Genomic DNA, 57,671 nt, shown 5'->3' with positions numbered 1-57,671 from the left:
CATCAATCACTTCAGGACCAATTGTGCCCTCCATTATAGGCATGTCTACTGGCGCTTGACCTTCAATATGAAGTGTCGCCTTTTTATCTGCCATAACATTCTCCTTTTGTTATATTTTTATTATATCCCGGATATGAGAGTGACAACTTTGTACCCATTACACGGGCTAATGTCAATTTTTGTGCGCTTATGTGTGCACTTGTTTATATTTTTAATGAAAAAAAAGTTAATTTTCTGTGGTGTGATGTAGATGTTATTTATGCGTTTGTAATCAGATGTGTCACATCGTATACTGCGGCTGAGTTTCTGTTCTGTCCCTTATATTATATAGGGTTACCGTGATTTTCATCTACTTAAAAATAGAGTTTTATTTGTTAAATGACTCACATAAAGAGATGTTGCTCACAATGAAAGTTGTGAAAATGTTAATTCTCGCTAGCTTTTGATAGAACAGAGGTATCTATAACAATAAAATGCTCAATGGAGCTGAGTGAGCCCCTTGTGAAAGTTAAAAAGTCAAGACCTGTCAACTTAGACCTACAAACGATCCGTTTTCCATTAACGGCTATCGCCTCAATTTTGCATCGCGTAAGTGGTGTGATTACTTTTGTTTCTGTTGGAATACTGCTTTGGTTGCTCAACCTATCGCTTTCTTCACCTATTGGATTCGCACAAGCCGCTGATTATATCGATGGTTTTTTTGTGACGTTCATTATGTGGGGAATTCTGACTGCGCTTGCTTATCATATTGTGGTTGGTATTCGTCATTTATTGATGGATATGGGCTATTTTGAAGAGTTAGAGTCAGGTACCCAAAGTGCTAAAGTTGCGTTTGCAATTACAGCGGTATTATCTCTTTTAGCAGGAGTATTGGTATGGTAGCTAACGTATCTTCCTTTGGTCGTAACGGCGTGCACGATTTTATTTTAATTCGTGCTAGCGCGATCATTCTTACCTTCTACACATTATACATTGTTGGCTTCTGTGCATTTGGCCCAGATCTGACGTACCTATCATGGACAAACTTCTTTGGCGGTTTGTTTACAAAAGTGTTTACGATGTTGGCGCTTCTTTCCATATTAATTCATGCATGGATTGGTTTATGGCAAGTACTCACTGATTACATTAAACCTATGTTGTTGCGTGCTCTGCTTCAATTGGGCTTAGTGTGTGTACTTTTAGGATATTTCTTCTCTGGTTTAGTTATTGTGTGGGGTGTGTAGTGAGTATTGCTGTTAGAGAATTTGATACCGTAGTGATCGGTGCAGGTGGTGCAGGTATGCGAGCTGCGCTGCAAATTTCAGAACAAGGCCTATCATGTGCTTTGTTATCAAAAGTATTTCCAACTCGTTCTCATACTGTATCTGCTCAAGGTGGCATTACTGTTGCTCTTGGTAATGCACACGAGGATCATTGGGAACAACACATGTACGATACAGTAAAAGGCTCTGATTATATTGGAGACCAAGATGCAATCGAATACATGTGCAAGAATGGGCCTGAGTCTGTTATTGAATTAGAAAAAATGGGCTTACCGTTTTCTCGTTTTGACGATGGTACTATTTATCAACGTCCATTTGGTGGTCAATCTAAGAATTTTGGTGGTGAGCAAGCCGCACGAACAGCAGCAGCAGCAGACCGTACTGGGCACGCCTTGCTTCATACGTTATACCAACAAAATATTAAGCACAAAACGACGATTTTTTCTGAGTGGTATGCGCTTGACCTTGTTAAAAATGAAGACGGTGCCATTTTAGGCTGTACCGCGCTTTGTATGGAAACAGGGGAGATTTGTTACTTTAAATCGAAAGCAACCATTCTTGCTACTGGTGGTGCTGGTCGTATTTACGCGTCAACAACTAATGCGCACATCAATACCGGTGATGGTGTTGGTATGGCGATCCGTGCTGGCGTTCCAATGCAAGATATTGAAATGTGGCAATTCCACCCGACAGGTATTGCAGGGGCAGGCGTTCTTGTTACTGAAGGCTGTCGTGGTGAAGGTGGTTATCTTCTAAATAAAGATGGTGAACGCTTCATGGAGCGCTATGCTCCAAACGCGAAAGACCTAGCAGGCCGTGACGTTGTTGCACGTTCAATGATGGTCGAAATCCGTGAAGGTCGTGGTTGTGACGGTCCTTGGGGTCCTCATATTAAGCTTAAATTGGATCACCTAGGTAAAGAAACGCTTGAATCTCGTTTACCTGGTGTGTGTGAGTTGTCTCGTACCTTTGCTCACGTAGATCCAGTAAAAGAACCAATCCCAGTAATTCCTACTTGTCATTACATGATGGGTGGCGTACCAACACAAGTGTCTGGTCAAGCTATTAAGCAAGACGATTCTGGTGCTGATGTTGAAATCCAAGGTTTATTTGCTTGTGGTGAAATTGCGTCAGTATCTGTTCATGGTGCGAACCGTTTAGGTGGTAATTCACTGCTTGATTTAGTGGTATTTGGTCGTGCAACAGGCTTACATTTAGGTGAAACCCTGAAAAAGCAAACTGAAGCTAAACCTGCTACTGAAGCGGATATTGAAGCTTCTCTTGAGCGTTACAATCGCTGGGAGAACAGTACAGGCGGTGAAGACCCAGTACAAATTCGTAAAGATCTACAACAGTGTATGCAAAACAACTTCTCGGTATTCCGTGAAGGTGATGCAATGGCAAAAGGCCTCGAAGAACTAAAAGTAATTCGTGAACGTCTGAAAAATGCCTACCTTGCTGATAAATCAACGGAATTTAACACGCAACGTATTGAGTGTTTAGAGCTAGAAAACTTGATGGAAACAGCATTTGCAACCGCTGTGGCAGCAAACTATCGTACAGAAAGTCGTGGTGCGCATGCTCGTTTTGACTTCCCTGATCGTGATGATGCTAATTGGCTATGTCATTCAGTGTATAACCCTGAGACAGAATCGATGACCAAGCGTGGTGTAAACATGGAACCTATCCATCGTGAAGCATTTCCACCTAAAGCACGTACGTACTAAGAGAGGGCAGAAAGATGAAATTAAATTTTTCAATCTATCGTTACAATCCAGATGTAGATAATGCTCCTCATATGAAGGCGTATACGTTAGAAGTGGAAGAAGGCTCGGATATGATGGTGTTAGATGCACTTATCTTATTAAAAGAGCAAGATCCTACCTTATCATTCCGCCGCTCATGTCGTGAAGGCGTATGTGGTTCTGATGGTTTGAACATGAACGGTAAAAATGGATTGGCTTGTATCACCTCATTATCTGAGTTAATTGGTAAAGGTGATCTTGTTATTCGTCCATTACCTGGTTTACCTGTTGTTCGAGACCTGATTGTCGATATGGCACAGTTCTATGAAAATTATGAAAAAGTAAAACCGTTCTTAATCAGCGATGGTGCAACGCCTCCTTCAAGAGAAAACCTACAATCTCCTGAAGAGCGTGAGCACTTAGATGGGTTGTATGAGTGTATTATGTGTGCGTGTTGTACAACTTCGTGCCCATCATTCTGGTGGAACCCTGATAAATTTATCGGACCAGCAGGGCTGCTTGCAGCGTACCGTTGGTTAATTGATAGTCGTGATACGGCAACAAATGAACGTTTGTCTAATTTAGACGATGCATTCAGTGTTTTTCGTTGCCATGGCATAATGAATTGTGTAAGTGTATGTCCTAAGGGGTTAAACCCAACAAAAGCCATTGGTCATATTAAGACCATGCTATTGAAAAAAGCGGTATAGCCATACACCCTCAACTTACTGATTGATCTAGTAAATGTTATTAGACAGTGAGTAAGTTGAAGTTTATAAGCCCGGCCAAAAGACCGGGATAGACGTGAAACTACTGGATTAAGGGAAAATAATGCAGAATAGCGTGATGAAGGCATGGTTTGAGTCTTCACATTTAGCTGGCGCTAATGCAACGTACGTGGAAGATCTCTACGAACTCTATCTCAGTGACCCGGAAATCGTTAGCGATGAATGGAGAGAAGTTTTTGATACACTTCCAGTTGAAAATACTGGTGTATCTGAGCAGGCCCATTCCCCTGTACGAGAATATTTCCGTCGTCTTGCGAAAGAAACAAAGCAAGTTAGTGCTCAAGTTAATGATCCAGATGTAGATGCTAAGCAAGTAAGAGTATTGCAATTAATTAATGCATACCGTTTTCGTGGTCACCAAAATGCGAATTTAGACCCATTAGCACTACAGCTGCATGAATATGTTGCAGAGTTAGATCCTGCTTTTCATAATCTAACCGATGATGATTTTTTAGAAACGTTTAATGTCGGCTCTTTTGCTTTAGGGCAAGAGACAATGAAACTTTCTGAACTGTATGAAGCACTACGTGGCACTTATTGTGGCTCTATTGGTGCTGAGTACATGCACATTACCAACACAGAAGAAAAACGTTGGATCCAACAGCGTTTAGAATCAGTGGCAGGCAAGCCAACATTTACTGCTCAAGAAAAACTGACTTTTCTTGAAGAGTTGACTGCTGCCGAAGGGCTAGAACGATACCTAGGTGCAAAATTCCCAGGCGCTAAACGATTCTCATTGGAAGGTGGCGATGCCATGGTTCCGATGGTGAAGGAACTTATCCGTCGTGCTGGTGAAAATGGTGGCCGTGAAGTCGTGATCGGTATGGCTCACCGCGGGCGTTTGAATATGTTAATCAATGTCCTTGGTAAAAAACCTCAAGACTTATTCGATGAATTTGCTGGTAAACACGGCGAATCATGGGGTACTGGTGATGTGAAATATCATCAAGGTTTCTCTTCTGATTTTGCGACATCAGGCGGTAATGTTCATCTAGCCTTAGCGTTTAACCCTTCTCATCTTGAAATTGTTAATCCCGTTGTTATTGGTTCAGTACGTGCTCGTCAAGACCGTTTAAATGATGCAGCAGGTGACAAAGTCATTCCAATTACTATTCATGGTGATTCAGCTATTGCTGGGCAAGGCGTGGTGGCTGAAACATTCAATATGTCTCAGGCTCGTGCATTCCATGTCGGTGGTACGATTCGTATCGTTATTAATAACCAAGTTGGTTTTACTACATCGAATCCGAAAGACATGCGTTCAACGCAGTATTGTACCGATATTGCTAAAATGGTTCAGGCTCCGATTTTCCATGTTAATGCGGATGATCCTGAAGCCGTTGCTTTTGTTACTCGCATTGCTCTTGATTATCGTAATGAATTTAAACGCGATGTTGTGATTGATTTAGTTTGTTATCGTCGTCACGGTCATAACGAAGCTGATGAACCAAACGCAACTCAACCATTGATGTATCAAAAAATCAAAAAGCACCCAACACCTCGTAAGTTGTATGCTGATACTTTAATTGAGCGTCAAGATCTTGAATTGGAAACAACCACGCAGCTAATTAATGAATATCGTGATGCTTTAGATCATGGTGAAGTCGTAGTGAAAGAATGGCGTCCAATGCAGCTGCATAATGTTGATTGGACTCCATTTATTGGTCATGAGTGGAATATGGAGTGGGCTAATCAGTTTGATAAAGGTCGCTTAGTCGAACTTGGTCAACGTATTTGTCAGTACCCAGAAAGCCATAAATTACACAGTCGTGTAAATAAAATGTGTAATGACCGTATCTCTATGGTCGCTGGTGAAAAAGCAATTGATTGGGGTATGGCAGAAACGTTAGCGTATGCAACTCTAGTTGATGAAGGTAAGCGAATTCGTATTACAGGCCAAGATTCTGGTCGTGGTACCTTCTTCCATCGTCATGCGGTACTTCACAATCAATCAGACGCGAGCACTTATGTACCTCTAGCTAACATTCATGATAAGCAAGGTCCATTTGAAGTGCATGACTCTGTATTATCAGAAGCGGCAGTACTTGCGTTCGAATATGGTTATGCAACGGCTGAACCGGGTGGTTTAACCATTTGGGAAGCGCAATTTGGTGATTTTGCCAACTGTGCACAAGTCGTTATTGATCAGTTCATTTCATCGGGTGAGCAAAAATGGGGCCGTATGTGTGGTCTTACTATGCTATTACCTCATGGTTATGAAGGCCAAGGTCCAGAGCATTCATCTGCACGACTTGAGCGTTTCTTGCAAATGTGTGCTGAACAGAATATGCAAGTTGTTGTTCCATCAACACCTGCACAGGTGTATCACATGCTTCGTCGCCAAGTGATTCGTCCTATGCGTCGACCATTAATCGTGATGTCACCAAAATCATTACTGCGTCATCCTCTGTGTACATCGTCGCTGGAAGAGCTTGCAGAAGGTAACTTCCAGCCTGCGATTCCAGAAATTGATGTATTGGATCCAGCACAAGTTAAACGTGTCGTTTTCTGTTCAGGTAAGGTGTATTTTGACCTACTAGAACAGCGTCGTATGAATGAACAGAATGATGTTGCTATTGTTCGAATTGAACAGCTTTACCCATTCCCTAAAGAAGAAGTAGAAGCCGCTATCGCACAATATACGAATGTAGTGGATTATGTTTGGTGTCAAGAAGAGCCTCAAAACCAGGGTGCTTGGTACTCTAGTCAACATAACTTCCGTTCTGCATTGCCTGATAATGCACTCTTACATTATGCAGGACGTCCAGCGTCTGCCTCTCCGGCAGTTGGCTATATGTCAGTGCACGTGAAACAACAGAAAGCGTTAGTTGAAGACGCTCTTACCCTAGATAAGAACTAGAAAGTATAGGAAAACGGATATGACAATCGAAATTCTGGTTCCAGATTTACCTGAATCTGTAGCAGACGCTACTGTAGCAACATGGCATAAACAACCTGGTGATACAGTTGAGCGTGACGAAATACTTGTAGATATTGAAACGGATAAAGTAGTGCTTGAAGTGCCAGCTCCAGAAGCCGGTATACTAGAAGCTATTTTAGAAGTAGAAGGTGCAACGGTACTTTCTAAGCAGCTACTTGCTAAAATCAAACCGGGCGCTGTTGTTGGTGAGCCAACAAAAGATGTGACAAATGAGACGGAGTCTTCTCCTGATAAGCGTCATACCGCTTCTTTATCTGAAGAGAGCAACGATGCCTTGAGCCCTGCGGTTCGTCGTCTTCTCGGTGAGCATGATATTGCTCCTTCTGATGTAAAAGGCACAGGTGTTGGTGGTCGAATTACTCGTGAAGACGTTGATGCTCATGTTGCCGCGTTAAAGGCAGCACCAAAAGCTGAAAAATCAACGGATAAACCGTCAGAAGCACTTGCTCATCGTAGCCAAAAGCGCGTACCAATGACTCGTCTTCGTAAAACAGTAGCAAGACGTTTATTGGAAGCGAAAAACAGCACGGCAATGCTAACGACGTTTAATGAAGTAAACATGAAACCAATCATGGAACTTCGTAAACAGTATCAAGAGCAGTTTGAAAAGCGTCACGGCACTCGTTTAGGTTTCATGTCTTTCTATGTGAAAGCGGTAACTGAAGCACTTAAACGCTACCCTGAAGTGAACGCATCCATTGATGGTGATGATATTATTTATCATAACTATTTTGATATTAGCATGGCGGTATCTACGCCACGTGGTTTAGTGACTCCAGTACTAAAAGACTGTGATGCACTTGGTTTTGCTGATATTGAAAAAGGCATTAAAGAACTGGCGATTAAAGGTCGTGATGGCAAACTAGCAGTTGAAGACTTAATCGGTGGTAACTTTACTATCACTAATGGTGGTGTATTTGGTTCGCTTATGTCGACGCCAATTATCAACCCACCACAAGCGGCAATTTTAGGTATGCACAAAATCCAAGACCGCCCAATGGCTGTTAATGGAAAGGTAGAAATACTGCCAATGATGTACCTTGCTTTATCTTATGACCACCGTTTAATCGATGGTCGTGAATCAGTAGGTTTCTTAGTAACTATTAAAGAGTTACTTGAAGATCCTGCTCGCTTACTACTAGACGTTTAGTCATAAATATCTAGAAATAAACAAAGGCTACTATGCTCACGGTAGCCTCTTATTCAACTTCATTATTGGATAAAAATAGAAAGATGCCTTAGAGCGTCTTAGGACATTAAAAATTCCCATCAAAGGGAATAACATAAAATGGATAGAACATAATGAACCTACATGAATATCAAGCAAAGCAACTCTTTGCAGAGTACGGCCTTCCTGTACCTGAAGGTTACGCATGTGATACGGCTCAAGAAGCTTTTGAAGCGGCAGGACGTATCAGTACTGCAAAAAAAGTGGTTAAGTGTCAAGTTCACGCTGGTGGTCGCGGTAAAGCGGGCGGTGTTGAACTGCATGATACAAAAGAAGGTGTAAAAGAATTCGCTCAAAAGTGGCTAGGTAAAAATCTAGTGACTTTCCAAACGGATGCTAAAGGCCAGCCAGTAACTAAAGTTTTGGTTGAAGAAGCATCAAATATTGCAAACGAATTATATCTAGGTGCGGTTGTTGACCGTGCTACGCGTCGTATCGTTTTCATGGCATCGACTGAAGGTGGTGTGGATATTGAGAAGATTGCAGAAGAAACTCCAGAGTTGATCCATCAAGCGGCGATTGATCCATTAGTTGGCCCTCAGGCTTTCCAAGGTCGTGAATTAGCATTTAAACTTGGCCTTGAAGGCGATCAAGTTAAGCAATTTGTTAAGATCTTTATAGGTCTTGGCAATATGTTTGCTGAGTATGATTTGGCTCTACTAGAAATAAACCCACTTGTAGTGACAGCAGAAGGCAATCTTCTGTGTCTGGATGGTAAAATTAACATTGATTCAAACGCAATGTACCGTCAACCAAAATTGCGTGAAATGCACGACCCATCTCAAGAAGATGAGCGCGAAGCTCATGCAGCACAATGGGAATTAAATTACGTTGCTCTAGATGGCAGCATTGGTTGTATGGTTAATGGCGCAGGCCTTGCTATGGGCACAATGGATATCGTGAATCTTCACGGTGGCCAACCTGCTAACTTCTTAGATGTTGGCGGCGGTGCAACAAAAGAGCGAGTGACAGAAGCGTTTAAGATCATCCTATCAGACAGCAATGTAAAAGCCGTTCTGGTTAACATCTTCGGTGGTATTGTACGTTGTGATCTAATTGCAGATGGCATAATTGGTGCGGTTGAAGAAGTCGGTGTAAAAGTGCCTGTTGTTGTTCGCCTTGAAGGTAATAACGCACCACTAGGTTCACAAAAACTGGCTGAAAGTGGCCTAAATATCATTGCTGCTACTTCATTAACTGAAGCGGCTGAAAAAGTTGTTGCTGCTGCGGAGGGCAAATAATGTCTGTACTAATTAATAAAGATACAAAAGTTATCTGCCAAGGCTTCACTGGTGGCCAAGGTACTTTCCACTCAGAGCAAGCGATTGATTACGGAACAAAAATGGTTGGTGGCGTATCACCAGGCAAAGGAGGTCAAGTTCATTTAGGCCTTCCAGTATTTAACACCGTTCGTGATGCAGTTGAAGCAACTGGCGCAACGGCTTCTGTTATCTATGTACCAGCACCTTTCTGTAAAGATGCGATTCTTGAAGCAATTGATGCGGGTATTAAATTAATCGTAACGATTACAGAAGGCATTCCTACTCTTGATCTTCTAGATGTTAAAGTTCGTCTAGATGCAGAAGGCGTAGTGATGATCGGTCCTAACTGTCCGGGTGTTATTACTCCTGATGAATGTAAGATTGGTATTATGCCTGGTCACATTCATAAGAAAGGTAAAGTAGGTATTGTATCTCGCTCAGGTACACTGACTTATGAAGCAGTTAAACAAACAACTGATGAAGGTTTCGGCCAATCAACGTGTGTTGGTATTGGTGGTGACCCAATACCTGGTTCAAACTTCATTGATATTCTAAAGCTATTCCAAGAAGATCCAGAGACTGAAGCAATTGTAATGATTGGTGAGATCGGTGGAACAGCGGAAGAAGAAGCTGCTGAGTACATTAAACATAATGTAACTAAACCAGTAGTGTCTTACATTGCCGGTGTTACTGCGCCTCCAGGTAAGCGCATGGGGCATGCCGGTGCAATTATCTCTGGTGGTAAAGGGACTGCGGAAGATAAGTTTGCAGCACTAGAAGCCGCGGGTGTTAAAACCGTTAAGAGCCTTGCTGATATCGGTAAAGGCTTACGGGAAGTGACTGGTTGGTAATTATTTAAATCAATAAGTTAACAGGTTTTAAGCCATTTGTAGAAATATGAATGGTTTTTTTGTATATACAGTCATTTGAAATGTTTCCTTACATTTGGCCGATTTGAAATAGGTATGATTAATAATGCTACCTCTGGTAAGGTTGGGAGCTTTTCTTTCTAAGGACATATTCAAAAAAACTCAAAGAATGACTAGCACTACTATTAATGGTTATTTAATTTGAGAATACACATGCAACTTAATACTAAATCTAAGTATGTCATCATCTATTTAATTTTTTCTGCTGCAATGTTTGGGTCTATTATTATGGGCGCATACAATGTTAGATATACATTAGAAATAAATAACGTAACACGATTAGAAAACTTACTAACAAATGCTAAAAATACCATTGCTACATTAGAGCAAAAAGTAGTTTCTGGTGAGCTGGATGAAATAAAAGCAAAAAGACTAGCTAGTGAATTGATGCAAAGCTATGCGTATTCAGATAATGAGTATATCTGGATGACGGATGAAAACTTGGTTTTTTTAGCAGCCCCTTTAGATCCTCAAATTATTGGTAAACCATTTGCTGATATTGTTAGCTCTGAAGCAAAGGTTCATATACTTAATCATTTAACGGTTGCTGGAGAGGTGATCACTTATTCTTGGTTCACGACACGAGAAAACATTACGACTGAAGTGAAGTCGATCGCTGTAAAAAGTAAAGTTTGGAATTGGTACTTAGGTAGTGGTGTTCAAGAGAAGAAAGTGAATGATACTTTCTATTCTTTTCTAATAGAAGGATTAACTATTGGTTTCATTGTTAATTTATTTATTGGTTTAGTTATGCTTTTTGCTGTTCGAAAATATAATAAGACACTAGGTAACGATCCTGAGATTATCTTAAATGTGATTGACTGAATATCTCGTGGTGATTTAAGCCATATAAATGATATGAGTTCAGAGCATGAAGGTATTTATGGTCGAGTACTTGAGATGGCAAGAAATATTAAAAAAATGGTAACAGAAATTAATCAATTAACAATAGAGTTAAGTGAATCATCTCATCGTCTATCGTCTTCTTCTCATACGATGAATGTTAGTATGAGAGCGCAAACAGATCAATTAGGCCAAGCCGCAGTCGCTACAAATCAAGTCGTTATTAGTATTGATGAGGTAACTCAAAGTGCAATTCAAGCATCAGATTCAGCATTAGATGTGAACAATACGTCAACGCACTGCATTTCGACTATTGGCAGCCTGAATAATGATATGCAGGCACTTGCTGTTAATATTAGAAATGTATCTAAGGTTATTGGTAATTTGCAGGTTAAAACGGATAATATAGGCAGTATTCTTGATGTAATTCGCAGCATTGCTGATCAAACAAACTTATTGGCATTAAATGCAGCAATTGAAGCAGCGAGAGCGGGTGAAAGTGGTAGAGGGTTTGCTGTTGTTGCGGATGAAGTTCGATTATTAGCGAGTAGAACGCAAGAGAGTACGGCTCAGATATCGACTATGATTGCCGAGTTACAAAATGAAGCAGTTACATCAGTGACTCTTATGCAAAGTAATTCAGACGATGCACATCAAATTGCAGAAAAAACAATAATAACTCAAGATACAGTGAAGTCGATTTTTGATGCTGTTTCAGTGATACAAACAATGAATAGCCAGATATCTGTATCAACAGAAGAGCAATTAGCTGCGACATCGAGCGTGAATCAACTTATTGTAGAGATTAACCGATGTGCAAAAGAAAATGCACTTGATGTTGATGCAACAGAAATGCAAGCAGAAAGATTAGGTTCAATGGCTGATAATCTAACCACTATAGTGAGTAGATTTAAAATCTAAATGGATAGATAAGAGCAATACTGTGATTGATGTATTGCTCTTTTTTATGATATAAATCCAATTAATGGTTCAGACTGGCATTAATTGGATGCTTTTTTTAGTTGGCTAAACATAAATATAGCAGCACCAGAAACAACAACAGAAGGGCCAGCAGGAGTGTCGTAATGCCATGAGAGAGCTAAACCTGCGATAACGGCGATACAACCAAATATGGAAGCAAGTAAAACCATTTGTTCAGGCGTTCGAGAAAAACGTCGAGCAGTTGCTGCGGGAATGATTAACAATGAAGTAATAATCAATGCCCCAACAAATTTCATCGAAATAGCAATAACCAATCCAACCATTAGCATTAAGACTAAACGCATTAACTCTACATTAACGCCCTCAACTTGAGCCAATTCTTCACTAATCGTCGATGACAATAGTGGTCTCCATACTATGTATATCAATCCTAAAACAATGATAACGCCTGTATAAATATAAATTAAGTCCTCATAAGTAACGGCAAGTAAATCACCAAACAAATAAGACATTAAATCTACTCGCACATTATCTAAAAAGCTAACAGCAACTAGGCCCAACGATAGGGAGCTGTGAGCCAAAATACCGAGTAAAGTGTCAGTTGCAACTAGGCGTTGTTTTTGTAATGTAACTAATAATAATGCGATGGCAACACAGCAAACAATTAAGGCAAGGTTTAGATTAATATCAAATAGAAAACCAAGTGATAATCCCAATAAAGAAGCATGAGCGAGAGTATCACCAAAATACGCCATTTTTCGCCATACAACGAAAGAACCCAATGGCCCAGCAAGTAACGCAATACCTAATCCCGCTAAAAGTGCGGGTAGTAAAAACTCAATCATGATGACGCCTTTTTATTTTTACTACAGCATGAACCGTCACTCGGTTCACCAGATAAATCATGGTCATGGCGATGATCATGATGATAGAAAGCTAATTTCTGCTCTCGTTGCTGCCCAAATAATGCAATATATTTAGGGTGTTTAGAGATAGACGCGGGAGCGCCAGAGCAGCAAATATGATGTTGAAGGCAAATCACCTCATCGGTTTTTGCCATCACAAGGTGTAGGTCATGAGAAACCATAAATACGGCACAGTTAAAACGATGACGAATTGACTCAATCAGCGCATATAAACTGATTTGACCTTGAACATCGACCCCTTGTGCTGGCTCATCAAGAACAAGTAAATCAGGACGCTGCAACAAAGCTCTAGCAAGTAGAACTCGTTGTGATTCTCCGCCAGACAGCTTATGCATGTTCGAGTGAAGTAAATGTTCAGCTTCAACTAACGTCAATGCATCAAGATGTTCTTGTTGACTGTATTTGCCTGCTAACTTTAAAAAACCTTGTACGGTTAGTGGAAGGGAGTCATTTAAATGTAATTTTTGAGGGACGTAGCCAATACGTAATTTCTTTTCTCTTTTAATCAGACCACTGGTTGGTTTTTGTAATCCGAGAATCGCTTTCACTAATGTAGATTTACCAGCACCATTAGGGCCAATTAGTGTAATGATCTTATTTGATTCAATCGATAATGACACATTATCGAGAACATGGCGGTCGTCAAAGACAACGCAGACATCTTGTAAAGTGAGTAAAGTAGTCATTTTTAAATAAGAGTCGTTTGCAATTAGTAAGTGTTATAATGTAACATTTTAGAAATCCAATCGCCATCACATTTTTTAAGAGAAGCAAATGAATAAAAAAATTCAATTTATTGTACTGGGCCTATGTACTCTCATTGGAGCTCAGGCTCAAGCTATGACGGTGTTATCTTCAGTAAAACCGATTAATTTAATCGTGCAGGAGCTGACCGATGGTGTTTCAGAATCTACCTACTTAGTACCACAAAGCGCATCTCCTCATGATTATGCATTACGCCCTTCAGATATAAAGAAAGTGAAAAAAGCAGATATGATCATTTGGTACGGAAATGATTTAGAACCTTTTTTAAGTAAAATACTAAAAGACCAAAAAAATGTAGTAACGATTAGTCAGTTTAGCTCTGTGGATTTTTTCCATTTTGACCAACACGATCATGCCGATGAAGGCGGACATCATCATAATACAGACCCGCATTTTTGGTTAGGCCCAAAGGAAACGTTAGCTGTCGCAAAAGAGATAACGATTCAATTGATTAAAATTGATCCATTGAATAAAGAGCAATATCAGTCTAATCTTGCCGTGTTTGAAAATAAGTTAACACAGGCAGTGAAGACAATTTCAGATCAATTAAAGCCAGTGCAAGACAAGGGGTACTTTGTATTTCATGACGCATATGGTTATTTTGAACGTTATTTTGGAATGAATAACTTGGGGCACTTTACGGTGAGTCCGGATAGAAAACCGGGTGCAAAATCTTTGATTAATATAAAAAAATCACTTTTAAATCAGCAAGCCGTGTGTGTCTTTTCAGAGCCTCAATTTGAGCCAGCTATTGTAACAACAATTACGAGAGGCACAGAGGTACATAAAGGTGAACTTGATCCTTTAGCTATACAGCAAACTGATGAAAAGGGTGCTTATTTTATATTTTTATCAACCATCAGTAATGAGTTATCACGTTGTCTAAGTCAATAAAATATAAAGAAGTTATCGCAGCTAGATTTGGTACGCTATCTAAAAGGCATAAGTTTGTTCTGTTGTCTTTATTCCTATTCACTTGTGCTGTTTTTATCTGGAAGCCAACACATAGCTTACAGAGCACTTCGGCTGTTTCAAATAGAAATGAAGTTTCTTTATCGAGTGGGAATCTTCAAACATTGGCAGATCAAAATAGTGAACCAGTCGGTACTATTTTTGAACCCAATGACCCTGAGTTTAACGCGCCAAAAGATGAATTAGATGAGCAATTAGCCGCTAAAGATATTCTACATTCACACACTGTAGCTTCTGGTGAAACGCTAGGCGCAATTTTTAACCAATATGCCCTGCCTATGTCTGATATGTATTCATTACTAGAAGTGAATAATTCGGCGGCAAATATGCGTGTCGGTGTTGATTTAGAATGGCAACAAGATGAAAATGGTAAATTAACAGAGCTTAAAATTCATCGAAACATTAAAGATACCGATGTTTATGCTTGGACGGGTGAAAAATACAGTTTTACCCAACAAGAAGAAGACGGTGAAATTAAACCGGTATTTCTTTCTGGAAGAGTCACCAGTAATTTCTATAATTCAGCGCGCTCAGCAGGACTAACGCCGGGTCAAATTCAAACATTGGCAAAGCAATTACAATGGAAGTTTGATTTTGGTAAAGAAGCTCGTAAAGGGGATAAGTTTGCGGTTGAAGTTGATAAAGAATTTATTGACGGCAAAGCCGTATCATCAGGCGAAGTTAAAGCGGTATTGTATGAAAATGGTGGCAGAGACATTACGTTAGTTAAGCACACTGATGGTCATTATTATGATGTTCAAGGTCGTAGCTTAAATCGAGCGTTAGAACGCTACCCAACTCATCAACGTTTTAGAATCAGCTCTTCATTTGATCCTTATCGAAAACACCCAATCACAGGGCGTGTTTCACCGCATAATGGTACTGATTTTGCTGCACCTGTAGGTACACCGGTATACGCAAGTGGTGATGGTGTTGTTGTTCGTGCATTGCATCACCCTTTAGCTGGTAATTATATCGTCATTAAGCATGGTCGAGAGTATATGACTCGCTATCTTCACCTAAGCAAAATCTTAGTGAAGAAAGGGCAGAAAATATCTATGGGCGATAAAATTGCACTAAGTGGTAATACTGGGCGTTCAACAGGGCCGCACTTGCATTATGAACTAATAAAAAATGGTCGAGCGGTAAATTCAATGAAAGTACCCTTGCCACAAGCCTCACCAGTTAAAGAGTCTGAGCGTGCGCGTTTTAAACAGCAAGCTAAGTTAACCATTGATGCACTACGTGATCAAGTGTAGATAGCGTTAAAGCATTACATTGCACTACTCTAATATCGCCCTTTCTATTTGTATAAATTAGAGAGGGCTTTTTTGTATTTAAGTACTTGGTTAATCTTATTGGTATTAATTGCTATATAGATAGAGTTTTTCTATCATGTTGATACTTTTTATTTTTATCTCAAGGCGAGTAGATGTTTTTATTCAGAATACTTATTTTAAGTATTTGCCTCTCATTTTCTACTTATACTTTATCTCGTTCAGATAATACGATTTTCTACCCCATGCCAATTCATAGTGATGGTCAATATATAACAGCTCAACAACTTTTTTTACGTGATGATGGGGCGTTATGGATGTATGACGTCTATGGACAAGTTCATCTGTTTGATGGACAGAATATGTATACATTAGGAGATAAATCAGATACTGAGTTACCTCGACGTATTGCGTTTTTTGATCATGAATTCTGGTTTATTAAAGAAAATAAAATTAATTCTTGGTCGACTGAAAAAGGATTCTCTGTGGAGTTTACTTTTCCAGAAGAGGCAGAACTTCGTAATTTAAATCAAATCAATGGTGTCTTTTGGGGAAATAGTGCTGACCGTTTTTTTGTGTATGAGCCAGAGGATCGGACTTTTTATAGCTCACTGATTAATGACTTAAATAGCAGTGTTATTCTTGATGAAATAGAAATTACCGGTGCGGTCCAAATTGATAAAAGATGGATAGTAGCCACCTCTGAGGGACTTTTTGAATTTGAACCTTCAACGGAACGTTTTTCACCTTTGTTTCTTGGTCAATATATTGATGCTATTTTTTATTCAAGAGAAAAAAATCAAATAATATTGGGAACTCATGACAGTATTTGGCAAGTCGAACTAAAAGGTAGTACCGTCGATATTCTACATAAAGTGCCTACTGATTTATCTTTATTATCTTTTGCTGAAACAAAAGAGTCGTGGTGGTTTGGTACGGAGCGCGGTCTGTTTCAGTGGATGCCAGAAAAGGAAACGTTAGCAAATTTTGAATCGGTAGTTCGTGATGATTATTCTCTTGAGGGGAATAAAATTTATGCATTATTAGCTGACAAAAATAATGGATTGTGGATAGCAACAGACAATGGAATTAGTTATTACTCAGACAGTACTCAATTATTTACTCGTGTTCGTTATAAAGAGGCGAATGGTCGATTAAATATTAATGAGATAACCTCAATTCATCAAACCTCAGTTAACGAAGCATGGATAGGATCGTCAACGGGGTTGTTTTTATTAAGTAGTGAGAGCGTTAACTTACCGATTACAAAAATAACATCTCATCACATAAATGATATTACGTCTGATGATCTGTTTGTCTGGTTAGCAACGACTTCTGGAATCTATCAAGTAGATCGAATCACAAAAAAAATCACAACACCGAAAGGACTTGAGCGATTAAAAGAGGAAAATATTACCCATAGCCTGAGGGATTCATCAGGAATATTATGGTTTTCAACGAAAAAAGGGTTATATAAATTTAATACGGTGACTGGAGGGCTTAATAACTTGGGTTTTTCATGGGCGCTAGACCAGAAATATTTAGCTAAAATCACACACTTCTATGAAAACATAAATGGTGAAATCTCCATCGGTACGAACATGGGATTATATCGCTATAAGAATGGAACACTGGTTTTTGATCATGCTTATGTGCGTGCGGGTAGCATCATTGATATGGTTGATACTGAATATAATAACTCTTGGATTGTCAGTAATTACGGTTTGCAGATCAGTGACTCCAGTGGAAATCGAAAAGATGTCGTTCTTTCAGCAGAATATACAACGCCTCATTGTGTATTATCAACAAGTAATGGCGTGTGGTTAGCATCCAGTAAGGGACTTTCCTTGTATACCCATCAAGGGCGTTTAATTAAGCATTTTGGTAGTCAGAGAGGGTTAATTAATAATGAACTGCTGCCGAATTTATGCTCCATATCGTCTAATGGCGTAATGATGTTCGCGAGTAAAGATGGTGTCTTTTTTGTTAATGAAGGTGAATTACTTAAACATCAAATAACAAAACCATATGTAGTACTTGGTCAGATCAATGTTGATCACCAAACTGTAAGCTATGGAATAAATAAAAAACTCAGTTCACCGTTACCATATGGCTCCAATATATCTTTCCTTTTTGGCGTCCTTCCTGAATTCAAAAATAAATCAGTATCTTATCAACTGTTAGGTTCTAATGATGAATCATGGCAAGACTTTGATGGTAATTCATTGATTTTTGATTCTCTGAATTCTGGTAAGTATCAATTACGTATTAAACCTAGGAGTAGTGGTCAAAGGAGCAGCAATATTACGGAGTTTCAATTTTATGTTGAAGTTCCTTGGTTTTTTGCTCCTTGGTTTATGTTCTCTTTATTTACGTTATTGATGATCACTATTATTGGTATTTATTCTTGGCGTTCTAAAGAGATAAAAAAAAGTAATGAAAAGCTGAAAAAAAGCGTAGAAATTAAGACTCAGCAGCTACAAAATCAAGGCAAGGCACTTGTTTCAAGTAATAATCAGTTGCAGAAGCTATTAACGGTTAGGCAGCATATGATTTCTGAAATTTCGGAGCAAGCACAGCAACCAATAATCGATATTCAACATGATCTACAAAAAAAATGGTCACTAACTAATTTGGCGTTAGCGAATCAGTGTGAGTGTAGTTTGGCTCTTTTAAAGCAACTTACTCATCTTGAACCGTTAGTGTTGCTTCAGAAAAATACCCGAACTAATCAAGTTCTGTCTCTTCTATTAAGGGCAGTAACAAAAGCTTGGGAAGATGAATACAATGCGAAAGGTGTTAGGCTCTGTTTAGATGACCATTCAAAAGCGTGTTCGATTTTTGTCCAGCCTTTATTGATTGATGCAATTTTTAATAATGTGCTTTTTAATTTATTAAAACGAAGTCGGTTTGGAGAGCAGGTCACGATTCGTATCGAATGCGATGAGATGAGAGTAACTACTTACTTTTTAAGTGAGGGGCTGTGTATAGAAGATAATGAACTTGATGAATTAAAGAGAGTCGATTTAACACAAATTATTGAAATGCTTAATCAAGCGTTAGGACTTTCTTCTGTTAAGCAGCTAACAGTGCAGAATGGTGGGCATTTTGAAGTAACCAAAAATAGACTCGGTGAAAATGAGATTTTCCTGTCGTGGCCAATAGCAATCGATACATTAAGCAATAAAGTACCCTTAACAAGGTTAGGTAATGGTTCGAATAATGAACCAGATAGCAATCAAGAATGGTTAATTGGTGTTTATACGGTAGTTGAAGATAATTATCGTAGTCCTGCATTTGGAACAAGAGCTGCTGCAAATGCGCTATTTATTTCAGAACGTAATTTCCAGCGAAAATTCAAGTTATTAACTAAGCGCTCATTTATAGAATATTTGACTGAGATTAAATTAGAAAAAGCGTGTGAGTTATTGATTTCCGGGCATAAAGTTGCTGATGCAGCATTTGAATCTGGCTTTAATGACCCTTCTTATTTTAGTAAGCGTTTTAAACGTCATTATGGATTATCGCCAACTCAATTTGTTAGTGAAAATGAAGGGAGTTAAATGGGGTTAATAGTTAGATAGTAATGAAAATAGAGTAGAAAAAAAGTTCGCGACGTAGCCGGGGGGACTACGTCGCGGGTACCAAAGGTACCTTCGCTTGCTGCCGAGGTGATAAGAGAAATCTCATTACCTCTATTAGAATAAAAGTTTGAGAGGTCTCCCTCTCGATGCAGATAACTATACCTCTGCCATTCTTGTTTTACATATCAAAATAACGACATTCTATAGGTACAAAAGCGACAAAGTGCATTTTCTTTAGTTAAGTTATTAATATTAATCGATTAATTTGTGTTATCGATTTTGTGTTACTTGTTAAATTATTTTGACGTCATTTTAATACCATCAATATTAACGTAATTAACAATGGCTTTTAAGTTATATCAGAGTAAGGAAGTTGCCTGTTTAACCGTGTTTATTCATGAATTTTTGTCAATTTACTGACAAAAATTGATTTAGCGCAAGATAATACGGGCTGTTAACGATAGAATGAAGCGAAATAATAATGATTCTCACTACTGTGGAGTTAGAGATGAACTTAGCGCAATTAGAAAGCGGTAAAAAAGCCGTTGTAACAGACATGTCTTTATTACCAACAGACACTAGAAAAAAATTAATGGTAATGGGTATGCTTCCACATACTGAAATATCTATATTGCGTAAGGCACCAATGGGTGACCCATTACAAATTAGTGTAAGAGGTACCTCTCTTGCCATTCGTAAAAACCTAGCAGAACAAATTACAGTTAAGGAATTATAGAATGCAATATCAAGTATTAACTGTAGGTAATCCAAACAGCGGTAAAACAACGTTATTTAATGGTCTTACCGGAGCTAAGCAGCAAGTAGGTAACTGGGCTGGTGTTACTGTTGAGAAGAAAACAGGTAGATATACGTGCTCTGGTGATGAGTTTCTATTAACCGATTTACCAGGCATCTATGCATTAGATAGTGGTAATGACGTTAATAGCCTTGATGAAACTATCGCCTCTCGTGCTGTGTTAACGCACGATGCCGATGTAATTATTAATGTTGTGGATGCATCGTGTTTAGAGCGTAGTTTATACATGACATTGCAGTTACGTGAGTTGGGTCGCCCAATGATCGTGGTGCTTAATAAGATGGATGTATTAAAGCGTCAGCGACAAGTTTTAGATATTAAAGGGCTGGAAAAGAAGCTAGGTTGCCCTGTATTAGCACTATCGGCTAATAACAATGGTCAAGTTCATAAGTTTAAAGAGAAACTGCATAAGTCTATTGTTCAAGGCATTAAGATGGTTCCATTGGACTTGTCATACGGTGAAGACGTAGAAGCAGCAATAACAAAAGCATCAGATTTATTTAATAGCAAGTATGCATCTAGTCGTTCTCTGGCTATTCGTGCATTAGAAAACGATGCGTTAGTGTTAAATACATTAGAGTCAAATAAAAGAAATAGCATTGCGAATATAGTTAATGTATTGAGTACGAAAATTGAAGCTGATTTTCATATTGCTGATTGTCGATATACATTTTTACACCAATTATGTCAGCAGTTACGTCGTCAAGAAGGTGGTTTGAGCCACAGTGTTAGTGAAAAAATAGACAGTGTAATATTAAATAAATGGATAGGTATCCCATTCTTTTTCTTCGTTATGTATCTAATGTTTATGTTCTCTATCAACATAGGTGGCGCATTCATTGATTTCTTTGATATCGGTGTTGGTGCATTGTTAGTTGATGGTGGGCATTATTTATTAGATGGACACTTGCCTGTTTGGTTAGTCACATTAATTGCAAATGGTGTTGGTGGTGGTATTCAAACCGTCGCAACATTCATTCCTGTTATCGGTTGTTTATACCTATTCCTATCTTTGCTTGAAAGCTCGGGTTATATGGCTCGTGCGGCTTTTGTTCTTGATAAAGTAATGCAGAAGATTGGTTTACCGGGAAAAGCATTCGTTCCTTTAGTGCTTGGTTTTGGTTGTAACGTTCCTGCTATCATGGCGACTCGTACATTAGAACAAGAGCGTGAGCGTAAACTGGCAGCGTCAATGGCTCCATTTATGTCATGTGGTGCTCGTTTACCTGTATACGCACTATTTGCTGCTGCTTTCTTCCCAGAAAATGGCCAGAACGTGGTATTTGGTTTGTATTTCTTAGGTATTTTAGCTGCTGTATTTACGGGTTTACTGCTGAAACATACTATCTACCCTGGTCGTAGTGATACGTTCATTATGGAAATTCCAGATTATGAATTTCCAACAATGCGTAACATCATGATTAAAACGTGGCAAAAGCTGAAACGTTTTGTTCTTGGTGCGGGTAAAACTATCGTTGTTGTTGTCACTATTTTAAGTTTCTTTAATTCATTGGGTATGGATGGTTCATTTGGTAATGAAGATAGTGAAAATTCTGTATTATCAAAAGCGGCTCAAATTGTGACTCCAGTATTAGCGCCAATTGGTATTCAAGAAGACAACTGGCCAGCAACGGTTGGTATCATCACCGGTATTTTTGCTAAAGAAGCGGTTGTCGGTACACTAAATAGTTTATATGCAGATCCTGCTGATGAAGATGCTGAGTTTGATTTGATGGCTAGCCTGGAAGAAGCAGTAATGTCTATTCCTGATAACTTATCTGGTTTAAGTTACTCAGATCCACTAGGTGTTGAAGTCGGTGATTTAACTAATGCTAGCGCCGTTGCAGAAGACCAAGGTGTTGCTGATTCAATCTTTGGTAATTTACAAGCTCACTTTGTAACAAGCGCAAGTGCAATGGCTTATTTAATTTTTATCTTGTTATATACACCATGTGTTGCAGCTATGGGAGCATACATGCGTGAGTTTGGTCGTCAATACTCTTACTTTATAGCTGGTTGGACAATGCTATTAGCTTATGTGTCTTCAACGTTATATTACCAAATTGCAAACTTCTCTAATGCGCCAATGACAAGCAGTATGTGGATCGCGATTTCCCTTATTGTCATGGCTATTACTTACCTTGCATTAAAACGTAAGAGTAGAGAAGTAGAACAACAAGAGGCAGCCTTAGTATGATCCTGACAGAGCTTAAGCAATATATTGATGAAGAAGGTCGCGTAGAGCGGATCACGTTAGCTAAGAAATTCAGCATGAGTGAAGATGGCGTTGATGCAATGCTTGAGCTTTGGGTTAAAAAAGGTAAGTTAACTCGTGAGCTTATTGGTTGTGATAAGACTCAGTGCTGTCAAGAAGCAGAGCGTGTTTGGTATCGACCTGCTTATAAAGATGAGTTAATGACTACTTACATACGGTAATTATCTAGTTTTCAGTAGATAATAAATAAAAACGAGAGCCAGTTGGCTCTCGTTTTTTTTCTAAAACCCAGCCCTTAATTTCTCGTCCTGCTTTTAAAGCATAAAAAAAGACACGCAATTCTCATCGCGTGTCTTTCTATTTTTGTTAACTAAGCCTTACTGCTAAGGCATGAAATTAGTTAATTACTTTTTCAGCTTTCTCTGCTTCTTCAGCTTGAGCAGCTTGGATAGCCGTTAGTGCTACTGTGTAAACGATATCGTCTACTAGAGCGCCACGAGACAAGTCATTTACAGGCTTGCGCATACCTTGAAGCATTGGACCGATAGAGACTAGCTCAGCAGAACGTTGAACTGCTTTGTATGTTGTATTACCAGTGTTTAGGTCTGGGAATACAAATACAGTTGCTTTACCAGCAACAGGAGAATTAGGTGCTTTAGAAGCAGCTACATTTTCCATGATTGCAGCATCGTACTGTAGCGGACCATCGATGATCAGATCAGGACGTTTTGCTTGAGCAAGTTTGGTTGCTTCACGTACTTTATCAACGTCTGCACCCTTACCAGATTCACCAGTAGAGTAAGAGATCATTGCAACGCGAGGGTCGATACCAAATGCCGCTGCAGAGTCAGCAGATTGGATAGCGATTTCAGCAAGTTGCTCAGCGGTTGGATCAGGGTTGATCGCACAGTCACCGTATACAAGTACTTGATCAGGCAGAAGCATGAAGAAGATAGAAGATACGATAGAAGCATCAGGGGCTGTTTTGATGATTTGGAACGGAGGAACAATCGTGTTTGCTGTGGTATGAACCGCACCAGAAACAAGACCGTCAACTTCACCCGCTTCAAGCATCATAGTACCAAGGAATACAGAATCTTGTAGTTTCTCACGAGCTACAACTTCAGTCATGCCTTTCGCGCCACGTAATTCAACTAAACGAGCAACGTAGTTTTCACGTACAGCAGCAGAATCGATGATCTCAACGCCAGCGCCAAGCTCAACACCTTGTTGCGCTGCAACACGACGGATTTCTTCAGGGTTACCAAGAAGAACACAAGTCGCGATACCACGTTCAGCACAGATAGCCGCAGCTTTAACTGTACGAGGCTCATCGCCTTCAGGAAGAACGATACGTTTAGCCGCTTTACGAGCAAATTCAGTTAACTGGTAACGGAATGCTGGTGGGCTTAGACGACGGATACCTTCAGTACCTTCAGATAGAGAGTCAATCCAAGGGCCATCAATGTGGCTAGCAACGTGTTCGTTAACAAACTCAATACGCTCTTTATCATCCGCAGGTACTTCAAGGCTGAAGCTTTGTAGATTTAGAGAAGTCTGCCAAGTGTTTCCTTGAGCCGTGAAGATTGGAAGACCAGCATCTAGTGCAGGCTTACAAAGATCAGCGATTGACTGAGGAATTTCGTAACCACCAGTTAGTAAGATTGCACCGATTTCAACGCCGTTCATTGCAGCAAGACATGCAGCAACAATAACGTCAGGACGGTCAGCAGAAGTTACTAATAGAGAGCCTGGTTTGAAGTGCTCAATCATATGCGGTAAAGAACGTGCACAGAAAGTGATGCTCTTAATACGACGAGTCGCGATTTCACCTTCATTGATGATTTCAGCATTAAGGTGCTTAGCCATGTCGATTGCACGCGTAGCGATTAGATCTATTTTCCAAGGCACACAACCAAGAACACGGATAGGACTAGAGTTGAAGATTTGCATTACTTCAAGGTTAGTCTTAGTCGTATTATCAGCATCATCAAAGATTTCAGATAAATCAGGGCGAGTACGACCAGCTTCATCAACAGGCGCATTAAGCTTGTTGATGATAACACCAGCAATTTGCTTATTCTTAGTGCCACCGAAGTTAGAACATGCTACTTCGATACGCTCTTTAAGTTGAGAAGGGTTGTCTGTACCAGGAGTCGCTACAAACACAATCTCAGCACCCAATGTTTTTGCGATTTCACCATTTAATTGGTTCGCAAATGGGTGCTTACGAGTAGGAACAAGACCTTCGATAAGCGTCACATCAGTGTCTTCACTAATAGACTTATAACGAGCAACGATTTCTTCTAAAAGAACATCAGTTTGATCGTTACGTAGAAGCTGTTCAGCACGAGCAACCGTAGTCGGTTCAGCGGCTTTAATATCGCTGCTGCTAGTCACAATTGAAGTAGTTAGATCAGGTTGATCACCACCATGACGAGGCTGAGAGATAGGTTTGTAAAAAGAAACGCTTACGCCTTTACGTTCCATAGAACGTAAAACACCCAAACTTGCGCTAGTTAGACCAACACCAGCACTGATTGGAACAAGCATAATAGTACGAGACATGAAAAATTCCTCTACACTATAAAAGAAAAAAGGCTAACCCAATGGCTAGCCTCTTAGGAGATATTATAGACCAGTTAGTTTAGCTGTGTCTTCTGCGATTACTAGCTCTTCGTTAGTAGAGATAACCATTGCAGGAATGCGGCTGTTTGCTGTAGTGATAGTACCTTCACCACCGAAACGCGCTTTAAGGTTCGCTTCGTTATCAACTTCGATACCGAAGATACCTAGACGGTTAAGAACCATTTCACGGATTGGTGCAGAGTTCTCACCGATGCCGCCAGTGAAAGTGATTGCGTCTAGACGACCTTCTAGTGTTGCTGTGTAACCTGCAACGTATTTAGCTAGACGGTGACAGAATACATCCATCGCACGAGTTGCTTCTTCTTTCTCGCCGTAGTTATCTTCAACGAAACGACAATCAGAAGTCACTTGAGTTAGACCTTGTAGGCCAGACTCTTTAGTTAGCATGTTGTTGATTTGCTCAACAGAGTAACCTAGTGCGTCATGTAGGTGGAAAATGATCGCAGGATCGATATCGCCACAACGCGTACCCATTACTAGACCTTCAAGAGGAGTAAGACCCATAGAAGTATCTACAGATTGACCGTTCTTGATAGCACATACAGATGCGCCGTTACCTAGATGACAGTTGATGATGTTTACTTCTTCAACTGGCTTGTTTAATAGACCAGCAACTTCACGAGTAATGAACAGGTGAGAAGTACCGTGCATGCCGTAACGACGGATGCCGTGATCTGTATATAGGTTGTATGGTAGAGCGTATAGGTAAGACTCTGCAGGCATTGTTTGGTGGAACGCAGTGTCAAATACCGCAACGTTTTGAAGCTCTGGGAAGTTTGCTTTAGCAGCTTCGATACCGATGATGTGAGCAGGGTTATGAAGAGGTGCAAAAGTTGCAGCGTCTTGAATACCTTTAAGTACTTCATCAGTGATAAGTGCTGATGCAGTAAATTGCTCACCACCGTGTACGATACGGTGACCGATAGCGCCTAGGTTAGCTTTAAGCTCTGGCTTAGAAGCAAGAATAGATTCAACCATAAACGATAGAGCTTCTTCGTGAGCCGCACCTTCACCTAGTTGAGCTTCGTGCTTGCCATCAAGTTTCCACTTAATACGAGCTTCAGGAAGACCAAGACACTCAGCAAGACCAGTTAAGTGCTCTGCACCAGATTCTGCGTCAATAACCGCAAATTTAAGAGAAGAACTACCGCAGTTTAAAACTAAAACCAGCTTAGACATGTATAAATACCTATTTATTCATCAGTAATTAGAGTTATGTCGTAATGACATAGCAATGACAAATGTAGTCGTTTAATTGATAAAAACTACATTTGTACAAAAAAAATTGGCTATCCTTAGAAAGAGCATTACAGCAGTCCTTGCCGATTTATCTACTTTTAGCTTATAGTAGAACTACAGTAAAAGATAAATCAGCGCATAGGATAACGATTGTGCGCTAAGATAACAAAAATATTTTAAGATAATATTAATTCTAATCAAGTTTATTCTGTATTTTTTTGAATAATTAAACTTTTGTTTAGAAATTAAGGGGGCAATATGAGTGAAAACGGTTTTCTATTCCGATTTCGAGACGGCCAGACTTACATGGACGCTTGGCCTGAGCGAAAAGAGTTAGCTCCAATTTTCCCTGAGCAACGAGTGATTAAAGCCACTAAGTTTGCAGTTAAGGTAATGCCAGCGGTAGCAGTAATTAGTGTATTGACACAAATGGCTTTTAATAATGCTGCTGGGTTACCTCAGGCGATTATCATCGCGTTGTTCGCGTTAAGTATGCCATTGCAAGGATTTTGGTGGTTAGGTAATCGAGCGAATACAAAATTACCACCTGCGCTAATTAATTGGTATAGAGAGCTTTACCAAAAAATTATTGGGTCAGGTGCAGCATTAGAACCAATTAAACAACGACCTCGTTATAAAGATCTCGCTAATGTGTTGAATAAAGCATTTAAATTATTAGATCGTTCAGAACTTGAACGTTGGTTTTAATTTTCGTTTTTTAGCGATCCCCTTTAGTAAAGTAAAAATAGAACATCAAAGATGGTATTTTAGGTGTTCTATTTTTATCTAGTGATAACTGATTGCTTTCAGTTATCGATTAACGCTTAAATGATACTCATAATGAAGTTTATTAAGGATAATTCGATTTCATCGACGATGTTTTCACTGTAAGCATTAAAGTGTAGTTTGTTGTTATCAACAAAACATATTTATAGTTGTGTATATGAAAAATTATTCATTAAAGAAAAAAATTCTTTTTATTACCATTTTATCGTTACTTTCTGTGATTTCGTTGCTTTCTTGGCAGAGTTACTCGAAACAAAAAATGTTGGAGCATGAAACAGCGACACGGCAATTAGCTCGACTTGCTGATGTGCACTCTAAAAAAATTGAAGAGTGGATGAATTTCCGTATCAGCATTGTTGATGGTTTATCTAATTACGTTAGTGATAACGAGGAATTATTGTATCTAGCGGAAGAGGCCGGTAATTTTTTAATTAGTTATTATACTTATTATGATGGTCGCTTACTCACCTCTGATCCTAATTTAGACGTAACTGGTTTAGATTTAAGAGATGCGGATTGGTATATTGATGCACAAAAGCAAAGTGATATATTGGTTACGTCACCTTATTTTGAACCTATTTTGAAAGATACGGTTGTAACCATAGCAAAGTCAACAAAAGACGCCGTTGTCGCATCAGATTTATCTATTTCCATTTTAATTAAACAAGTGGCGGGGATGGCATTGCCTGATAATGGTGAGGCAATACTGGTTGATTCTGAAGGGAAAATCATTGCTTATACTGATGCAGAGTTAGTTCAACAACCGTTATCTAAACTTAGTAGTCAATTAGATCTTAACAAAGTTGAACAAGCGTCTAAAAATAAACAGTTAACTCAAGTTATGTTTGATCGCCAACAAAAAGAAAAATTACTATGGGCGATTAATATTCCTAATATTGATTGGACTTTAGTATTAGCAATAGATAAAGAAACACTAGAGGCTCCATTAAAAGAACAATTAATAAATCAATTAATCGGGGCTGGAGTTGTATTGGTGATTAGTATACTTGCGATGGCCTACATCATGAGTATTATGTTCGCTCCGTTGTTACGAATTACCGCAGCCTTAGCCGAAATTGCTAATGGTAATGGTGATTTAACACAGCGATTAAAAATAGAATCTCATGATGAAATAGGTGAATTGGCTAATAGTTTTAATGTGTTCACTGAAAGTCAGCATATGTTAATTTGTCATATTAACAAACAGAGTATCGATTTAGAGCAAGATGCAACGAACAGTTTAGAAAATAGTAAATCGACAATGATAAGCCTAGAGGATCAGCAAGAAAATTTAATTTCTGTTGCGACAGCAATGAATCAAATGTCTGGTGCTGCGAGTGATATCGCGATGAATGCTGCTCAAACAGCGACAGCAGCACACCAGTCAACGAAAAGCTCAGAAGAAGGTTTAGTGCTGGCTAGTTCTACTCGTCAATCGGTACAGCAATTGGCTTCGGAAGTATCTAATACTACGAATGTGATTAGTGAATTAAATGATCATGTGAACTCTATTTCAGGTATTTTAGTTACAATTCAAGGTATTGCAGAGCAAACGAACCTATTGGCCCTAAATGCAGCAATAGAGGCGGCGCGAGCGGGTGAGCAAGGACGTGGTTTTGCCGTCGTCGCAGATGAAGTTCGAATTTTATCGAAACGAACGCAAGATTCTACACAAGAAATTTATATGATGATAGATTCATTGCAACACTCAACAGGTAGAGTGGTTGATGCAATGAAATCAAATCAAAAAACGGTTGAAGGAACCGTGAATGACATTGATCATTTAGCAATGAGTTTAAATGAAAGTACTCAAGCAATTGCACTAATTTCAGATATGGCAACTCAAATTGCAACTGCGGCTGAGGAGCAAAGTCAGGTTATTATTGAAATGAATGGTAATACAATGACGATTAAAGAAACGAGCGAAGATATCATGATATCTGCTCAAAGTAGTCTAAACCAAGCAGAAGAGTTAAAAATACATGCAGATTTATTAAATCAGCAGGTGTCAAAATTTAAGATTTAATATCAGTAAGAGTAAGTTAGTGATTAGATAATTACGCAGGCTTTAAAAATGCCGTTAATGAAAATTAACGGCATTTTTTATTTATTGATGTATATGTAGGTTACATACGTTCTAGCGTTTCAATACCTAATAAGTCTAGACCTTGTTTGATTGTCTTAGCCGTTAATGCAGCTAACTTCAGGCGGCTTTGCTTAACTGTTTCATCTTCGTTGTTAAGGATAGGGCACGCTTCGTAGAAGCTAGAGAACTGGCCTGCAAGTTCAAATAGATAAGCACACATTAAGTGAGGTTGACCTTCACTTGCTACTGCTTGAACCGCTTCTTCAAATTGCATTAATTTAGTAATCAGTGCTTTTTCTTTCTCATCCGTGATCTTAACTTCACCTGTTAGCTCATCCATAGACAAGCCTGCTTTGCTGAAGATAGACGCAACACGAGTGTAAGCATATTGCATGTAAGGCGCTGTGTTGCCCTCAAATGCCAACATATTGTCCCAATCAAAGATGTAATCTGTTGTACGGTGCTTAGAAAGATCAGAATACTTAACAGCAGCCATTGCAACTGTTGTCGCAATCTTCGCTTTTTCTTCAGTAGATAGGTCTTTGTTTTTCTCTTCGATTAGTGTTGTTGCACGTTGCTCTGCTTCATCAAGAAGATCAGCCAGACGAACAGTACCACCAGCACGAGTTTTAAATGGACGACCATCTTTACCTAGCATCATACCAAACGCGTGATGCTCTAAAGAAACGCTCTCAGGAACATAACCTGCTTTACGAACGATAGTCCACGCTTGCATTAGATGCTGATGTTGACGTGAATCGATGAAGTAAAGTACGCGATCTGCATTTAATTCTTCGTAACGGTATTTAGCACAAGCGATGTCAGTGGTTGTGTATAAGAAGCCACCATCACGTTTTTGAACGATAACACCCATTGGATCGCCATCTTTGTTCTTATATTCGTCAAGATAAACCACTTGAGCGCCATCACTCTCAACCGCTAGACCTTGTTTTTGAAGATCAGCAACGATTGGTGCTAGCATGCTGTTGTACATGCTTTCGCCCATAACATTATCACGAGTAAGTGATACGTTTAGACGATCGTAGTTACGTTGGTTTTGAACCATAGTAACGTCAACAAGTTTCTTCCACATATCTGCACAGAACTCATCGCCGCCTTGAAGTTTAACTACATAACCACGTGCTGTTACGGCAAACTCTTCATCTTCGTCGTACAATTTTTTAGATTCACGGTAGAAACCTTCAAGATCAGACAGTTCCATAGAAACTTCGCCTTTCTCTTTTTGTACACGTTCAAGGTTTGCGATAAGCATACCAAATTGAGTACCCCAGTCACCGATGTGGTTAGCACGAGTAACGTTGTGACCTAAAAACTCAAGAGTACGAACAACAGCATCACCAATGATGGTTGAACGTAAGTGACCCACGTGCATTTCTTTTGCAACGTTTGGTGCAGAGTAATCGGCAACGATGTTTTGTTGTTTTTCCTTAGCAACACCTAAGCGTTCGTCAGCCAATGCTGCTTCTGCTTGTTTTGCTAGAAATTCTTCAGATAAGAAAATATTGATAAAGCCAGGGCCTGCAATTTCAGTTTTGCTAGCGATGCCATCAAGATCTAAAACATCCAGTACTTTCTGAGCAAATTCTCGTGGGTTTGTACCTAGTCGCTTAGCTACGCCCATTACGCCGTTAGCTTGGTAGTCACCAAATTGAGCTTTTGCAGATTGACGAACTGCGGCAGGGCTGCCTGCTGGCGCGCCAGCTGCTTCTAAGGCTTGAGATACTTTGTCGTTAATAAGTGATTGAATATTCAAAGAGTTATCCTTCATATCGCTGTTAAACAGGAATGCTGTTGCATGGAAAGCAAAATAGTCGTTAATAATAGCAATAAAATAGGGGATATTTAATAGTTTCTGCTATTTTTTCTTAAGAGTCTAAACATCAAGTAAAGAGGTTGCTACAATTCGGTTTCTCTTCTTCAATCGTTAGGTTGCTTTCATGTCATCGTTATTATTAAAAGAACAACAATTAGAACCTCAGCAGTTAATTAATGCTTTGCCTGTTTTCATGGATAAAATCCAAACCTTACTTGATGTGCTAGGGCTGGATCTCTCCGATTATCAAGCGGATCATATTGCTTTACGCATTAATGATCGCGGTGTGGCTGAAGCTGCTCATCAAGCGTGGTTGCAACAAGCTAAAGAATGGTCAAATAACGAGATTAATGGTCGTCCAATTATTGCTCTAGGCTTTAATGAAGCGATAAATATCAATGGCTGGTCTATTGAATGTTTAGAATTACCTTATCCGGGAGAGAAAGCGTATCCTCAGCAAGGTTGGGAACATGTCGAGTGGGTTATTCCATGCGAGGTTAATTCGCAAGAAGAATTTCTGACTTACTTATTTTCTATATTTCCTATACTTAAAGAAAAGTGGTCAGAATTGGCGTCTTTGGGTGTGAAAGTAAAGCAGAGTTGCCCATCAGGTGAGGCAGAGCGAGTTGCAAATTATACTGTGGCTTTCAAGCATCAAGGGGTGTGTATTAAATTGCATCCACACAGTTTAAAAGCGGTTATCGAGAGTGAGCAAGCGTAAATAGACTTTAAAAATATAAAGGCATCCAATGTAAGATTTGGACGCCTTTTTTGGTCTTTTTATTGTTATTAATATTTTGGTTTAATTTGCTCGAAGTTCAAGTAGGGTGTGCCCTAAACCAATATCATTTGTTTGTTCAGCAACACTAAAGCCTGCTTCAGCAATGATCTCTAAGAAATCACTACAACGATAAAATCGGCTGTTACCGTTTGCTAAACAAGTAAAGTATAGTGACGTTGCATTTAAGCTATATGACGCAGCGTCGTACTTTTGAGCATCCCAAAATAGCTCAAGAATATAGACTTTAGCATTCGTAGACATTGCTGCGCGAACACGTTTTAAAATACTCAGAATTTCCATAGGAGAGAAACAATCTAAGAACTGGCTCATCCACCATATATCTGCACCTTGAGGTAATGGCAGTGTTTTATCAAGCATATTGGTTGGATAGCCATTTATGCGATCAGCAAAGCCTTGTTGTTCTGCATTTGTTAATGCCATTTCGATTTGTTGTGGAAGGTCAATAATGGTTACTTCAATATCTTTATCATAATTACAGCATTGTAAGGCCCATTTACCAGTGTTACCGCCGATATCAAAAAGACGTTTTGGTTTTTGACTTAATACTTTTTCTAATAAAATAGGGAACGAACGGTCAGAATAGAAATGGTCAAATTTAAACCAGCTTTCTTTTGCTTTTTCAGGTAATTGAGATAAACCTTCATAAATGGTTGGCCAGTCACCAAGCTCTTTCAAGCCAGCGGGTGTCCCTTCTTGAATCGCTTCGGTTAGGTGCATCATTGCGGCGTAACAAACATCAGCGGTAAAATCTAAGTTTGCATTGGTCATGCCATCGTGTAATAAAAAGTGGCCTAAATTTGCTAATACGTAATTAGGCTGATCCCAAGTAACGATATGGGCACTTAATGCCATGTCGAGTAGAACCTTAACGCCATATTCAGAAACACCAGTCTCTTGTACTAATTGTTCTGCGTTTAAGCCTTGGTTTGCTGCTTTATCGAGTGCGGCGAGAATACCAAGATCTCTAAGTGTACGAGCAGTATGAAAAACGATAGGGGCAAAAGACAGCTTTTGAGCTTCTGTTTTGGCTTCTAGCGCATTGAAAGGGTCATTTTTATATTGAGTCACGAAATTAACCATATTATTAGAAGGTGAACGGATCATATCAGTGCTTTAAAGTGAAACTTTGTTCAAAAGCAAGACATTACAGATATTGAATTAAAAGTCATAAATTAATCGCTCAAAATAAAGAGATCAAAAGTGTGATTTGAGCATATTAATTTATGGTTTTATATTTATTTACCGAATGGCTTGCCGTTTTTGTATTTGCGCCAAGTCACAGAATTCATATATCCTATACGAGTAGAGTAACAAAATGTAATGTTTTTACTATTAGTGGGCATCATGGCATACGCAAATTTTAATATTATTGATTGGCACGCAATTTCAGCGGGTATAGAAAGTAAAGATGCGTGGCGACAATGGCAAGGAAATAATTTCACTTGGCTGCAAGGTGAAAAAGCGTCAGTTGATAAAATTCCCGCCATGGCTCGACGAAGAATGAGTTCGTTAAGTAAATTAGCTGTTCAAACTGCACTTACATTAGCTCAAGATCAACAGGTTGATTATTTGATTTTTGCCAGTCGTCATGGTGAATTAACAAGAACGTGTGCTCTATTGGAAGATATTTTAAAGGGCGAAGATGCCTCTCCAATAGCGTTTTCACAGTCGGTTCATAATACGGCTGCGGGATTGTTTACGATTACGGCGAAAAAAGCCATTCCAGTAACCTCAATTGTTGCGGGAGAAAATACCTTTCATTCTGCATTAATCGAAGCGGCTGCATATTTGAGTGATAACTCGAATGATAAAGTGCTCGTGATTGACTTTGATGAACCACTTCCTTCACATTATCAAGAATTCGAACAACAAGAATATCAAGGCTATGCATTCGGGCTTATATTGAGTGCAGGTAGTGAATATTCTCTGCAATGGAACAATAAACCTGCAAACAAACATAATGAGATGCCACATGGGTTGCAATGTATTTCTAAGTTAGTAGGATCGCCCTCTGAATGGATGATTGAGAGTTCATCAATGCAATGGATATGGACGCATAAATAACAAATGACTTTACTTTTACGTATTGATAAATATTGGCGAATTTTTGCTACTGGATTCTGTTTCTCTTTATTTGGAGCTGGTGCCCTTTGTTTAACATTTATTATTTTTCCGCTATTAACGTTTACGGCGAAAAATACCAAACAGCGTGAAATTAGAGTACAAGCGATCATCCAGCTAAGTTTTCTTCTTTTCTGTAAAACCATGCATTACAGTCGAGCTATTCGCTATCAATTTGATGGTGCAGAGTTATTAAAAAATGATAAAAGCTGCCTAATTATCGCGAATCATCCTAGCTTGATTGATTATGTTTTAATTGCTTCACAATTACCGCAATGTGACTGTATTGTAAAAGCGGCGCTATGGCATAATCCGTTCATTCGCGGGATAGTAAGAGCGGCGGGGTATATTCCAAATCGTGATCCGGAATCATTTTTAGAAGAGTGTTCGGATAAGTTAAATTCCGGAAATGTGTTGTTGGTTTTTCCAGAGGGAACGCGAACAACGCCAGGAGTTAAATCTAAACTTCAGCGTGGCGCAGCACAAATTGCTGTTCGTAGTCAGAGTGATTTTAGGATCATTCATGTCACGGTTACACCCAGTTTCTTAACCAAAGAAGCAAAGTGGTATCAAGTACCAGATGTTCGACCTTTTTTTCATATACAAGTGAAAGACAAGGTAGCCATCACCCCTTTTATTGAAGGCGCTGATTCGTCATCTTCAGCAGCTCGAAACGTAAATCGATTTTTAGATACAGCTTTGTATCCTCAAAATGAATTTAATACATCAAAAGAAAATAAGTAGGTCATTGATGGAAGCATTACACAACGAAATTAAACTATTAATTATTGAAGCACTTAATTTAGAAGATATCTCTGTAGATGATATTGAAACAGAAGCACCACTGTTTGGTGATGGCTTAGGTTTAGATTCGATTGATGCACTAGAATTAGGGTTAGCGATTAAGAAAAAGTACAACCTAATATTGGATGCTGACGACACTCAAACCCGCGAACATTTTGCGTCAGTAGCAAACTTGGCAGCGTACATTACTGCAAATCAAGCGTAAGAGAGTAAGTCATGACAGATGCAAATAAAGAACAAGTATTAGAGCAAGTGACGGCTGCATTGGTTGAATTATTTGAAATTGATGAAGCAGATATCACACCTGAAGCTCAGCTGTATACTGATCTTGATTTAGACAGTATTGATGCGGTTGATTTGGTTGTTCACTTACAAAAAGTAACAGGCAAAAAAATCAAACCAGAAGAGTTTAAAGAAGTCCGCACCGTTGATGATGTGGTTAACTCTGTAGCAGCGCTGCTAAAATAATGCGTTGGCTGACGGTACTGTCAGCCATTGCACTGCTTGCTTACCCGCTAGCGGTCTACTATGGTCTTCACTTTGGTGGAATTACGACCGTAGCAGGCGTGCTAGCGGTGTTGTTTTTGGTGCGAATGGTTGGAGGAAAACAAGTTCCAATTAAAGAGCTTAAATACATAGCAGTGATCAGCGGCGGAGCAGGAATTACTCTTGCAGGATTAGGTTGGTTATTTCGATCTGAAGGGTGGTTTACGTTTTACCCTGTGATTGTGAATGTAGTGATGTTTACTGTCTTTTTTTGGACGTTATTTCAGCCTCAAAGCATGATAGAGCGCTTTGCTCGACTTCAAGAACCAGAACTACCACAGAGTGGTATTAAATACACTAGAACGGTAACTAAGGTTTGGTGTGTGTTTTTTATAATTAACGGCTCGATTTCCCTCTCTACCTGTTTTTTAGAGATGAAAGTATGGATGTTATACAACGGCTTTATTAGTTATTTATTGATAGGGACACTCTTTGTCACTGAATGGTTAGTGCGTCAATGGATAAAGAGAAAAGAAGCATGAGTGGATTATCGCTTTCTGGTGTCGGGTTGCAACATGGATTAACGCAATCCGTGTGTTTTGATGAGCAACATAATTATATCAGCCATGATCAATTTCAGCATGATGTCCAACGGGTATGTGGTTATTTATCCCAACAAACTGAAACAAAATGGGCGCTATGTTTTGATGATAGCTATCAGTTTGCGGTCTCTTTTCTTGCTTTAGCTCATGCAGGAAAACATATTATTTTACCCGGAAATCATCAGCCAGCGGCATTAACTGAATTGTCTGAGCATTTTGATGCATTGCTACACGATGACATCATTCAAATTATGCCTTGTGATCAGCATCATCATTACAATGCCATTTCAGATAGCAGTACTTGTCGTTTATCCCCATTAGTATTGAATCAAGTTCGCCTTACCTTGTTTACCTCAGGTTCTACTGACACCCCAAAACCAATAGAAAAAACATTACAATTACTGGATAACGAAATCCAGCAATTAGAACAGTTATGGGGTGATAAGTTAGACGCGACAGAGATTTATAGCACGGTTTCTCACCAACATATTTATGGTCTGTTATTTAGAGTGCTATGGCCATTATGTGCTGGTCGTGCATTTAGCCGAACAAATTTCATTTATCCAGAACAAATTTTATCTCATCAACCTGACCATAAAAAAACAATCATTTGCAGTCCTGCATTATTAAAGCGCCTTGCTGATCATGAAGGTTACAATCACTATCAAATGGTTTTCTCTTCTGGTGGCCCTCTTGCTATTGAAGGGGCAGAGCAGAGTGAAATAAAGCTCTCTTTACGTCCATTTGAAGTGTATGGCAGTACCGAAACCGGTGGTGTTGGATATCGCCAACAAATGGAACCAACGTCGCTGTGGACATTTTTTCCCTCTCACCAAGCTCGCTTGAATATTGAACACTGCTTAGAGCTATTATCTCCATTTATTGATGAGTCATTATGGTATCCGACCAGTGATTACTGTGATTTGTTGGATAATGGTCAGTTCATACTAAAAGGGCGTGTTGATCGAGTGATTAAAATTGAAGAAAAACGCCTTTCACTGACCGAAGTTGAAAAGCGGTTAATGCAACTTGAATGGATTGATGAAGCGGCTGTGATCCCAATGGAAGAAGCAAAACGTACTGTATTAGGTGCGGTTATTGTACTTTCAGAGATAGGGAATGAATTAATGCAACAAGGTACTAAAGGAAAGTTCTGGTTAAAATTACGCTCAGAGTTAAGAGAGTGGTTAGAGCCAGTAGGTATTCCTAGGCGCTTTAGAGCAGTTGAAGAAATTCCATTAAACAGCCAAGGTAAGCGTCAAATACATGACTTACAACAGCTGTTTAATGATGTTAATGATTAGAAGAAGTACTCATGACAAAACGCAAACCGACAATTATTTCTACGCAAACACAGGGTCAAGATGAAAATCAACCAAGTGTTGTTATTACGATGCGTGTGGATGATGACCTTTTGGATTTTACTGGCCATTTCCCTAACCATCCGTTGCTACCTGGGGTAACTCAGGTAGATTGGGCGATTTATTATGGTCAGATGTATCTACAAGCGAATTCTATTTTTCAAGGTATGGAAGTTTTAAAATTTCAGGAACCGATCTTACCTAATACAGACGTTGAACTAGATCTTCGTTGGGTAAAAGACAAAGAAAAACTGTATTTTGCTTTTAGTTCTAAACAAGGTGAGAGTGTGAGTAAGCACTCCTCTGGCCGAATTTTATTAGGGCAATAATATGACAACTTTCCGTCCTTGCTTTCTTATTCCTTGTTATAACCACGGTAAGACTATACCTACTGTCGTTAATTCATTGATGGCTTTCGGTTATCCAATACTTCTTGTTGATGATGGCAGCCAAGCTGATACAAAACAAATTCTAGCGGATGTGTTAGCTGATCATAACAATGTGACTTTAATTACATTCGCTGAGAATCAAGGCAAAGGTGCCGCCGTTATTGCGGGTATTGAAGCGGCTTATCAGCAAAGTTTCAGTCATGCGATTCAAATTGACGCTGATGGGCAGCATGATTTAGAAGCGTTGCCTAAGTTGATTCAAGAGTCACAAACTCATCCAGCGGCTCTGATTTCTGGTCAACCTATCTATGATGAAAGTGTTCCAAAATCGCGGTTATATGGTCGCTATGTAACTCACGTTTGGGTATGGATAGAGACGCTTTCTTTTGCGATTAAAGACAGTATGTGTGGCTTTCGCTCTTACCCAATAGGGCCAACAATCAGTGTTCTTGAGCGTGCCGTTTTGGGACGTCGAATGGATTTTGATACCGAGATCATGGTTCGCATGTATTGGAATGAAACAGATGTTCGTTTTATCAATACTCACGTTATTTACCCTGAAGATGGGATTTCTCATTTTGATGCTTTATGGGATAACGTCAAAATCAGTTGGATGCACACTAAGTTATTTTTCGGCATGCTGCCACGCATTCCGTCATTGCTAAAACGAAAACCAACTCAAGACGATCATTGGTCGTCTCATGCAGAACGTGGCACCATTCTCGGAATGCAGTTACTGTTGTGGGTTTATTCTACTTTTGGTCGCGGTGTTTTCTCATTATTGCTAAAACCAGTTATGGCGTATTACTACTTGCGTGGTGGCCCTGTAAAACAAGCATCTGATGACTTTATTCAGCAAGTAAATGCTTATGCGCGAGTAAAGAGCATTACTTTACCTGAGAAACTGTCCCCATACCGTCACCTAGTTTCATTTGGTGAAACCATGTTAGATAAATTGGCCGCATGGCGTGGTGACTTCTCAGAAAAAAACTTAACTGTACATGGTATCGAACATTATGAAGCGTTATTCAAACGTGAAAAAGGCATCGTTATGCTGGGTTCACATTTGGGTAATCTAGAGTTATGCCGAGCTCTGAGCCGACGACACAAAGATCTTAAAATTAATGCATTAGTGTTTACTGAGCACGCAGAACGTTTTAATGCAGTAATGAAAACAGTTAATCCTCAATCTGAGGTTAATGTGATCCAAGTAAGTAAAATGGGGCCTGATACCGCTATTTTATTGCAACAAAAGATAGACGCGGGTGAGTGGATTGTCATTGTTGGTGACCGTACCTCGGTTACTAAAGAAGACCGAGTTATTTGGGCTGATTTCTTAGGTAAACCAGCGCCATTTCCACAAGGGCCATTTATGTTGGCTTCTATTTTAAAACAACCGGTTTATCTCATGTTTGGCTTACGTGATGACTCACAAAAAGAGCCTCGTTTTGATGTGTATTTTGAACCGTTTTCAGAACAAATTATTTTACCTCGTGGGCAGCGAGAGGAGGCTTTGCAAGAAGTCGTACAGAACTATGCCCAACGATTGGAGCACTTCACACTGAAAGCACCATCGCAATGGTATAACTTTTTTAATTTTTGGCAGTTAACTGGAAAGAAAGATGACAACTAATTCAATTACATTTGGTAAGGGACGTCTGACGATTGAAGACGTTGTTGAGATTGCTAATGGTGCTGATGCACAACTTAATAATGCTGATGAGTTCATTGCAAAAATTGACCGTGGTGTTGAATTTCTAGAGCGTCTTTTAAGAGAAGAAGGCGTGATTTACGGCGTAACAACAGGGTACGGTGATTCTTGTACTGTTGCTATTCCAATGGATTTAGTGGATGAGCTGCCATTACATTTAACCCGCTTTCATGGCTGTGGTTTAGGTGAAAATTTAGATGAGCAACAATCACGTGCGGTATTAGCGACACGTTTATGTTCGTTATCTCAGGGTGTTTCGGGTGTTACTCACGATTTGTTAAATCAAATTGTTACTTTGATTAATCATGGTATTTCACCTCGTATTCCTCAAGAAGGTTCAGTTGGCGCAAGTGGTGATTTAACGCCGCTTTCTTATCTTGCTGCTACCCTTATTGGTGAGCGTGAAGTGTTCTATAAAGGTGAAATTCGCGCAACCGCTGATGTATTTAAAGAATTAAACATCACGCCAATTAAGCTAAAGCCAAAAGAAGGTTTAGCGTTAATGAATGGTACGTCAGTAATGACGGCGTTGGCGTGTTTGGCGTATAAACGTGCTGAGTATTTAGCGCAAATGGCAACTAAGATCACCGCAATGGTTTCTGTGGGTATGCAAGGTAATGACTTCCATTTTGATGAAGCATTATTTGCGGTTAAACCACATCCAGGTCAACAACAAATTGCGGCATGGTTACGTTCAGATTTACATAATGAAACGCCACCAAGAAACAGTGACCGTCTGCAAGACCGTTATTCGTTGCGTTGTGCACCACATGTTATTGGTGTTCTTCAAGATAGCCTACCGTTCTTACGTCAAATGATTGAAAACGAGCTAAACAGTGCGAATGACAACCCAATTATTGATGGTGATAACGAACGCGTATTGCACGGTGGTCATTTCTACGGTGGTCATATTGCCATGGCAATGGACATGCTAAAAACAGCTGTGGCAAACATTGCTGATCTACTGGACCGTCAAATGGCGCAGTTAATGGATTATAAGTTCAATAACGGCTTACCATTCAATTTAACGGGTGCAACAGGCGCACGTAAAGCAATTAATCACGGCTTTAAAGCGGTTCAAATTGGTATTTCAGCGTGGACAGCAGAAGCGCTTAAAGGCACGATGCCTGCGAGTGTATTCTCCCGCTCAACAGAGTGTCATAACCAAGATAAAGTAAGCATGGGTACGATCGCTTCACGTGATTGTCTGCGTGTTCTTCAGCTAACAGAGCAAGTGACTTCGGCTTCTCTATTGGCGGCAACTCAAGCGTTAGTATTGCGTGAAAGACAAGGTGAATTAAGTGATAACGAACTTAGTCCTGAGCTAAAAACCATGCGTGATGCGGTCTTATCAGAATTTGCTTTTGTAGATGAAGATCGCCCACTAGAACAAGACCTACGTAATTTTATTAATAAAATTCAACAACAACATTGGACGCTATATTAATGTCAAACCCTGTGATTAACACGGATGGATCATTAACGTTGAACGTATTAAGTTCAGAAGTGTTGATCACAACGGCTTTTCAAGATGCAGATCCAATGGGCATCATTTACCACGGTAACTATTTCCGATTTTTTGAAACCGCTCGTCATGAGATGCTGAAAAAAATCGGATATAGCTATAACGATATGGTTGAGTCTGGTTATCTCTGGCCAATTATTGATGTTGGTGTCCGATACACAAAATCTATACGTTACGATCATACCATTCGAGTGGTGGCAACACTGACCGAATGGGAAAATCGTATGCGTGTAGATTATGTTATCTATGATGCTGAATCTGGAGTCAGAATGACAAAAGGGCATACGATGCAGGTTGCTGTTGAGATGGAAAACGATGAAATGTGTTTTGTTTCACCTAAGGCATTTACTGATAAAGTAGAGGCTTACCAGAATGCATAATATCAAACGATACCTCTCAACCTTATTACTGTCGTTAAGCGTCTTATTCAGTGCGAATAGCTTTGCTTTTGATGTAAATGACTTACAGCAACAACTCGCTCAATCAACGTTAGTGCGTGGAGACTTTCAGCAAGTTAGAACCATGCAGATGTTTAGCCAACCACTATTAACATCAGGGTCTTTTCTGTTGGATCATGAAGAAGGGCTGTTATGGCAACAAACTAAGCCATTCCCTATTACTCTGACGCTAACGCAAAATAAGCTTCGTCAATCGATTAATGGTGAAGCGCAAGTGATGACGGATGCTGAAAACCCAATGTCATTCTACTTTACACGATTATTCCTTTCGTTATTTAAAGGTGATACTGACACTATTAAAGAAAACTTTACCTTAGTGCTATCGGGTGAGAAAGAAGCATGGACTTTAGTCTTAATTCCTACGACATCACCTATCGACAGTGTATTTAAGTCGATTAAAGTTGAGGGTGGTATCTACTTAAATCGTGTAGTGTTAAGTGAAGTTCGTGGTGACGTAACAGAAATGATATTTATTAAACAATCAAACCAACCTGTGACATTAACAGAAGAAGAATTACGTGCCTTTACCTTCTAATCATCGTAAATCGATATTAATGAAACCGCGATTACTTGCGCTACTTTGGTCATTGGTATTGCTGACGATTTTGGCTCTATTTGGTTATCAAGCCAGTACCAAAGGTGCGCTGCCGATAGAAACTAATATCTTAGCGTTACTGCCTGATAACCAACAAGATCCCGTAGCCCAACAAGCGTTTGATACGATTGCCAACACCATGAGTGATAAAGTGGTGTTTGTCCTACATCAAACGCAGAGCCAAGATAAAACACTGACTACAGCGGTTGATAATTTTAGCCAAGCCTTAACAGCATTACCGATGTTTGATTCGGTAACCGCAACAGTCAGCCAAAGTCAGCAGCAGGCATGGGGATCGTATTATTTCCCAGCTCGCGCTCAGCTATTAACTGATAAGCAGAAGCAACAACTTATTGATAAGCCAGAGCAGCAAGTTCAGCAAGTATTACACGCTCTGTATAATCCTTTTTCAGGTGTCACAGGGGTTGAATTAGAAAATGATCCCTTCTTATTATTTAGAGATTACCTATCAGGGTTAACTCAAAGTTCTGGCAATATCAAAATTGAAAATGGTTATCTTACCGCAACCGTTGATCATCAAAAGTACATAGTGATTACTGCTGATCTGTCTGGATCGTCTTATCAGCTCTCTTTGCAACAAGAATTGCCTGATTTACTCGCCTTAGAAAAAGAAATACAAGACAAATACTCAGTTAAGATCCAGCATACTGGTGTAATCTTCTATGCTGCGCATGGAACAGACAGTGCGAAAGGGGAGATAAGTACCATTGGCTTAGGCTCTCTTATTGGTATCCTTGTTTTGGTTTTAGTCGTCTATCGCAGCACCGTACCATTAGCTTTAGCGTTATTATCGATTACGACAGGCTTGTTCTGTGCCTATGTACTGACGATTGCTTTATTTGGAACGATCCACTTATTTAGCTTGGTATTTGGTGCCAGTTTGATAGGTGTATCGATTGATTACGCGTTTCATTTCTTAACAGATCGTTTAAATGCAGGCACTAAGTGGAATTCTGTTGAAGGCATTAAGCAACTATTTCCTGCGATAACCCTAGGTTTAATTACGAGCTTAATTGGTTATCTTGGAATGTTAATAGCACCATTTCCCGGCTTACAGCAGTTGTCATTATTCTCTGCAATTGGTTTAACCGCCGCATACTTTACTGTGGTGTGTTGGTATCCATTGCTGTCTAAAAAACCAAGTAAATATCATGTGATCCCTGCTCAACGTGCATTAAGTCAATGGTTACTTGTGTGGCAACAACCGCTGATCCGTTTAGTGTTGCCATTAAGCTTATTGGTTGCTGCTGTATTTGGGGTAACACAAGCGAAGTACGATGATGATATTCGTCAGCTTCAAGCCTTACCACACGCGCTGCAACAGCAAGAAAGAGAGATCAAAAACATCACAGGTGTTGGCGGTTCTCAACAATTATTGTTAGTCAGAGCAAACACAGAAGAAGCACTATTAGAAAAATTAGAGCTGGTATCTAATAAGCTTGAGCAAAATGGTGATTTTGGTGGTTTTCAATCTATAAGTCGTTATGTGCCGTCACAAAAAACACAGCAAGAAAATTATCAGCGTGTGAGTGATTTATATAAAACTCAAGCCGATGCTTATCAAAAAGTAATACAGCAGAAACAAGCATTGCCAATGCTGCAACCGTATCAAGCATTAACGATTGAAGGTTTTTTAGCCTCGCCAATATCAGACTCGATGGGTTTCTTATGGCTTGGGAAAATTGATGATGTGTTCGCTTCTGTTATTACGTTCAATCAAGAAGTCGATAGTGTAGCGTTAAGTGAGTTTGCTCAAGATAATGGAGCCACTTATCTTAATAAAGCAGAAGAAATTTCAACCTTATTTTCCCAATACAGAGAGCGAATTACCGAACTGCTATTGATGGCTTATGCCGCTATTTTCTTACTGCTTTTACCTCGTTATAAAGTTAAGCAAGCCTTCTTAATTGTTTTGCCACCGTTTATTGCGGGTTGTGCAGGGCTTGCTGTAACGGTATTAACCGGAGTTCCGTTGAACCTGTTTAACCTATTAGCCTTAATGCTAATTTTAGGAATAGGGATTGATTACACACTGTTTTTTGCTGAACAAAATAAACAGGGTAATGATTCACATAAAGAGAGTACGTTATTGGCGATTTCATTATCGGCATTAACTACCATTCTTTCTTTTGGGTTATTAGCATTGAGTGAAACCCAAGCGATCCACAGTTTTGGTATTACGGTATTAACGGGTATTATTATCGCTTGGTTATTAGCACCATTAAGCCAATTACCTCAACATCAGTCGCATCATAAAGGAGAAAAATAATGATGAATCAGCGCTTAATATTCCGTTATTTTAACGTCTTTATGTTGTCGTTTATAATAATGGGATGTGCCTCAAAACCGATTAAGCAACCTAATCAAGTCGAGGTGGCTCAAGGTACGTTTATTACGCTCCCTCAGCCTGCGCAATATGGCAGTGATTTATCCTTGAGTCAGTTGATATCGGTAGAATTTCAAGGTAAGAAACAACAACTTCCTGTTCAATTACAACTCACTGGTAATGATCTCGTTCTTGCAGGGTTTGCCTCATGGGGCTCTCGATTACTCAGTTTAGATTATGATGGTTTAACATTAGATACCTATGTGATGGCAGGGCTTGCTGATACGCTTCCGCCCCCAGATCAAGTGCTATTTAATGTGATGATTACTTTATGGCCATTAGAAGCATGGCAGCAGTCATTGGACAATATTCATTGGCAGTTAAGTGAATATGAAAACCATCGAATACTGCATGATGCGTCGGGTAAAACAGTGCTTGATGTTCGTTATGAGTCAATTACAGATAAACTCAGTGGTGATATTGTCTTAAGCAGTCCTCATTTGGGTTATGTTATTACCATTAAAACGTTTTCACATTCGCAAGAAGCACAAACTCAAAAGAATAATGGATAAATAAAATGAGTGAATTTCCTGTATACATTCATGCCTGTGGTTCGCATTCCGCATTAGGCAAAGAGATCACTGATATTCATCAGACGCTTCAAGGAATTAAAACGCCATCAATGAGAGCAGAAGATGGCTGGTTAAATGATGGTAAATCAACGGTTGTCGGTAAAGCTGAAGGTGAGTTGCCAGCGGTGCCGCCGCATTTATCAGCATTTGATACTCGAAATAATCAATTAGTACTTTCAGCATTACAACAAATAGAGCCTCAGATCCAAGTAGCAAAAGTAAAGTATGGTGCTGATCGTATTGCAGTTGTGGTGGGCACAAGTACCTCGGGTATTTCTGATGGTGAAGTGGCACTTAGTGCAAAACTAAACTCAGGCGAATTTACTGATGGCTATCATTATCATAAGCAAGAGTTAGGTAATCCCGCTGAGTTTATTGCAGCGTATTTAGAACTTTCTGGTCCAACGTATGCGATTTCAACCGCGTGCTCTTCAAGTGGCAGAGTGTTTTTATCCGCAAAACGATTATTGAAATCTGGTTTTGTGGATGCCGTGATCGTCGGTGGCACCGATTCACTGTGTAAGCTTACCCTAAATGGGTTTAATAGCCTTGAAGCCTTATCAAATGAGCATTGCTTACCATTTAGTCCAAATCGAAAAGGGATTAATATCGGTGAAGCGAGTGCGTATATGTTATTGAGCGCAGAGCAAAAAGACTCCGATGATCCAATCGCTTTACTTGGTGCAGGTGACAGCTCCGATGCCCATCATATCTCAGCGCCACACCCAGAAGGGAAAGGCGCAATTGAAGCAATGGAAAAAGCATTAAAAGACGCAGGACTTGAAGCGTCTGAGATTGGTTACATTAATGCTCATGGTACTGCAACACCATTGAATGATGCAATGGAGTCCAAAGCAGCTTATGCCGTCTTTGGTTCTCAAACGCCAATCAGTTCAACTAAGCCACTAACAGGACATACGTTAGGGGCGGCAGGGATTATTGAAGCATCGATTTGCTGGCATATTCTGAAATTTAATTTACCTTTGCCTGTGCAAATTAATGATGGTGAGATTGACCCTGCATTAGCAGAGATTAATTTGGTTCAAAGCCAGAGTTTAGAAAAGAAAGCGATCATCAGTAACTCTTTTGCTTTTGGTGGTAACAACATCAGTTTAATTTTTGGATATCAATCATGAGTACTATTCCTGATTTAATCGACCTTTTGCCTCATGATACGCCGTTAGCGTTAGTTGATAAGCTGATTGATGTTCAAGAACTGTCGATTCATTGCCAAGTGATAATTAGTGATAAGAACGTATTTTTTAATCATGAAACTAAAACGATCCCTGCATGGGTAGGTATTGAATTCATGGCACAAAGTGTCGCTGGATGGTCTGGTTATCATGCGTGGAAAAAAGGCAATAAGTCACCAATAGGCTTTTTGCTTGGCAGTCGAAAATATACAGCAGAATGCAGTGAATTTAAGCAAGGCGACACACTCGACATTTTTGCAGAGCAAATCTTAGAGAATAATGGCATGGCGGTATTCAGTTGTTATATTGAATGTAATGGTCAACAAATCGCTTCAAGCCAATTAAATGTATTTGTGCCAACAGAAGAAAAATTAGAAGAGCTTTTAGCTCCTAAGCAAGACAAGCAGTAGAGGGAATCATGACAAGACAAGTATTAGTGACCGGAGCCAGTAAGGGGATTGGTCGCGCAATTTCAGAGCAGTTAGCAAAAGATGGTTTCTTCGTGGTTGTTCACTATATGAGTGATAAAGCCGGTGCAGAAAAAACATTAGCAACGATTGAAGAAAATGGTGGTGCAGGCCGCTTAATTCATTTTGATATTAGCGATCGCGCTCAATGTAGAACTCAGCTTGAAAATGACATTGAAGCACACGGTGCCTATTATGGCGTAGTGAGCAATGCGGGTATTACTCGTGACACTGCCTTCCCAGCGATGACAGAAGAAGAGTGGGATGATGTGATTCATACAAATCTTGATAGCTTCTACAATGTTCTTCACCCTTGTGTTATGCCTATGGTCCAACTACGTAAAGGCGGCCGTATTGTGACATTAGCATCAGTGTCGGGCATTGTTGGCAACCGTGGTCAAACCAACTACAGCGCCGCTAAAGCAGGTGTTATTGGGGCCACAAAATCGTTAGCACTTGAATTAGCAAAACGAAAAATCACAGTGAACTGTGTTGCTCCAGGTTTGATTGATACGGGTATGGTTGACGAGCATGTAAAAGAACATGCATTACCACAAGTACCATTACGCCGCATGGGAAACCCAGAAGAAGTCGCAGGGCTTGTGAGTTACCTAATGTCAGATGTTGCGGGTTATGTGACTCGCCAAGTTATTTCTATTAATGGTGGTTTAGTATGAGTCGTCGTGTTGTCGTTACTGGAATGTCAGGTGTAACCGCGTTAGGAAGTGATTGGAACACGGTAGGCGAAAACCTGCGTAAGTGTGAAAATGCGACTCAATATATGCCAAGCTTTGAGGTTTATGATGGCCTTAATACTAAGCTTGCTGCACCGATTAATGACTTTACGTTACCAAAGCATTATACCCGTAAGAAGATCCGCTCAATGGGTCGAGTGTCATTGTTATCGACCGTTGCTTCTGAGCAGGCGTTAGAACAAAGTGGTTTGATTGGAAATGAGGTTCTAACAAACGGTCAAACAGGAATTGCCTTTGGTTCATCGACGGGTTCTACCGATGCAGTAGGCGCTTTTGGCATAATGTTAAGTGAGAAAACAACCAAAGCAATCACAGCAACAACCTATGTAAAAATGATGCCTCACACAGCAGCGGTAAACGTTGGTTTATTCTTTGGTTTACGTGGTCGTGTTATTCCAACAAGCAGTGCCTGTACTTCAGGAAGCCAAGCCATTGGTTATGCTTATGAAGCGATCAAACACGGTTATCAAACTGCAATGGTTGCTGGTGGTGCAGAAGAACTTTGCCCGACAGAATCAGCGGTATTTGATACATTGTTTGCAACAAGCTTAAAAAATGATGAGCCTAAAACATCACCAAGCCCATACGATAAAGATCGAGATGGTTTAGTGATTGGTGAAGGTGCAGGTGTATTAGTGCTTGAAGAGTACGAACACGCTAAAGCACGAGGTGCAACCATCTATGCTGAACTGGTTGGCTTTGCGAGCAACTGTGATGCCACTCATGTGACGCAACCTCAAATGGAAACCATGCAACTGTGTATGGAAATGTCATTAAAAGATGCGAACTTATCTCCAGAGGACATCGGTTATGTTTCAGCTCATGGAACAGCAACAGAGCGCGGAGATATTGCAGAGAGTACAGCAACAGAAAACGTCTTTGGTTCATCAATGCCAATCAGTTCATTAAAGTCTTATTTTGGACATACACTAGGTGCTTGTGGGGCTATTGAAGCGTGGTTATCGATTGAGATGATGCGTAACAATTGGTTTAGCCCAACACTGAACTTAAATAACGTCGATGAGCGCTGTGGTAAGCTAGATTATATAACAGGAACAGGGCGCGAGATTGATTGTAATTACATCATGAGTAATAACTTTGCGTTTGGTGGTATTAATACATCACTTATCTTTAAGCGTTGGAATGATGCATAATTATTTATAAGTTTTAAATTATAAAAAACCGGTGAGGGGGAATTCACCGGTTTTTATATATCTTCAGAGTGGTTAAAGCGAAGATAAAAGAGCTAATATCGCTGGATTAGTTTACCCAATCACGCAGTGTGAAAGTTAACTCATGATCTTGACCTTTAAGGATCAAGTTTTCTTTAGTAAGCGTAATGTCGCTCCATGTAGATAGAGTGCTTGATACGGCTTGTTCAGTCGTCATCGCATCGCCCATACACATTTTCATTGTCATACCCATTTTCTCAATGCGGAATTGACCTTCTGCGTTTAGCTCACCTTGGCCAAAGAAGTTATTACAGCCAGCATTACCGTTTGCTGTCATTTTTTCGCCAATTTCAAGACGAGGCGCTTCCATTTCTTCAAGAGTAGCGATGTCTTTACCATCAACTTGCGTTAACTGCCAGTTGTGGTGTTGAAGCATATCAGCAGAAACTTGAGCGTCAGCCATTAGGTTGTCGCCATTGCTTGCACATGCAGCCATTAATACAGGTAGAGATACAGCCACTAATAATTTTTTCATTTTTATTCCTAACTTGTTTATGAAGTTTAACTTTTTTAATACACAGAAGTATAGAAGAGAATAACCCAATATTGTCAGTAAAAAGTAAAAAACACTGTCCAATTACTGCTGTCTTATAAATTAGAATACAAAATGAGAAGGAGATCTTAGTTTTTAAGAGGAAGAAAATTGGGCGGTTCTATAATCGTGTGCGTCAGATAGATTAAAGCCCCGATACTGGTAATATCAGGGCCTTAAAGGGGTTGTTATTTCAATTGGTAAGAAAGAAATAACATAATGCAAAAAAGTAAAACAGACTCGAATTAGATGCGGATGAAGTCCATGTGCTCAACTTTAGGCTTAAACGCGTGACGTTGAACGTCTTGCGGCTTAACCTTAACAGTAGCGCCATCGATTACTAGCTCAATTGCTTCGTAAAACTCAGGCTTATCCATTTGGTTGATAACATCAGAGTGGATTAGTTCGATTGATACTGGAGCTTCTGTGCCACCGTAAACGATTGCAGGGAATTTACCAGCGTGACGAAGGCGGCGGCTCGCACCCTTACCTTGTTCAGTACGTACTACTGCTTCAAATTTCATAGTCTTTACTCTCAAAAATAGTAAAATAAAAAAATGCCATTAAGCTTAGCGACCTAACTTAACAGACTTTTCGTTTCGAAAAACGAGCGCGAATAATACCACCCGATTATTTTTCTAACAACCTATTTTCGTGTGTTTTTAAGGGGATTTTGATAATGTATAAATCCGATGGTTAAAAATGGAATAACCAGTATCAATTTATCTGTAATGAAAGGAGTCAAAGATGAAAAAAATAGGAATAGTTGCGTTATTTTCTTTTTCAGTGATTGCAGCTGATTACTCTCAAGAGATAGAAACTCGTCAAGATAATTTCCAACACCTTGATGCAACCGTCGATTTACTCGATGACGCGTTTGATAAAGAGACATTAGATTGGGACCGAATTATGCCATTAGCGCAAAGTGCGCATTTAACGGTTGAAGAACAAAAGACGTTATTCCCAGAAGGCAGTGCAGACAATAGCCGAGCGCGTACTAAGATTTGGGCTCAAAAAGCAGAATTTGAAGGTAAGTTTGATACTTTATCGCAGCAATTCATGTTGATCAGTGAAGCCGCAGTAGAGCAAGATGAAGTGGCAGCACGAGCAGCGCTTGATAAAGCCTTTTCCCAGTGCCGCTCTTGCCATATGAATTATCGTTCGCTGTGGTAATTTGTTAGATAATACCAATAATTATCTAAATCACTCTTCAAAGATCTTATCGCGAATAGACCAAAACTTGCCCTGTTTACGAGCAATGACAAAACTCGGTGGACGGAATCTATGTTGGTTATTCGCGATTTTAATCGCAGTCGTTTCTTCAAATGGGCGATGTCTATCCACCAAATGTGGACGAACAAAGTTATTTAAAAAGAGCTGCTTTTGTTTCTTTGTCACCATTTGCCACACTTCATGCAATTCAGAATCATCATCGCCTATGTAGGTAACTTTAATTTGCGGCTTATCGAACTGATTTTTTCCGGCAGTAAGCGTTAAATCAATACAGTTTAGGATCCGAGCATCTTTTAATTTGAGCGCTTCTTTTAGCTTTTTATCTGGATCAACTAAGATCGCATCACATTCATGACAAATACGTGCGGCAATATCATTATCTGCGCCACATTCATTACAATATTTGGTTCTAAAGCGATAACCACACTCTTCACGAGTGCCTTCATCATCTTCAAAGTAGCCCTGACAACGACGACCAAAATGCTCAAGTAAAAAGCCATTACTGTTTAATTTACCCCAGAAGTTATTATTAAAACCACAAGCTGGGCAGGGAATAGTTATGATCTCGCTGTTACTGTCAGGTTTAGGATCTCCGACTTCAGGTTGGTAGAGATCGTAGCAATTACCCGCATAATCCAAAATGGTACATTCTGTTTTTCCTTCCGCTAAACGCAATCCTCGGCCAATGATTTGTTGATACAAACTGACGGATTCGGTTGGACGTAAAATAGCAATAAGATCAACATGAGGCGCATCAAAGCCTGTAGTTAATACCGAGACGTTGACTAAAAATTTGGTTTGTTGTTTCTTGAAGCGTTGAATTATGGCATCACGCTCAACCACTTTGGTATCACCAATCACTAATTCGGATTGATCTGGTGGCAGTAATGACAATACTTCTTGAGCATGACGAACCGTGGCGGCAAAGATCATCACGCCTTTTCTGTCTTTTGCGTATGCCACAATTTGCTGAACAATTTGCGGAGTCGCACGTTTGGATTCTTCAATCACCAAATCCAATTCTGATTCTTTGTATTTACCAGTAGAAGCGGGCTTTAATTGTGAGAAGTCATAACTCAATATTGGTGCATCTAGCAGTTTTGCCGGCGTTAAAAAGCCCTCATCCAATAGATATTGAATAGGCAATTCAAAAATACAATCACGGAAAAAACGAGGCGTGTCAGTTTTGACTTGACCGCGAGTGTGATACTGGTAAATCCAACCAATCCCTAAACGATAAGGGGTCGCGGTTAAACCAAGCACCTTAATGCCCGCATTTTGGGTTTGTAGATGTTCAATCACTTTACGGTAACTGGTGTCTTTGTTATCAGGAACTCGGTGACATTCATCAATAACTAATAGTGAAAACTGGTCTTTAAATGAATCAAGATTTCTAACCACAGATTGCACCGAGGCAAACACCACTTTTTTATCCGTTTCTTTACGGCCTAACCCTGCTGAAAATATAGAAGCCTCTTCACCATAGCCTTCGTATTTTTCATGGTTTTGTTCAACCAATTCTTTAACGTGAGCAAGTACCAATACACGACCTTTAGCAATACGCGCCAGCTCCGCAATCACCAAACTTTTCCCCGCACCCGTAGGCAACACTAAGACCGCCGGAGAGGTGTGCTTTCGGAAATAATGAATAACGGCTTTAACGGAATCTTGCTGATAAGGACGTAATGTATACATGGATATAAACACAGTAGTAAAGACAAGTTGGCATCATATCAGAATATAAAAAATTACTCTCTTTGTTTTCTTGCTAGTATTAAAACAGGTTTTGGATTTACCCAGTACAGAAAGAGTGCTGAACAGTAGATTTTCACGATATAAAAAATAACAGTTAGCATTAAAAAAGGAAGTTTAATACATGTCTGTGTTTCAACGCATTAATATCACCCTATTTTTCGTCGCTATTCTTTCAGGCTGTGGTTCACTTCCTGATGAGGTTGACCATACTAATGAGCCAACGGTGATGCCATTGGAAAGTCGCTTATCTGAGTTAAGAGACACATCGTTACCTCAAAAAGAGACACAAGAAACAAGTGCGGTTCTGCTGCAAGATTCAGGGTGGGATGCACTCGCTCAACGGTTAGCATTAATTGAAACCGCCGAACATACCATTGATATCCAATATTACATCTGGAACTCCGATGCTTCGGGCCATTATCTTGCAAGTCGTTTACTCGCAGCAGCGGATCGCGGTGTAAAAGTACGCGTCATGCTCGATGACATCAATTTAAATGAGCGAGAAGATCTGCTCGTTGCACTCAATTCCCATCCTCAAGTCGATATCCGTATATTCAATCCGATCCCAACTCGTCGTGGTGTTACCAAATGGGTTAACTTCTTAGGGGATTTCTCTCGCCTAAATCGCCGCATGCACAATAAATCGTTTACCGTTGATGGGGCTTTCTCTGTGGTGGGTGGGCGAAATATTGGCGATGAGTATTTTGATTTGTCTGAAGAGATTAATTTTCGTGATCGTGATGTATTGGTGGTGGGCTCAGTAGTACGTGATATCCAGACGAGCTTTAGTCAATATTGGGACAGTACTTGGTCTTATCCTGTCGATTTATTGGGTGAGGCAACATCATCAGATCAACCCGTATTGGATGAGATAGCCGCACCAATTTATACAAATTATCCGGCTTTACCAGAAGGTAATAAAGCCGCCTATCAGTTCTTAGAAGAGCTAACAGCAAAGATGACTTGGGTGAATGCGCATTTTGTGTCTGATCGACCTGTTCCTTTAGATACCAACAATACCAGTGAACCAAAAGCAACGGCGAAAGCATTATCGAAATTAGCCAGTGAATCAGATAAAGAGATCTTATTAGAATCAGCGTATTTAATTTTTGATGATACCCAATTAGAAGGGTGGCAAGTATTGGTTAATAAGGGCGTTGAGATAAAAGCGCTAACCAACTCAATGGCCTCAAATGATTTAACCACTAATCACTCAGGCTACGCAGGTCGTCGTAAAGATATGCTTGAGCATGGCATTCAGCTATTTGAATTAAAACCAGAAGCCGGATTATGTGAAGAATCGACCCGTGATATTTCCAAATGCGCGCCAACATTGCCTTATGGACTTCATGCTAAGTCTGCTGTTTTTGATGATCGTATCGCGAGTATCGGCTCTTTTAACTTCAATTTACGCTCAACCTATCTTAATACAGAATCCATTCTTATCATTGAAGATCAACAAATAGCAGAGAGCCTTGCGAGCGATATAGAGCAAGCGATGGATGATGAAAACAGCTGGCATTTGAAACTGCAAGAAGGCGAAGTTCGTTGGTATTCAGGTGATAAAAGTTGGGAAGATGAGCCAGAAACAGGCCGATGGGAGCGATTTGAATCCCAATTTTTGCAGCTGCTGCCAATAGAAAAATATCTATGATGCGAATAATCTTAATGTGCTAAGTTGTGATTTAGCACTTACTACAAATTAAGCTATAGCAGACTTATTAAATATTTTATTACTTACATAGAAAAAGGATTGGTATCTCCACCAATCCTTTTTTAATGTCGCTTTTGTTAGAGTTCAATTACTCGTAATCGGCAGCGTATGTTTCTTCATATGTATGAGAATAAAGCTCAAATAAGTTACCAAACGGGTCTTCTAGGTAAACCATTTGGCTTGTATTGTTATCATCTTCTGGGTGGTAACGCATGATGTCCATACGTACCTTGCCACCAAATTCTTCTGTGCGCTTAATTACACCATGAAAGTCATCGGTTTGAAGGCAAAAATGGAAGATACCAATGCGAGAAAAATCAACTTCGTGGCGCTCTTGACGCTCTTTCATTTCAAATAACTCAAAACCGATACCATCAGATGTTACAAGGTGCGCAATGTTAAACCCTTTAAAGCCTTCACCAAAAACAGCAATACACATACGGCCAATTGCGGTTTCACGTTCCTCTGTAACTTTGGTATTGCCCATTACAATCTCAAGGCCTAACGCTTTAGTGTAGAACTCAACAGCTTTATCCATATCGCCAACCATGATACCAACGTGATTCATTTTCATAATGTGCTCCAAATGTTTTAAATTAATTCGTTATGTTGTTTCGATGGAGTGATTATAGGGGGAACGTTTGATTAGGTGAAATTATCAAACTTTATTAAAATAATAATATTTTGTTATTCATATAAGAAAGGTAATAATAATTTTTATGGTTAACTTTTGATTTGAATTGAGAATTAATCGCTTACTTAGCGATTAAACAATGCCGTCTTTTTATAAAGCTTAAGAGGTTCCTATTTTTTAAACGCTTGCCAACGTTATTCTTCTAATATAATATCTCACCATAATTGCCGACCGGATAGTCGGTTTGTGAATTAAAAGGGCATTGTCATGGACAAAAAACAACAAACAATAAAAGCAGCAATTGAGCTGTTTGCAGTGCAAGGTTATGAGAAAACCTCTATTGCACAAATTTGTGAGGCTGCAAAAGTATCAAAGGGTTTGGTGTTTCATCATTTTAAAAATAAAGATGATCTACTAAAAGCTGTTTTTGTTCGTATGGCAGAGATCATTAGTGACGTTGATGAAAATGCGAGTTCGCTTAGTGAAGAGGCGTCGGTAAAAGAGAAGTTTATTAATCTGTTAGAACACATCTTTTTATCAATGACAAACCCAGAGCAAAAATTATTTTATCAGTTTGACTATCAGGTGAAATGTCAGCCATCAATGAGGTTGATTCTGAAAGATTTATTAGATGAGCGTTATAAATTAATGATGGCATCTTTTGATGGGATTTTGTGCGATATACCTAACGCTAATCACTTTGTTGATAGTCATATGCTCATTGCAGAAATAGACGGTATTGCACTTAACTATTTGTTCTCAGATGAAGACTACCCACTACTGCAAATTAAAGAACGCTTTATCAAAAAATATCAGTTATTACTCGATTTATAACTGTTTTTAGAAAATTAACCATTGGCCGTGGTGTTTCTGGTTAATGAATAATAGTAGCAATACTCTATCTTAATAAAGATACAATTAAGGATTTATAAAAATGAAAACCCCTTATCAAATTCAATACGACACTTTCGCAGCAGCAGGTGGTATTTATGATGAAAGACACGCAAAACTGTATGCTGAATTTGCAGATAACCTAATTGCAGACGGTAGCTTTTCTATTGTTTATGAAGGCGTCGCACATGCGTGTTATACACCTATTACTATAGATGCAGCACCACATTTAAAATGTTATGTAGTGGCTCCTTTAGCCGTATTACCAGGCTACCAACGCCAAGGCTACGCAATGAGATTAATGGAAGAGGCTGAAAAGCAGTTAGCACCAGATGTAGTGTTTATTATGGGTGAAGTCCATCATTACGCGAAACGTTACAATACACCTCATAAAGTAGGACTTCCTGTGGAATCGTTAGCACCATTAGACAATTGGTTCGCGTTAGCGCTGACAGAAGGCGCATTAGACGGTGTGGGTGAGTCGACATCAAGTATTACTGGTCCTTATTCAGAACCACTAATATGGAGTCATCCTTCCGAGCAAGTATAATTAATTGGGACGCTAAGCGTTCCAATTTTTTCAGTTGTGGCGAATAGAAAATTATCTTTAAACATGAGTTATATATGGGATCTTAGAATACGAAATAATTATTGGCATATGCTAATAATGTGGCGTTATAGTTTATCCATGAAATTAACGAACGTTACAGGTGGATAATGTCACTCTCTATACCTAAGGATCATCAACAATGTTGTGTCTGCCAGCATGCCTTTTTTTCTGAACAGCCGATAATTTTTCAAGTGAGTAATGACCAAAAAATATATGCAGAGATCATACCAACAGAAAAAGTTGAGGGTTACGACGGTGTTATGCAAGGAGGGTTAATTACAGCATTGCATGACAGTGCGATGTTGCATTGTTTATATAGCCATGAAATTCATGCAATGACGGTTAGTTTGTCTACTCGTTTTCACCGACCAATAAAACTGGGAGTGAAGGTTGAAGTTCATGCGGAATGGGTAAGTAGCAGACGTAATTTACATGTATTACAAAGCAAAATTATACAAGAAGGTCATGTCTGTTCATCGGCAAAAAGTCAATTTATGGATGGTTAAGATCGTCAATATAATTGAATTCTTAAATATCCCCAGCAAGGGATAATGAACTCGGTATCCCTTCAAGAGGATATTATTTAAGATGAGCACACTACCGCTCATCTTAGTTGAGGTATAAACCTTATTTCGATTGCTCAAGCTGTGATGGATTATCAAACATCGCTTGTAATGTCTGTATGAATTGCCCCACGTGTAAACCATCCATCAAACCATGATGCACTTCAACAGACAGTGGCATACGCCATTGATCACCGTGTTGAACCAGTTTCCCAAATGCCATTTTTGGCACACTGTCAGGGAAGTTAACGTCTCTAGCATGAGTCATACTAGTGAAATCGACCCATGGTAATACGGTTAAATGAATCGTGTTCTGCTTCATTTCTTGGCCAATGAACTGCTCAACAATAAAGGGCGTATTCTTAATCCGTGTCTCGGCTCTGGTTGCGCTTATTGTAAAATAAGCAAATGTAGGTTCATGGTCTAAATCACAAAAACGCACCGTATTATCATCGGCAAGTAGTGCGACACTGACACACATAGGCGAGTAAATGCGGACTTCTTCACCCATAAGGCGATAGCTCATCGGTTCACATTTATTTAGCGCTTGCTGAGTTAGGTAAAGATAAGCGTGGAAGAAACGGTGATTGTGCTGCTTACAATATTGATGCAGGGCGGTTACGTCGATATTAGAACAGATGTTATACCAAGGGTGACTAAAACCTTGATAGAATTTTAAATGTTGAGCTCGCGCCCATTGGCAGACATCTAGAACTTCATATGCCATTTTATTTCCCTATAGAGTTCACTGATTTTCGTTGGGCTGATTCTATATACCTAATCGACTTTAAGATATATTTGAATGTAGAAAAGCACCGAGAAACGGTACAATGCCTGAGTTGCGAGATCGCAGCATAGAGACTCATTCACATAAAACAGTAAAGTAGCCCTATATGTCTAAAGATTTTAGTGTCACCACAGAATACACTCTCGACAAGACTTTCTTTGCCGAGTGTTATGATCAAACTAGTCACCCTGTTAAATTTCCAAAAGCCTATTTAAAAGGAATTCTTTTTCTTCTTTTTGGTGTGGTTTTATTAAGACTTGAACTATTACCTAATGGGTATGTTGGTTGGTTCTTTATTGTTCTGAGTATTATTGAGGGGCTTAGTATCGGCGTTGTTGACTAAATCAGGGAACCTTTCGTAAATCTTGTGATCAGATCATTA

53 protein-coding genes and 1 pseudogene (1 of these 54 running past the window's edge) are annotated in these 57,671 nt (G+C 39.5%); 42 read left to right on the top strand and 12 right to left on the bottom strand.

Translation table 11 applies throughout. From position 1 onward, the window contains the following. On the bottom strand, nt 1-94 hold the 5' portion of the coding sequence (locus Q1K78_RS09585; protein ID WP_300177424.1) for a citrate synthase. 1,196 nt of this gene lie to the left of the window's left edge; 94 of the gene's 1,290 nt are visible here — the first part of the coding sequence; the start codon lies at nt 92-94; its stop codon lies beyond the left edge, outside the window. 392 nt (nt 95-486) lie between these two features. Here Q1K78_RS09585 and sdhC point away from each other — a divergent pair, with 392 nt between their 5' ends. From sdhC to Q1K78_RS09535, 10 genes are all read left to right on the top strand, one after another. Next, a complete protein-coding gene (gene sdhC, locus Q1K78_RS09580; protein ID WP_300177447.1) occupies nt 487-882 on the top strand; it encodes a succinate dehydrogenase cytochrome b556 subunit in 396 nt (131 codons plus the stop codon). Next, the gene (sdhD, locus tag Q1K78_RS09575; RefSeq protein WP_300177423.1) at nt 876-1,223 is read left to right on the top strand and encodes a succinate dehydrogenase, hydrophobic membrane anchor protein; all 348 of its coding nucleotides are present in this window, start codon (nt 876-878) and stop codon (nt 1,221-1,223) included. Before sdhC ends, sdhD begins: the two co-directional genes overlap by 7 nt. Next, nucleotides 1,223-2,989: a succinate dehydrogenase flavoprotein subunit gene (sdhA, locus tag Q1K78_RS09570; protein WP_300177422.1), complete on the top strand. Its 1,767-nt coding sequence runs from the start codon at nt 1,223-1,225 to the stop codon at nt 2,987-2,989. Before sdhD ends, sdhA begins: the two co-directional genes overlap by 1 nt. Before the next feature lie 14 nt (nt 2,990-3,003). Continuing rightward, nucleotides 3,004-3,717, top strand: a complete 714-nt coding sequence (locus Q1K78_RS09565) for a succinate dehydrogenase iron-sulfur subunit (RefSeq protein WP_300177421.1) — start codon at nt 3,004-3,006, stop codon at nt 3,715-3,717. 121 nt (nt 3,718-3,838) lie between these two features. Continuing rightward, entirely contained in the window at nt 3,839-6,655 is a 2,817-nt protein-coding gene (gene sucA, locus Q1K78_RS09560; RefSeq protein ID WP_300177420.1) for a 2-oxoglutarate dehydrogenase E1 component, read from the top strand. Nucleotides 6,656-6,674: 19 nt separating this feature from the next. Further along, the gene (gene odhB, locus Q1K78_RS09555; protein ID WP_300177419.1) at nt 6,675-7,886 is read left to right on the top strand and encodes a 2-oxoglutarate dehydrogenase complex dihydrolipoyllysine-residue succinyltransferase; all 1,212 of its coding nucleotides are present in this window, start codon (nt 6,675-6,677) and stop codon (nt 7,884-7,886) included. A gap of 152 nt (nt 7,887-8,038) precedes the next feature. Beyond that, entirely contained in the window at nt 8,039-9,205 is a 1,167-nt protein-coding gene (gene sucC / locus Q1K78_RS09550) for an ADP-forming succinate--CoA ligase subunit beta (RefSeq protein ID WP_300177418.1), read from the top strand. Continuing rightward, the gene (sucD, locus tag Q1K78_RS09545; RefSeq protein WP_300177417.1) at nt 9,205-10,077 is read left to right on the top strand and encodes a succinate--CoA ligase subunit alpha; all 873 of its coding nucleotides are present in this window, start codon (nt 9,205-9,207) and stop codon (nt 10,075-10,077) included. Before sucC ends, sucD begins: the two co-directional genes overlap by 1 nt. Before the next feature lie 231 nt (nt 10,078-10,308). Continuing rightward, the gene (locus Q1K78_RS09540) at nt 10,309-10,980 is read left to right on the top strand and encodes a cache domain-containing protein (RefSeq protein ID WP_300177415.1); all 672 of its coding nucleotides are present in this window, start codon (nt 10,309-10,311) and stop codon (nt 10,978-10,980) included. Nucleotides 10,981-11,013: 33 nt separating this feature from the next. Beyond that, a complete protein-coding gene (locus Q1K78_RS09535; protein ID WP_300177413.1) occupies nt 11,014-11,919 on the top strand; it encodes a methyl-accepting chemotaxis protein in 906 nt (301 codons plus the stop codon). A gap of 80 nt (nt 11,920-11,999) precedes the next feature. On the opposite strand, the gene znuB is transcribed toward Q1K78_RS09535, so the two are convergent. Beyond that, nucleotides 12,000-12,785 (bottom strand): zinc ABC transporter permease subunit ZnuB, encoded by a 786-nt coding sequence (gene znuB, locus Q1K78_RS09530; protein WP_300177411.1) that lies wholly within the window; start codon nt 12,783-12,785, stop codon nt 12,000-12,002. Continuing rightward, entirely contained in the window at nt 12,782-13,552 is a 771-nt protein-coding gene (gene znuC / locus Q1K78_RS09525; RefSeq protein ID WP_300177410.1) for a zinc ABC transporter ATP-binding protein ZnuC, read from the bottom strand. The genes znuB and znuC overlap by 4 nt, the downstream gene beginning before the upstream one ends. A gap of 88 nt (nt 13,553-13,640) precedes the next feature. Here znuC and znuA point away from each other — a divergent pair, with 88 nt between their 5' ends. The 6 genes from znuA (at nt 13,641) to Q1K78_RS09495 (ending at nt 22,717) form a co-directional block, all read left to right on the top strand. Next, entirely contained in the window at nt 13,641-14,525 is an 885-nt protein-coding gene (znuA, locus tag Q1K78_RS09520) for a zinc ABC transporter substrate-binding protein ZnuA (protein WP_300177407.1), read from the top strand. Continuing rightward, a complete protein-coding gene (gene mepM, locus Q1K78_RS09515) occupies nt 14,522-15,862 on the top strand; it encodes a murein DD-endopeptidase MepM (RefSeq protein WP_300177445.1) in 1,341 nt (446 codons plus the stop codon). Before znuA ends, mepM begins: the two co-directional genes overlap by 4 nt. Nucleotides 15,863-16,035: 173 nt before the next feature. Beyond that, nucleotides 16,036-19,443, top strand: coding sequence for a helix-turn-helix domain-containing protein (locus Q1K78_RS09510; RefSeq protein WP_300177404.1), 3,408 nt, complete (start codon nt 16,036-16,038; stop codon nt 19,441-19,443). A gap of 529 nt (nt 19,444-19,972) precedes the next feature. Next, a complete protein-coding gene (locus tag Q1K78_RS09505; RefSeq protein ID WP_012550767.1) occupies nt 19,973-20,200 on the top strand; it encodes a FeoA family protein in 228 nt (75 codons plus the stop codon). A gap of 1 nt (nt 20,201) precedes the next feature. Further along, complete coding sequence (gene feoB / locus Q1K78_RS09500) at nt 20,202-22,478, top strand: Fe(2+) transporter permease subunit FeoB (protein WP_300177397.1); 2,277 nt, start codon at nt 20,202-20,204, stop codon at nt 22,476-22,478. Further along, nucleotides 22,475-22,717: a FeoC-like transcriptional regulator gene (locus Q1K78_RS09495; protein ID WP_300177394.1), complete on the top strand. Its 243-nt coding sequence runs from the start codon at nt 22,475-22,477 to the stop codon at nt 22,715-22,717. The genes feoB and Q1K78_RS09495 overlap by 4 nt, the downstream gene beginning before the upstream one ends. A 175-nt stretch (nt 22,718-22,892) precedes the next feature. Here the strand turns inward: Q1K78_RS09495 and pta are convergent, their stop codons facing one another. After that, the gene (gene pta, locus Q1K78_RS09490; RefSeq protein WP_300177392.1) at nt 22,893-25,064 is read right to left on the bottom strand and encodes a phosphate acetyltransferase; all 2,172 of its coding nucleotides are present in this window, start codon (nt 25,062-25,064) and stop codon (nt 22,893-22,895) included. A 63-nt stretch (nt 25,065-25,127) separates the two neighbouring features. Continuing rightward, on the bottom strand, nt 25,128-26,324 hold the full coding sequence (locus Q1K78_RS09485) for an acetate kinase (protein ID WP_300177389.1): 1,197 nt from the start codon (nt 26,322-26,324) through the stop codon (nt 25,128-25,130). Nucleotides 26,325-26,642: 318 nt separating this feature from the next. Here Q1K78_RS09485 and yfbV point away from each other — a divergent pair, with 318 nt between their 5' ends. Continuing rightward, nucleotides 26,643-27,092 (top strand): terminus macrodomain insulation protein YfbV, encoded by a 450-nt coding sequence (gene yfbV, locus Q1K78_RS09480; RefSeq protein ID WP_300177384.1) that lies wholly within the window; start codon nt 26,643-26,645, stop codon nt 27,090-27,092. A gap of 235 nt (nt 27,093-27,327) precedes the next feature. Next, nucleotides 27,328-29,196: a methyl-accepting chemotaxis protein gene (locus tag Q1K78_RS09475; RefSeq protein ID WP_300177381.1), complete on the top strand. Its 1,869-nt coding sequence runs from the start codon at nt 27,328-27,330 to the stop codon at nt 29,194-29,196. Nucleotides 29,197-29,296: 100 nt separating this feature from the next. On the opposite strand, the gene argS is transcribed toward Q1K78_RS09475, so the two are convergent. Then, nucleotides 29,297-31,030 carry an arginine--tRNA ligase gene (argS, locus tag Q1K78_RS09470; RefSeq protein WP_300177378.1) on the bottom strand — a complete coding sequence of 578 codons (1,734 nt, stop codon included), beginning with the start codon at nt 31,028-31,030 and terminating at the stop codon, nt 29,297-29,299. Between the two features lie 184 nt (nt 31,031-31,214). Here argS and Q1K78_RS09465 point away from each other — a divergent pair, with 184 nt between their 5' ends. Further along, nucleotides 31,215-31,811 carry a VOC family protein gene (locus Q1K78_RS09465; protein WP_300177375.1) on the top strand — a complete coding sequence of 199 codons (597 nt, stop codon included), beginning with the start codon at nt 31,215-31,217 and terminating at the stop codon, nt 31,809-31,811. Between the two features lie 81 nt (nt 31,812-31,892). Here Q1K78_RS09465 and Q1K78_RS09460 read toward each other — a convergent pair whose 3' ends face one another. Continuing rightward, the gene (locus Q1K78_RS09460; RefSeq protein ID WP_300177443.1) at nt 31,893-32,960 is read right to left on the bottom strand and encodes a methyltransferase; all 1,068 of its coding nucleotides are present in this window, start codon (nt 32,958-32,960) and stop codon (nt 31,893-31,895) included. Between the two features lie 276 nt (nt 32,961-33,236). Between Q1K78_RS09460 and Q1K78_RS09455 the strand changes: the two genes are divergently transcribed. The 17 genes from Q1K78_RS09455 to Q1K78_RS09375 are packed head-to-tail and all read left to right on the top strand — an operon-like array spanning nt 33,237 to nt 48,492. Next, a complete protein-coding gene (locus Q1K78_RS09455; protein ID WP_300177372.1) occupies nt 33,237-33,956 on the top strand; it encodes a beta-ketoacyl synthase chain length factor in 720 nt (239 codons plus the stop codon). A gap of 3 nt (nt 33,957-33,959) precedes the next feature. Next, nucleotides 33,960-34,757, top strand: a complete 798-nt coding sequence (locus Q1K78_RS09450) for a lysophospholipid acyltransferase family protein (protein ID WP_300177369.1) — start codon at nt 33,960-33,962, stop codon at nt 34,755-34,757. A 7-nt stretch (nt 34,758-34,764) separates the two neighbouring features. Beyond that, entirely contained in the window at nt 34,765-35,022 is a 258-nt protein-coding gene (locus Q1K78_RS09445; protein WP_300177366.1) for a phosphopantetheine-binding protein, read from the top strand. Between the two features lie 11 nt (nt 35,023-35,033). Further along, on the top strand, nt 35,034-35,285 hold the full coding sequence (locus tag Q1K78_RS09440; protein ID WP_300177363.1) for an acyl carrier protein: 252 nt from the start codon (nt 35,034-35,036) through the stop codon (nt 35,283-35,285). After that, the gene (locus tag Q1K78_RS09435) at nt 35,285-35,845 is read left to right on the top strand and encodes a hypothetical protein (RefSeq protein WP_300177360.1); all 561 of its coding nucleotides are present in this window, start codon (nt 35,285-35,287) and stop codon (nt 35,843-35,845) included. Before Q1K78_RS09440 ends, Q1K78_RS09435 begins: the two co-directional genes overlap by 1 nt. Next, the gene (locus Q1K78_RS09430) at nt 35,821-37,209 is read left to right on the top strand and encodes an AMP-binding protein (protein WP_300177357.1); all 1,389 of its coding nucleotides are present in this window, start codon (nt 35,821-35,823) and stop codon (nt 37,207-37,209) included. The genes Q1K78_RS09435 and Q1K78_RS09430 overlap by 25 nt, the downstream gene beginning before the upstream one ends. An 11-nt stretch (nt 37,210-37,220) precedes the next feature. Beyond that, nucleotides 37,221-37,595, top strand: a complete 375-nt coding sequence (locus Q1K78_RS09425; protein WP_300177354.1) for a 3-hydroxyacyl-ACP dehydratase — start codon at nt 37,221-37,223, stop codon at nt 37,593-37,595. 1 nt (nt 37,596) lies between these two features. Next, entirely contained in the window at nt 37,597-39,288 is a 1,692-nt protein-coding gene (locus Q1K78_RS09420; protein WP_300177351.1) for a glycosyltransferase family 2 protein, read from the top strand. After that, nucleotides 39,278-40,813, top strand: coding sequence for a histidine ammonia-lyase (locus Q1K78_RS09415; protein WP_300177348.1), 1,536 nt, complete (start codon nt 39,278-39,280; stop codon nt 40,811-40,813). Before Q1K78_RS09420 ends, Q1K78_RS09415 begins: the two co-directional genes overlap by 11 nt. Continuing rightward, nucleotides 40,813-41,271 (top strand): acyl-CoA thioesterase, encoded by a 459-nt coding sequence (locus Q1K78_RS09410; protein ID WP_300177345.1) that lies wholly within the window; start codon nt 40,813-40,815, stop codon nt 41,269-41,271. Before Q1K78_RS09415 ends, Q1K78_RS09410 begins: the two co-directional genes overlap by 1 nt. After that, nucleotides 41,264-41,884, top strand: a complete 621-nt coding sequence (locus tag Q1K78_RS09405; RefSeq protein WP_300177342.1) for an outer membrane lipoprotein carrier protein LolA — start codon at nt 41,264-41,266, stop codon at nt 41,882-41,884. Before Q1K78_RS09410 ends, Q1K78_RS09405 begins: the two co-directional genes overlap by 8 nt. 19 nt (nt 41,885-41,903) lie before the next feature. After that, nucleotides 41,904-44,234: an MMPL family transporter gene (locus Q1K78_RS09400; protein WP_300177441.1), complete on the top strand. Its 2,331-nt coding sequence runs from the start codon at nt 41,904-41,906 to the stop codon at nt 44,232-44,234. Then, nucleotides 44,234-44,863, top strand: a complete 630-nt coding sequence (locus Q1K78_RS09395) for a DUF3261 domain-containing protein (RefSeq protein WP_300177339.1) — start codon at nt 44,234-44,236, stop codon at nt 44,861-44,863. The genes Q1K78_RS09400 and Q1K78_RS09395 overlap by 1 nt, the downstream gene beginning before the upstream one ends. Nucleotides 44,864-44,868: 5 nt before the next feature. Beyond that, nucleotides 44,869-46,059 (top strand): beta-ketoacyl-[acyl-carrier-protein] synthase family protein, encoded by a 1,191-nt coding sequence (locus tag Q1K78_RS09390; protein ID WP_300177336.1) that lies wholly within the window; start codon nt 44,869-44,871, stop codon nt 46,057-46,059. Then, nucleotides 46,056-46,526 (top strand): hotdog family protein, encoded by a 471-nt coding sequence (locus Q1K78_RS09385; RefSeq protein ID WP_300177333.1) that lies wholly within the window; start codon nt 46,056-46,058, stop codon nt 46,524-46,526. The genes Q1K78_RS09390 and Q1K78_RS09385 overlap by 4 nt, the downstream gene beginning before the upstream one ends. Nucleotides 46,527-46,534: 8 nt before the next feature. Continuing rightward, nucleotides 46,535-47,260 carry a 3-ketoacyl-ACP reductase FabG2 gene (locus tag Q1K78_RS09380; protein WP_300177330.1) on the top strand — a complete coding sequence of 242 codons (726 nt, stop codon included), beginning with the start codon at nt 46,535-46,537 and terminating at the stop codon, nt 47,258-47,260. After that, entirely contained in the window at nt 47,257-48,492 is a 1,236-nt protein-coding gene (locus Q1K78_RS09375; RefSeq protein WP_300177327.1) for a beta-ketoacyl-ACP synthase, read from the top strand. The genes Q1K78_RS09380 and Q1K78_RS09375 overlap by 4 nt, the downstream gene beginning before the upstream one ends. Nucleotides 48,493-48,598: 106 nt before the next feature. Here the strand turns inward: Q1K78_RS09375 and Q1K78_RS09370 are convergent, their stop codons facing one another. After that, nucleotides 48,599-49,045, bottom strand: coding sequence for an META domain-containing protein (locus tag Q1K78_RS09370; RefSeq protein ID WP_300177324.1), 447 nt, complete (start codon nt 49,043-49,045; stop codon nt 48,599-48,601). Between the two features lie 302 nt (nt 49,046-49,347). Further along, nucleotides 49,348-49,626: a 50S ribosomal protein L25 gene (rplY, locus tag Q1K78_RS09365; protein WP_017022066.1), complete on the bottom strand. Its 279-nt coding sequence runs from the start codon at nt 49,624-49,626 to the stop codon at nt 49,348-49,350. A gap of 223 nt (nt 49,627-49,849) precedes the next feature. Here rplY and Q1K78_RS09360 point away from each other — a divergent pair, with 223 nt between their 5' ends. Then, nucleotides 49,850-50,275 carry a cytochrome c gene (locus Q1K78_RS09360; RefSeq protein ID WP_300177316.1) on the top strand — a complete coding sequence of 142 codons (426 nt, stop codon included), beginning with the start codon at nt 49,850-49,852 and terminating at the stop codon, nt 50,273-50,275. Nucleotides 50,276-50,305: 30 nt separating this feature from the next. On the opposite strand, the gene Q1K78_RS09355 is transcribed toward Q1K78_RS09360, so the two are convergent. Further along, nucleotides 50,306-52,030, bottom strand: coding sequence for a DEAD/DEAH box helicase (locus tag Q1K78_RS09355; RefSeq protein ID WP_300177313.1), 1,725 nt, complete (start codon nt 52,028-52,030; stop codon nt 50,306-50,308). Nucleotides 52,031-52,211: 181 nt separating this feature from the next. On the opposite strand from Q1K78_RS09355, the gene Q1K78_RS09350 reads away from it, so the two are divergent. Next, nucleotides 52,212-53,744 carry a phospholipase D family protein gene (locus Q1K78_RS09350; RefSeq protein ID WP_300177310.1) on the top strand — a complete coding sequence of 511 codons (1,533 nt, stop codon included), beginning with the start codon at nt 52,212-52,214 and terminating at the stop codon, nt 53,742-53,744. A 148-nt stretch (nt 53,745-53,892) separates the two neighbouring features. Here Q1K78_RS09350 and Q1K78_RS09345 read toward each other — a convergent pair whose 3' ends face one another. After that, the gene (locus tag Q1K78_RS09345; RefSeq protein ID WP_300177307.1) at nt 53,893-54,378 is read right to left on the bottom strand and encodes a VOC family protein; all 486 of its coding nucleotides are present in this window, start codon (nt 54,376-54,378) and stop codon (nt 53,893-53,895) included. A gap of 327 nt (nt 54,379-54,705) precedes the next feature. Between Q1K78_RS09345 and Q1K78_RS09340 the strand changes: the two genes are divergently transcribed. The 3 genes from Q1K78_RS09340 (at nt 54,706) to Q1K78_RS09330 (ending at nt 56,445) form a co-directional block, all read left to right on the top strand. Next, entirely contained in the window at nt 54,706-55,272 is a 567-nt protein-coding gene (locus Q1K78_RS09340; RefSeq protein ID WP_300177304.1) for a TetR/AcrR family transcriptional regulator, read from the top strand. Between the two features lie 100 nt (nt 55,273-55,372). Then, nucleotides 55,373-55,879 (top strand): GNAT family N-acetyltransferase, encoded by a 507-nt coding sequence (locus tag Q1K78_RS09335; protein ID WP_300177301.1) that lies wholly within the window; start codon nt 55,373-55,375, stop codon nt 55,877-55,879. Nucleotides 55,880-56,046: 167 nt separating this feature from the next. Beyond that, nucleotides 56,047-56,445: a PaaI family thioesterase gene (locus Q1K78_RS09330; protein ID WP_300177298.1), complete on the top strand. Its 399-nt coding sequence runs from the start codon at nt 56,047-56,049 to the stop codon at nt 56,443-56,445. Nucleotides 56,446-56,566: 121 nt separating this feature from the next. Here Q1K78_RS09330 and Q1K78_RS09325 read toward each other — a convergent pair whose 3' ends face one another. Next, on the bottom strand, nt 56,567-57,229 hold the full coding sequence (locus Q1K78_RS09325) for a CatA-like O-acetyltransferase (RefSeq protein WP_300177295.1): 663 nt from the start codon (nt 57,227-57,229) through the stop codon (nt 56,567-56,569). Between the two features lie 166 nt (nt 57,230-57,395). Here Q1K78_RS09325 and Q1K78_RS09320 point away from each other — a divergent pair. After that, nucleotides 57,396-57,605 (top strand): annotated as a pseudogene (locus Q1K78_RS09320) (YcxB family protein); the annotation flags it as partial. Nucleotides 57,606-57,671: the final 66 nt, after the last annotated feature.

This window comes from uncultured Aliivibrio sp., assembly GCF_946479765.1.
In the GTDB taxonomy this organism is placed as follows: Bacteria; Pseudomonadota; Gammaproteobacteria; order Enterobacterales; family Vibrionaceae; genus Aliivibrio.
This window is presented reverse-complemented; position numbering and strand designations above follow the sequence as displayed.

Excerpts from the sequence above, each read along its gene's own strand:
- Q1K78_RS09475 (WP_300177381.1), top strand. The coding sequence starts at position 27,328 with ATGAAAAATTATTCATTAAAGAAAAAAATTCTTTTTATTACCATTTTA.
- sdhD (WP_300177423.1), top strand. The coding sequence starts at position 876 with ATGGTAGCTAACGTATCTTCCTTTGGTCGTAACGGCGTGCACGATTTT.
- Q1K78_RS09435 (WP_300177360.1), top strand. The coding sequence starts at position 35,285 with ATGCGTTGGCTGACGGTACTGTCAGCCATTGCACTGCTTGCTTACCCG.
- Q1K78_RS09440 (WP_300177363.1), top strand. The coding sequence starts at position 35,034 with ATGACAGATGCAAATAAAGAACAAGTATTAGAGCAAGTGACGGCTGCA.
- odhB (WP_300177419.1), top strand. The coding sequence starts at position 6,675 with ATGACAATCGAAATTCTGGTTCCAGATTTACCTGAATCTGTAGCAGAC.
- sucD (WP_300177417.1), top strand. The coding sequence starts at position 9,205 with ATGTCTGTACTAATTAATAAAGATACAAAAGTTATCTGCCAAGGCTTC.
- sucA (WP_300177420.1), top strand. The coding sequence starts at position 3,839 with ATGCAGAATAGCGTGATGAAGGCATGGTTTGAGTCTTCACATTTAGCT.
- Q1K78_RS09565 (WP_300177421.1), top strand. The coding sequence starts at position 3,004 with ATGAAATTAAATTTTTCAATCTATCGTTACAATCCAGATGTAGATAAT.
- Q1K78_RS09330 (WP_300177298.1), top strand. The coding sequence starts at position 56,047 with ATGTCACTCTCTATACCTAAGGATCATCAACAATGTTGTGTCTGCCAG.
- sucC (WP_300177418.1), top strand. The coding sequence starts at position 8,039 with ATGAACCTACATGAATATCAAGCAAAGCAACTCTTTGCAGAGTACGGC.
- Q1K78_RS09405 (WP_300177342.1), top strand. The coding sequence starts at position 41,264 with ATGCATAATATCAAACGATACCTCTCAACCTTATTACTGTCGTTAAGC.
- Q1K78_RS09465 (WP_300177375.1), top strand. The coding sequence starts at position 31,215 with ATGTCATCGTTATTATTAAAAGAACAACAATTAGAACCTCAGCAGTTA.
- yfbV (WP_300177384.1), top strand. The coding sequence starts at position 26,643 with ATGAGTGAAAACGGTTTTCTATTCCGATTTCGAGACGGCCAGACTTAC.
- Q1K78_RS09345 (WP_300177307.1), bottom strand. The coding sequence starts at position 54,378 with ATGAAAATGAATCACGTTGGTATCATGGTTGGCGATATGGATAAAGCT.
- Q1K78_RS09505 (WP_012550767.1), top strand. The coding sequence starts at position 19,973 with ATGAACTTAGCGCAATTAGAAAGCGGTAAAAAAGCCGTTGTAACAGAC.
- Q1K78_RS09355 (WP_300177313.1), bottom strand. The coding sequence starts at position 52,030 with ATGTATACATTACGTCCTTATCAGCAAGATTCCGTTAAAGCCGTTATT.
- Q1K78_RS09325 (WP_300177295.1), bottom strand. The coding sequence starts at position 57,229 with ATGGCATATGAAGTTCTAGATGTCTGCCAATGGGCGCGAGCTCAACAT.
- Q1K78_RS09430 (WP_300177357.1), top strand. The coding sequence starts at position 35,821 with ATGGATAAAGAGAAAAGAAGCATGAGTGGATTATCGCTTTCTGGTGTC.
- Q1K78_RS09455 (WP_300177372.1), top strand. The coding sequence starts at position 33,237 with ATGGCATACGCAAATTTTAATATTATTGATTGGCACGCAATTTCAGCG.
- znuB (WP_300177411.1), bottom strand. The coding sequence starts at position 12,785 with ATGATTGAGTTTTTACTACCCGCACTTTTAGCGGGATTAGGTATTGCG.
- Q1K78_RS09425 (WP_300177354.1), top strand. The coding sequence starts at position 37,221 with ATGACAAAACGCAAACCGACAATTATTTCTACGCAAACACAGGGTCAA.
- Q1K78_RS09510 (WP_300177404.1), top strand. The coding sequence starts at position 16,036 with ATGTTTTTATTCAGAATACTTATTTTAAGTATTTGCCTCTCATTTTCT.
- Q1K78_RS09415 (WP_300177348.1), top strand. The coding sequence starts at position 39,278 with ATGACAACTAATTCAATTACATTTGGTAAGGGACGTCTGACGATTGAA.
- Q1K78_RS09495 (WP_300177394.1), top strand. The coding sequence starts at position 22,475 with ATGATCCTGACAGAGCTTAAGCAATATATTGATGAAGAAGGTCGCGTA.
- pta (WP_300177392.1), bottom strand. The coding sequence starts at position 25,064 with ATGTCTCGTACTATTATGCTTGTTCCAATCAGTGCTGGTGTTGGTCTA.
- Q1K78_RS09335 (WP_300177301.1), top strand. The coding sequence starts at position 55,373 with ATGAAAACCCCTTATCAAATTCAATACGACACTTTCGCAGCAGCAGGT.
- Q1K78_RS09360 (WP_300177316.1), top strand. The coding sequence starts at position 49,850 with ATGAAAAAAATAGGAATAGTTGCGTTATTTTCTTTTTCAGTGATTGCA.
- Q1K78_RS09380 (WP_300177330.1), top strand. The coding sequence starts at position 46,535 with ATGACAAGACAAGTATTAGTGACCGGAGCCAGTAAGGGGATTGGTCGC.
- Q1K78_RS09375 (WP_300177327.1), top strand. The coding sequence starts at position 47,257 with ATGAGTCGTCGTGTTGTCGTTACTGGAATGTCAGGTGTAACCGCGTTA.
- Q1K78_RS09420 (WP_300177351.1), top strand. The coding sequence starts at position 37,597 with ATGACAACTTTCCGTCCTTGCTTTCTTATTCCTTGTTATAACCACGGT.
- Q1K78_RS09385 (WP_300177333.1), top strand. The coding sequence starts at position 46,056 with ATGAGTACTATTCCTGATTTAATCGACCTTTTGCCTCATGATACGCCG.
- Q1K78_RS09540 (WP_300177415.1), top strand. The coding sequence starts at position 10,309 with ATGCAACTTAATACTAAATCTAAGTATGTCATCATCTATTTAATTTTT.
- Q1K78_RS09370 (WP_300177324.1), bottom strand. The coding sequence starts at position 49,045 with ATGAAAAAATTATTAGTGGCTGTATCTCTACCTGTATTAATGGCTGCA.
- feoB (WP_300177397.1), top strand. The coding sequence starts at position 20,202 with ATGCAATATCAAGTATTAACTGTAGGTAATCCAAACAGCGGTAAAACA.
- znuC (WP_300177410.1), bottom strand. The coding sequence starts at position 13,552 with ATGACTACTTTACTCACTTTACAAGATGTCTGCGTTGTCTTTGACGAC.
- Q1K78_RS09390 (WP_300177336.1), top strand. The coding sequence starts at position 44,869 with ATGAGTGAATTTCCTGTATACATTCATGCCTGTGGTTCGCATTCCGCA.
- Q1K78_RS09450 (WP_300177369.1), top strand. The coding sequence starts at position 33,960 with ATGACTTTACTTTTACGTATTGATAAATATTGGCGAATTTTTGCTACT.
- rplY (WP_017022066.1), bottom strand. The coding sequence starts at position 49,626 with ATGAAATTTGAAGCAGTAGTACGTACTGAACAAGGTAAGGGTGCGAGC.
- znuA (WP_300177407.1), top strand. The coding sequence starts at position 13,641 with ATGAATAAAAAAATTCAATTTATTGTACTGGGCCTATGTACTCTCATT.
- Q1K78_RS09350 (WP_300177310.1), top strand. The coding sequence starts at position 52,212 with ATGTCTGTGTTTCAACGCATTAATATCACCCTATTTTTCGTCGCTATT.
- Q1K78_RS09395 (WP_300177339.1), top strand. The coding sequence starts at position 44,234 with ATGATGAATCAGCGCTTAATATTCCGTTATTTTAACGTCTTTATGTTG.
- Q1K78_RS09410 (WP_300177345.1), top strand. The coding sequence starts at position 40,813 with ATGTCAAACCCTGTGATTAACACGGATGGATCATTAACGTTGAACGTA.
- Q1K78_RS09485 (WP_300177389.1), bottom strand. The coding sequence starts at position 26,324 with ATGTCTAAGCTGGTTTTAGTTTTAAACTGCGGTAGTTCTTCTCTTAAA.
- Q1K78_RS09340 (WP_300177304.1), top strand. The coding sequence starts at position 54,706 with ATGGACAAAAAACAACAAACAATAAAAGCAGCAATTGAGCTGTTTGCA.
- Q1K78_RS09400 (WP_300177441.1), top strand. The coding sequence starts at position 41,904 with ATGAAACCGCGATTACTTGCGCTACTTTGGTCATTGGTATTGCTGACG.
- Q1K78_RS09445 (WP_300177366.1), top strand. The coding sequence starts at position 34,765 with ATGGAAGCATTACACAACGAAATTAAACTATTAATTATTGAAGCACTT.
- Q1K78_RS09535 (WP_300177413.1), top strand. The coding sequence starts at position 11,014 with ATGAGTTCAGAGCATGAAGGTATTTATGGTCGAGTACTTGAGATGGCA.